Origin of the sequence: Shewanella saliphila, assembly GCF_014648295.1 — a bacterium.
GTDB classification, from domain to species: Bacteria; Pseudomonadota; Gammaproteobacteria; order Enterobacterales; family Shewanellaceae; genus Shewanella; species Shewanella saliphila.
On sequence record NZ_BMQV01000042.1, the window covers coordinates 1 to 41,839 of the forward strand.

Genomic DNA, 41,839 nt, shown 5'->3' on the forward strand with positions numbered 1-41,839 from the left:
AAACGGAAAGCGATTAATCCTACCGAAAAAAAGAAAGCGGAAACCATTTCCAAGACAAGTGCTATATAAAGCACCACGCTACCCCCATAAGAAAAGAGCCGCTCACTGTTAAGCGAGCGGCATTAGGCGCAGAGGGCTGGCCTTCAGTACGAGTAAAGATTTGCTGACCATTAAGTTGCTCAAACTGTCCGTGTTGTTGCCATTCATCCAATGAAATCATAATGGTTTGCCCTTTTATTCCTTAATATATTCAGCGGCCAGGTTTATAGCGCTGGCTTTTGCTCATCAGCACAACATTCGTCTTGTAAAAAACCAATGACTGACTGCAAGGTATCATATTCTGCAATACAAAATAGCGTTCTCCCTTCGCGGCGCTGTGTCATTAACCCTGCCGACATTAAGCTAGACACATGGTGTGATAATGTCGACCCAGGAATGTTTAGTTTTTGCTGTAAACCACCCACAGCAATACCTTGATAGCCCGCACGTACAACCGCACGGTAAATCATCAATCTTGTAGGATGACCTAATTCTTTCAATGCTTTAGCAATAAAATCGATATCCATAACGACACCTTTATAAAATTTATATTTCGATAATACTAGAAATAACTTGCTCTCGCTATCATTGAACTATATATTTCGATTATTCCAGAAATATAGTTTTACAAATTTAGGCCATTATTATGCTGCAAGAAACCTTAAATATGTTTGTGTTTTTAACCGTAGAATTAACCACGTTATTTTTACTGATCAGCTATTTAGTCGGGGTTCTGCAAACTTATATTCCGCCGCATAAAATCCAAGCCATTTTGAGCGACAAACACGGAAAAGGCTATGTTATTGCAGGATTTTTAGGGGCCATAACCCCCTTTTGCTCTTGTTCAACTATCCCATTTTTAAAAGGCTTATTAAGAGCCAAAGCCGGGTTTGGCACCATGATGGTATTTTTGTTTGCCAGCCCTTTGCTTAACCCCATCATTATTGGTTTATTTGCGGTGACATTTGGACTTAAGGTGACCTTATTTTATTTTGTCATCGCCATGGGGGTCTCGGTTATTGCAGGCATCAGCTTAGAAAAGCTTGGTTTTGAAAAGTACATTAAACCAGAAGCCTACTTAGCCCCTGCCGCAAAAGGGTGTCAATCCACTTGTGGGGGTAAATCTGAACCCATCAATAAATGGAAAGCCATTTGGCTAAGTACCTGGAGCGACTTTAAAAAAGTCTTACCGTATTTAATTGGCGGTATTGCAATAGGCTCATTAATTTATGGTTTTATGCCAACCGAGTTAGTGGCTAAATATGCCAATAGTGATAATCCATTTGCGATACCTGTGGCTGCAGTGATTGGTATTCCGCTATACATCCGTGCAGAAGCGGTTATTCCGTTAAGTGCTGCATTAGCGGCAAAAGGTATGGGGCTGGGTGCGGTTATGGCACTGATTATTGGCAGCGCGGGCGCCAGTTTAACGGAGGTAATTTTACTTAAAGCCATTTTTAAAAATGCTTTAGTTATCGTATTTCTGGCAGTTATTTTGTCTATGGCAGTGTTGGCTGGTTACCTATATCAATTTTTGTTTTAATTTGTAACCTAGCGCTCAAAACGAATATAAGTAACACATAATACAGCCCTTGAATGTAGTATTTTTAAACATGAGAAGTATACTGGCAATTATTCAATCATGCCTACGGTATACATGTTCATGCACGAACAAGAAGACCCACAAATATTAAATGACCAAATAAATTTATTATACCGTAGTGCGATCCCTGGTATTACCGCTACTGTAATAGCATCTGCGGGTTTGGCTTTTGGGTTTAAAAGTCAAACTGCATCGGATGATAAATTATTGTGGTGGTTGTGCTTATCAGTATTAATGGCCTTTCGTTCATTCGATACATTTTTGTGGTTAAAACGCGTCAGCAAAGGCATCCTGGGGTCGAAAAATGACTTATACCGCTATAGTACTGGAGCGATCTTAACTGCATTTTTTTGGACCTTTTTTTGCCTGTTTTTTTATAATAGGCTCGGAATTAATGAATTATTTTCTGCTTTAGTGATTGTGTCAGCAATGGCTGGAGGGGCTTCAACGATACTGTCTGGCAATAAACTGGTATCACAAATATACATGTTATTATTGTTAGTTCCCTTTTCAATTCAAATGATTATCGGTGGTAATCCAGCACATCAAATGCTGGGATATTTAGGGCTAGCCTATGCTTTTGTTATGTTCTCTATCGCCAAAACTGCGGCCGACTTTACTAAGCATTCTATTATGTTACGTACTGAACACAGTTCACTTTTAAAAAATATGGAACAACAGGTCGAAAAGAGAACACAAGAAGTCATCGAACTAAGCCAGCATGATCCTCTCACCCATTTATTGAATCGCCGCGCATTTATCAAAACGGCTAATCAACAACTTTCACTTATGGAGCCAAAAGCTAGCTATGCTATTTTCTTTATAGATTTAGATAAGTTTAAGCAAGCCAATGATAACTTTGGCCATAAAGTTGGCGATGAGGTACTCTGCGAAGTAGCAAAACGAATTAAACAAGCCTGTCAATATGATGAAATTATCTGTCGCTGGGGCGGTGATGAATTTATAATATTGGCGCATAAAACATCGCACTATCGCTTTGCTGAATTGGCTGTCACGCTAAAAAGATATATCAACCTACCCATTGTAACCTCGCAACACGTCATAAATATGGACTGCTCTATCGGAATAGCGACATATCCCGAACACGGCCAATCTCTTTCAGATTTAATTAGTTTGGCCGACTTGTCGATGTACAGTCGTAAAGGTGGCGATAATAGTGATTATGTAATGTTTAGCGGTGAATTAAAGCAAAAAATTAAATATGACATGCATTTAAGCAAAGGGATTGCCCAAGCCGTAGCAGAAAAGCAATTGCACCTTGTTTATCAACCCATTATAGAATCAACAACCGGTGACATAGCGACTGTTGAAGCATTATTAAGATGGGATTTTGAGGGCGCATTGATTTCACCCGAAGTGTTTATCCCTCTGGCAGAAAAAAATGGTGCGATTAAAGAAATTGGCTATTGGGTAATAGAAGAGTCGATGCGGCGCTTAACGGCATTACACAAAATAAATCCAAGATTGCAAATAGCCATTAACGTGTCGATTATTCAATTTGAAGACGTCGATTTTGTTAATAAAGTCTACCATATTGTCCGATTACACAATGTTGCTCCGAGCAATGTCCATATTGAAATCACGGAATCCGTATTTTCAAATGATAAACTGAATCTAATTAATATGGTCAGAGAGTTACAAGTTTTAGGCTTTCAGATTTCGATTGATGATTTTGGTACTGGTTACTCATCATTGTCGGTAATTCAAGACCTAGATATCAATTTTGTCAAAATTGATCGTTCATTCATCACTAATTTGCATCTAAATGGCATTGATATTGTTAAGGCCGTTATGGTGATGTCTCATGGGCTTGGTTACCGTGTTATTGCTGAAGGCGTAGAAGATCAACAACAAGCTAATGCCTTAACTGCGTTGGGGATCCATTACTTACAAGGTTATTTATTTGATAAGCCACTAGAGTTTGAAATTTTAGAAATAAAGTTACAACGTCACTCTGGTAATCAACTCACCTCTGTTTTATTTAATCCCGTGAGTTCTTAACCACATCACGTTCGTTGAAAATGTATACCTTGTCAGCTGGAACCCCTAACAATCTGATTTATTAAGCTAATCAATAAATGTATGGCAGTGGTATTATAACGTTGAAGTGATGACTGTAGTGGAGAAAACCTGTGTTAACCGACCCAATATTTTGGCTTGTCGCCATACCTGCAGTGCTCATTACCGGCATTTCTAAATCAGGCTTTGCTGGCGGCGCAGGAGGGTTAACAGTGCCGTTATTAGCTCTTGCCATCAGCCCTGCTGCGGCTGCGGCGGTGATGTTACCCTTGCTTGTATACATGGACTTTTTAAGTGTCCGCTCGTGGTGGAATAAACAAAGCAATCAGCAATTATTGATTTTACTGCCCGCGGCCATTGTCGGTATTGCGGTGGCTTATTTATTGTTTGATCAACTTAATGAGCAGTACCTTCGCGGACTTTTGGGCATTATTTCATTAGGCTTTGGCATATATGGATTAACATTTGGTGAGTGGTCGCAGCGTAAACCGTCAGCCTTCATTGGCCGAATATGCGGCACGCTTGCAGGGTTTACCAGCTTTGTTGCCCATGCCGGGGGGCCACCACTCAATGCTTACTTAATCCCGCTACGCTTACCCAAAACTCAATATCTTGGTACTGCTGTGATGTTTTTTGCCGTAGTCAATGCAGTCAAGCTCATCCCTTATGCCATGCTAGGGCAAATCAATTTGAGCAATTTAACGGTGTCGGTAATGCTTGCGCCTATTGCTTGGATGGGGGTAAAACTAGGTTTGCGTATTCAAGATAAATTTAGTGAAAAACACTTTAAGCAAGTTATATTAAGTTTGATGATAGTTGTGGGTCTGCGCTTATTATGGAGCGCGTTGTTGCAGTCGTAAAAAGGGACATGTCATGAACACAAATGAACGATTTTTTTATGAACCTCGTAAAGGCCATGGTTTACCGCATAATCCATTAAATGCGATTATTGGCCCACGCCCTATTGGCTGGATTTCAACGCGTAATGCCCAGGGGCAGCGAAACTTAGCCCCTTATAGCTTTTTTAACTGCTTTAACTATGACCCTCCGCTCATTGGTTTTGCCAGTACTGCCTGGAAAGACAGTGTGGCCAATATTGTTGAAACAGGCGAGTTTGTGTGGAACTTAACCACTCGCACTTTAGCCGAGCAAATGAACCTAACCTCAGCGGCGTTGCCTCGCGGTACTGACGAGTTTGAATTTGCAGGGTTAACACCCGTAGCCGGTAATATTGTCGCGGCAGATAGAGTCGCCGAAAGCCCAGTCAACTTTGAATGTAAATTAACCCAATATATTCAACTCACTGCAGCTAATGGCGACAAAATTGATACCTGGTTAGTGCTGGGTGAAGTGGTTGCAGTACACATTGAAAAGCACTTACTCAGTGCTGAAGGCATTTACCAAACAGCCTTAGCAGAACCTGTGTTACGCGCTGGCGGACCATCGGCTTATTACGGGATTTCAGACGAGCAACGTTTCGACTTACATCGCCCTACTCTATAAGCGTGAAACAATTAAGGCTACCTGTTGGTAGCCTTAATTTTTAGAGTACTGCGAGCCGATAATTAAAACTGGTAATGTAAACCCAATGCTAATTGTTCAATTTCAGTATCAATATCATCAATATAGCCATATTCATCGATATCAAGATCGCCTTTGCTCATATCGTAACTTAACCGAAGATTAAGGTTTTCAGTTATTGCGGCGTTTAAGCCGATACCATAGGTAAAACCGAAGCCCGAAGCGGTAAAGTCTTCACCGTAACCATCAACAACAACCGCCATTGATGCCACACCCACTTTAGCAAAAACCGAAAGCGTTTCATTAAAACGTGCAGTGAATGTTGGGGTAAAGGTGAGTGCACCAGCAACCACATCAAGGCCGTCTTCACCGACATCTGCAGCAAAAAAGTTACTTTCTAAACCAAACCAATCGTTAAACTGATAACCACCGTATATCCCAAAACCTGTCGCATCGGCTGAGCCACTAGCATCACCAGAACCGAGCTCTGTTTTATTGATTGCACCACCAATATAAAAACCGTTGTTATCTGATGTTGATGAATGTGTATCCGTGTTGGCAAAGGCTGGAGCGGCTAAAACAGCGCACAAGGTTGTGGCTAAAAGAGAGATTTTGTACATCATTGTTCCTTAATGATATTGATAAAAAGCGCGAGCATCATACTACAAAGGAAACAAACGTAAATAGTTAATATGACTATTTTTATTGCGATGAAATAAGATTAACACATCGATTTATCCACTCGATAAAATCTGCTGAGATGAGCCAAAGACAGACAGCAAAAAGCCCAAGTGATCGCCTAAATCAGGCTGCCACTTGGGCTATTTTAGTCAATAAAAGCTAACTTAAAGGCTAACGCCTAATGCTTTTACTGTTTCGATATTGATGTACTTGTCGGTAGGTAAGTCATTATCTTTTTGGAACGCGTTGACCGCTTTAATGGTATCAACACCCACTACGCCATCAATCTTGCCAGGGTTATAGCCTTTAGTTGCTAATGCCTGTTGTAGATCGGTAATGGTTGAGCGTGTCATGTTGGTTTCACATAAAATTGGACGCCATTCCATGAAGCCATCTTTATCAATACGGCTCAGTGACACGGTTTCAAATTCAGCTGGGATTTCTGTGCGCAACTCTTTGGTTGCAGAAACCAACTTAGTCACGTTCATCGTTTCATACTTAGCTTCAATGTCGACACGCTGAGTCGTTGCTGGGCTGACTACAACACGACGACTGACGGTTTCATATTCCGCTGGCGTGGCAGTTAAACAAATCTTATTACCAGTACGCGTCGCTTTTGGATGCTCGTCGTTATGCACTTCATGCCATACAAACTCAACGTCAGCGACTTTTTGAGTCACTTGTACATCTTTGTACTTAGCCGGTACTTGAGTACGAACTTCTTTGGCTTCGCTCACTAACTCTTGTACACGTACTGTTTCGTATTCTTCAGGAACATCTACAGTGCGAGTGGTAGCCGGTGACACTAATACGCGCTTAGTGAGCGTTTTATAAGTGGCAGGGACTTCAACTAAACACATGATTTCGCCTGTGGCTTCATCAATCTTTTGAATTGGACCTACGCCCTTTTTCCAAATGGTGTGAGCCGGTACGTCGACAACTTCTTCGGTCACCGTTTCATATTGCGCAGCGACTTGCTCCATACGGGTGCTGGCTTCTTTAACCAAAATACGCTTTTCTACCCAGCGAAATTCAGCTGGGATAGTTTCAACAACTTCATAAGCTTCAGCAACTAATACAGACTCACCCTTTTGCTCGTAACGTGCTGGCATATAATGTTCGTGGAAACACATACCGGCTGTGGCATTATTAAGGTTAATACCATGATCGCTAGCGGCTTTTAATAACTCTGCACTGGCTGGCGCACTGCCTTTACGTAAGTCAACTAACCACTGTTCACCTGCTGCACGAACTAATTTTTGCTCGGTAACTACGTCATAAGTTGCGGGTACAGCAACCATTTTGTAACTTGCAGGTTGCACCTCAATGGTCTCAGTAACTTGTTGATATTGTGCTGGCACAATATCAACCTTTTCACTGGCTTCTTTTACCATCACGGTTTCGGTGTAGTTTTGGTAAGTTGGCTCAACCCATACACGTGCATAACATTCACCAGGTGTCGCATTAGGTGGTAACAACTCACCCTCTGGGCTGGTTTTAACCGTTAATGCATCTTGTGCCTGCGCTTCACGCTTTGCGACGGCTTTCTCTCTTTCTAGCAAGGCAGTGTTTCGTTGCTCTAACTCTTCTGCGTTATATACAGATACATTGGCTGGTTGAGATAAATTACTACATGCAGTCAATAATAACGCAGCAGAAAGTGTGCTCAGTTTGAAAATGGTTGTCCTTGCAGTGGCCATGATTACTCCTGGGTTGTTTAGGCAGTCTCGACAATAAATGTAACAATATGTAAACATTTGTTACATTTTGCGCACAGGATAGCGTCAAATTACTGACTATACAACCTTGCTCACAAAAAACACCCAAGATTAACATAAACAATAACTTGTAATGACGTGAAGCTTTAAGGGGCATTTTTTTGTCATTATTTACAAACAATTGTTTATAAATTAAAACAAAACTGTGTTAACAAAATGTTTTAAAACAAACGTTAGGCTGAGTATTAAAACATCATGGTTTAATTTGGATTTAGATTATTTTTAAGCGTTTTTGATTCACCAAAACCCATACAGAAAGAATTATTAAATTTTTATAATGTGAGAGAATTGGCCTCTCGAAAGCCGCTTAGCAATAGCGTTTATAAGTAAGGAATGAGTTTGAAAATTGCAGACAAGGTTTTACAGCGCATAAGCTTGGCGATTGGTGCCAGCCATATAAGTCAAATTGAACTGATACAACCTCTTTGGGGGGATTACGGTTATTTATTTCGGGCTTATGTCAGTGGTATGCCTTTCCCATCTGTGATTGTTAAATACATCAATTTACCACAACCTTCATCTCACCCTCGCGGTTGGAATACTTTGCTGTCGCATCAACGTAAATTGCACTCTTACCTCGTTGAAGTAAATTGGTATCAACACTATGCCAATAAACATACGCAGCCATTAACCCCTTTGCCCAAGTGTTTATATGTAGAACAACACAGCGATGAAACCTTATTAGTACTGCAAGATTTACACACAATTGGCTTTACCCAGGTCAAAACGACAGCCACCCCATCCCAAATAAAAGCCTGTTTATCTTGGTTAGCAAATTTTCATGCTCAATACATGCAAGTTACCCCAGAAGGGCTTTGGCCTGTGGGTACATATTGGCATTTAGACACAAGACCAGACGAATTCGCGGCGTTAACTGATGGCCCATTAAAATCGGCAGCCAAACTGATTGACCAAACGTTAACGCAATGCCCATTTCAAACCCTGGTACATGGGGATGCTAAGTTAGCCAATTTTTGCTTCAGTGCAGACGATCGCGTTGCTGCTGTCGATTTTCAATATGTTGGCCAGGGCTGCGGTATGAAAGATGTCATTATGCTGCTCAGTAGCACACTGAATTTTAATGAGTCAGAGGACACCATTAATGATTATCTCGAGCATTATTTTACTGCGTTAACACAAGGACTTGTTAAGTTTAACCCACACATCAACTCGCAAGCGCTTGAGCAAGCTTGGCGGCCTTTATATTGTGTTGCGTGGGCTGATTTTCAACGTTTTGTGAAAGGTTGGAGTGTTGAACACGTTAAAATAAATGCTTATACCGAAGCGCTCACCACTCAAGCCATTAAACAACTTACCACGCCTCACTCTGGTCAGTAATTAAGCAGTTAATCATTGATCGCCTGCGGTCATTGGCTAAGGTGATTGTTGACGACTACAGTTTATAACTATCTAACTATCGATTAAAACAGCCTGTGTATTGGCTGCCAGCAAACTATCTCGTCTGAACATGCCGTGCTCTCATAGTGATAAGTACCAATAAACCATTATCGATAATGCACGGCGACCAAACTAGGCGCTAGGAAAGTATTTATGGAAAGCCCATTTACCTATATTTTAATCACCTTGTTTTTTTCGAGTATTTTACTGTCGATTATTTTTTTCATGACCTGGCAAACCATGGGCAGGCAAAAGTATGCCTTGATGTTTTCATTGTCTTTTTTAGCCTCTACGGCCCTTTGGGCCAACACCATATTTAAAAGCCTATTTCTGTCGCACAATTTGTATTGGATGATGGGTTGTACCCTGTCGATGCTGTCTGTCGTGCTGGGTACCAAGGGGCATTGTTTACGCACTAAAACGCCTATTCCCACTTCAGCCTTATTGAGTTTGGGAGGGGTGGGTGTCGCGCTAACCTTTTACTTTACCTATATTGATCCCTTCATTGGCATGCAGATGTCACTGTATTTGTTTGTTGATGTGATATTTCTACTCATTACCAGTGTCGTCATCATTAGACATCGTACAAAATCTCGCCCGGCTGAAATCGGCACTTCGGTGATGCATTTTGTGTTTGCGATAAGTTTGTTTATTGCTGCCAGTATTGCCTTATCGCAAGGACGCAATATGGATGTTGAACTCATAAAACTATATTCGATTGTTAATTTTACCGCCTTGCCTGCGGCGTATGTGGGCATGTCAGTATTTGTGATTTATATGTTGGCTTCTGATTTAGCTGAAGAAATGAAATTACTCGCCATGACAGATGTACTCACTAACTGCTTAAATCGTCGTGGTTTTTATATCCAAGCAAAACAGAAAATGCACGAGTTACAAAAACAAGGCCAACATGTTTGTTTGATATATTGGGATATCGATAAATTTAAAACCATTAACGACCAATTTGGCCATGCCGGTGGCGACCAAGTATTAATGTCTATCAGCCAGTTAATTAAACAGAATATTAAAAAAGACGATTTAATGGCGCGGGTGGGAGGTGAAGAGTTTGTGATTTTAATCGGCCGCACATGCTGCGACGATGCGACAGATGTCGCTGAGCGATTACGCATTATGATCCAAAACACTCCCATACACTTTGATGAACAACGCATTCAGATTTCGGCAAGTTTTGGTGTGGTAGAACTAGGTGAAAAAGACATTTCAATTGAACAGGCGATTAACCTTGCCGACAAAGCTCTTTATAAAGCCAAAAGCAGTGGCAGAAATAAAGTGGTGTTTAGCTAAGTTAACTCGCCCGAATTAGGGTTAAATTATTTTAGTGCAACAAGCTATTTTTCAACGTCTATTCTGACGTTATCGCTCAACGATTCTAACTGCGACAATAGCAACTCCATGGTGACATTTTCAGGTAATCGCAACGTCAACTTGGCGCTGTAAACTGTTTTACCTAAACTGGTCACTTGCACCCGGTAGCATTCTTGATGATCAACACTAATTTCAAGGTCGTTCAAAATAGCATTCATATCGTGGGTCAACCCTGAACGGTCGTTGCAATCTAATGTAAGCTTACACTCTGTCGAAAAGTGAATGGCTTGCTGCTCATACTCTGCATACACAAAAGTCAGCGCGGCAAATTGTTGCTCTAAAGCTTGCTTTAATGCTTGCTCTTTATCTCGATCGATCATCACACGCATCATAGCCACAAATTGGCCATCGAGCTTAATCACTTTACTGGTTTCCCAACTGGCCCCCATTTCGCGACTCACCTGGGCTAATGATTGCAGTAAATTAGGTTTTAGTGTGCCCAAAACTGTCGTAATAAATTTATGTTGCATATAACCTCCGATGATCAAAATTCCCGTATAACGCAGGTTTATTCCATTTTTAGCTCATTGTAAAACCAGACTAACTGGCCCGATAAAATACGTCTGTGCCCTAGAACACAAATGAATAAAATACATACAGCACAAAGCGTAAATCATGATGGAATATTTAAATAAGGCAGTAAGTTTGATGACAAAATAAAACAGCTTGAATGTATGCGGTTTGCCGTTAAAGCGATTAAATTAACCAGAGCTAGGGATAAAGAATGAACTTATGCTATTTAAAATCAACATGTTACCCCTTCTCACTTTCAAGCTTGTCATTTGTTCTGCTAACAAGGCGAATTGACGCGTCAATAGCTAGCCTATTGTAAGTCGATTCAACGCAGTTAGCAGGGCAAAGGGCTGTTTGAAAGGCGTTTATTATCTCGAGCTCAGGTTAAATTACACAAAAAAATACACTAATGACGCTTTTTGCAAGCGGCTGCAAACTTACTCTTTTAATGCCACTCGTGTCACAAATTGTCCATCATACCGCTAAGTATAGTCTCGCTAACTGAGGGTGACCTGCTGGGGTTTATGAAAAAGATCACATCAATGCATGCCAGTTGAGCCATGTCACATACTCATAGTTAGTCTTTGTATCTATATGAATTTTAATAACTTATTAACACTGATACTCATCTCAAAATCAGCACCTCAAAAAAATCAACACTAAGCCATTGTTTTAAAATGATAATATTCGACTTTTTTGTTTTTGCCCATATACCCATTACGGCTTATTGCTACCCGGGTGGGGTTTCTCTAAAATGCGCGCCTTACCCAATAGGGGTACCGATTAACTTTCAGTTGTTGAACTTTTCCATAAGGGATCACGATGTCTACAAAATTTGCGAATCCAGCTCCATTAGGGCTAATGGGCTTTGGCATGACCACCATACTGCTTAATATTCACAATGCTGGCTACTTTCCAATTGATTCGATGATCCTTGCAATGGGGATTTTTTACGGTGGTATTGGCCAGGTTATCGTGGGCATGATGTGCTTTATGCGCGGTGATACTTTTGGTACTACCGCATTTACCTCATACGGCTTATTTTGGTTAACCTTAGTTGGGCTAATTTTGATGCCAAACATGGGCGTTGCAGCAAGCCCTGCACACTTTATGGGCTGGTATTTAACATTATGGGGCACATTTACCGCCTTTATGTTTGTGGGCTCGTTACGCTACCCACGCGCTAAACAATTTGTCTTTGCCTCATTAACCGTATTATTTTTCTTATTGGCTGTACGCGATTTTACTGGCAATGAATTAATCGGCACGATTGCCGGTTTTGAAGGCATTATTTGTGGTGCTAGTGCAATTTACTTCGCCATGGCACAGGTGCTTAACGTTGAATATGGCCGCACTATTTTACCCGTAGGTGAGTTAACTAAAGTTAACGCTGATGTTAAGCCACTGCAGGTTGAAGCTGAGCCAGTGACACTGCACTCAGTTAACGCATAAGCATTGGCAACATTAATCATCACTTTGTCATAAGCTAAATTTAAGTCACAAAAAGGCCGATGCATAAATTGCATCGGCCTTTTTGTTTTATTATTGATTGACTAAACGGCAGCCACAAACAGTATTACTGGGCTGAAATAATACTACTGCATAGTCTTTGGTTTCATCACGCTCAAGCACCTGGACACTTAACGAGTGCATACCACTTTGATTAAGATTAAGGCCACTAATATAAGATAAATATTCATAGTGTGCTGGTGTACTTTGGCCATTTTTACCAGTGTATTCTTGTTTTGTCGTCACTGAAACATCAAACATTTGCCGCTCTGTATCGACTTTATTAACCTTACCCGCCATCGCTAAAGTACCCACCGAGTTGCCCTCTAGGTCATAATACCGATAATTAATTTGGGCTAAACCATCTTTAGATACAAGATCGACCAGCAGATAGTGATCACTTTCTGAGCCAGTCGCACCATGATTAAACAATTCAGAACTGCAACTTAACATAAAGTTAGTCGGCTTGGAGGTGAGCGAGTAAATCGTACCCACACTACCTAATAGGCATAAAAGAATCACAATATTGATGACCCATAACCCTTTTCTCGTCATGCTTAGCCTCCTTGCAGCTGATTAGATGGCGCGACACGACCATTTGAGGTACTACAAATATTCAATTGTGCTAACCACTGTGGGGTCAAAAATTGCTTGGGTTGACGCAAATCGCTTATTTTTAAATTACGGATAAGAGACTGACCAAAATGATCGCCCCTCAGGGTAATATTAAGCACTTGCTTGTCATGCGATAACGATAAAAATACTCTGCTCCATATTGTTACCGTACACTGTTGTAAGCTTTGCACTAACTGCTGCGCTTGAGCTATGAGCAATTCATTATTGGTGTTTGAAAGCGAGTATAAAATCACATCCACTTGCTGTTCAGATTTAAGGGTAACCGTCTCCACACTCAATGGAAGTACAGGGTTAACGGTATGGCGTTGTTGGTTAAACCACCATAGGCCCGCTAACAGCAGTGCGACCAATACAATGACCATTAGTAATACCTGTTGCAGCCGTATAAACGGGGCCGACCATGTACTAGTGGTTTCTTTACGCGCACGATGAGCCCTGAGCATATAGCCCTGCCCTTTAACGGTTTCAATTAGGCTTTCATATTGCGGCCCAAGAAATGAGCGCAAGGTAAAAATAGCTCTTGCTACCGAGGCAGAACTTAAATGAGAATCGTCTTCGTGGCCTGACTCCAGCAAGGACTTGGCAACAACGTTACCTTGATACTCCACCAACAAACTCAGCACGTGCAACTCGGCGCGAGGTAAATGCCAAACAACGTCTGTGTCCTGGTTAATCAAATCTCCCTTGCCGATATCAAACCTACAATGGCCTAATAGCATTTTTTGACCGCCTCAATATATGACTCAAATTACGACTGTTAAAGTGTATGCAAAAAATCTGATGAATTCTGTGATCCTGTTATCTAAGCGCTTTATTCCTTAACAAAAGTAAGCGTTTAATTTTACAATCTTATAGATGCGTGAGAATGATCACACCATTTCATGATTTTAAAGTTGCGGTATTCGGCAATAAATATGCATAAATGCCATAAATAAGGTGACTTAAATCACGTTACAGCGTCATTTTATGCAAATGAACTCTCAATAAATCGATTTCAATAATGCTAAAACTGCAATTTTCAATCGAGTATTTTTATCTGCTTTGAATCACATCATTAATAACTCCATCGCTTATCGTTATACCCAACAAGTTGCCAAGCATAGTTTGCTAACAACACCAAACTCCCAACATTAATGATTGGGATTGATAAAAAAACGATGAGTAAAAGGGTGATTATTATGAGCATAAACAGACGTCAAGCTTTGACACAAATTATTGGTATAAGCACCGCCGCTGCTGGGGCGACTTTAATGGGCACGTCGGCTTTTGCAGCGACAGACACTGACGGAAATTACCGTTTAGAGTTAGGGGAAAAACTAAAATACGCACCACTCGATGCTATGGCAACCGCCAAACTCGCTTATGAAACTGGTGGTGGCTGTATGCACCAGGTATTCCACGCCATTATTACTATGCTTGCGGCATCTGACAGTGCTGACGCGTCTAAATTTGCCACTATCCCTACTGCATTAGCGGGTTATGGTTGGGCAGGTGTTGTGGGTCAAGGTACTCTTTGCGGTAACTTAAATGCTTCTGGCATGTTGATTAATATTCTTGATGATATTAACGGTCAAAACAGCTCAATTATTGGCGCATCGTTCCGTTACTATGAAACGACGGATCTTCCATTGTCTTCAGATGAATTTGTTGCTGGTATTGGTTCAACAGAAGCAAAATCACTTGAAGTAGGCGCAACCTCAATTGCCAATAGCCCATTGTGCCACTCTTCTATCAGTAACTGGTCAGCCGCATCAGGCAAAGAGTTTGCGTTGAAAGGTGAACGCTGCAAACGTCTGTCAGCTAGTATGGCTTACTACATTGTTGAGTTACTTAACCGCGCTTATGCTGGTGAAGATATTTCACTATTAGAAATCGCAACACCATCAACTGAAGCGCAAGCATGTCAGTCTTGTCATGGCGTAAGTTCAACTATGGGCTCTGCTGCCAGCGTTAAAACCGATATGGAATGTACCACTTGCCATACAGGACATTTCAATTAAGGAGCGCATTATGAAGATCAAATATCTTAGCGCCATTTTAGCCAGTAGTTTGCTAATTTTTGGTTGTGGTAGCGACAACGATGATGAAGATACCATTGTTGATGATACACCGGTTGTGGTTGTGCCACCTGTGGTAGTCGATCCTGTGAGTGAAGCCGTTGATGTTAATGAAGCAACTGATATCTCAATGCAACTTGACTCATTTGATGCGGCAACAGGGGCATTAACATTCACTTTAAGCAATGCTGATGGTAAAGCCATTACCAATGCTAGCGAGTATGAGATTGTGTATTTTGGGTTTCCTGACCCAGCGTCACCGTCAACCAAGGCAAAAGCATGGAAACGTTGGCATGTATCTCAAAGCTTTGGCTGTGATCAAACCGATGCTGAAAATTGTGCGGGCTTATTAGAAGAAACCGATACCGAAGGTCAATATACCTTTAATGCTATTGATTTAGACCTAGAAAGCAAAGCCGCTGCAGGCGCTGTTGAAGTGTTCAAAGTGGCAGTACAAATTCATGGTTCAAATGTCAGTAATGAAATCACCCTGATTGCTGCCGATGAATGATGACTTCCCCCACCCTAGTAAGGGTTATAGCTAGTTCCCCCTTTACTAGGTAATGGCCTCAAGCCGCAGGGTCGATGCTGCGGCTTCTTTTTTAAAATATAATACTAATCCCAAAAAAGGGCCTCATCATTGAGGCCCTTTTCTATATATACCCAATCAACTTGAAGATACGTGTTTCAGAGCTTCACCGTGTTTTCAATACTAGGCGCGTTAATGCGGTAATGTAGGTACCTTATAAATTAACGCAACAACGTAGTGGGAACACGGTGAAACTCCCAAAGGGCAAGTTTTACACGCGTTTATGCTGTGTTATTGATTTTGGAAAGGGAACACCATTACCCGCAATCAATGCCTTGCCTAAACGCGTGTAAATTCTTGCTGAAATCGAGCATCTTCAGGTTGTTTGGGTATACATCTAAAATACTAACGCAGTTGCTGCATTAAATACGCGTACACCATTGAGATAAGCTCAGCGGCTTGGGTATTGTCAGCAGCACCGGCATGGCCTCCTTCAATGTTTTCGTAGTACAACACATCAATCCCCATGTCTTCCATTTTGGCGACCATTTTACGTGCATGAGCAGGGTGAACGCGGTCGTCACGGGTTGAAGTAGTAAAAAACACTTTAGGGTATTTAACACCTTGTTTTAAATTATGGTATGGCGAGTAAGTTTTAATGTATTGCCACTCCTCAGCAACATCAGGATTACCGTATTCGCCCATCCAACTGGCACCTGCCAACAGCTTGTTATAACGCTTCATGTCGAGCAATGGCACCTGACATACCACAGCATTATATAAATCAGGACGACGCGTAAACGCGGCCCCCATTAACAAACCACCGTTACTGCCGCCTTGAATACCTAAATGCTGGCTTGTGGTGATTTTTCGGGCAATTAAGTCTTCGGCAATGGCTTCAAAATCTTCAAATGCTTTATGACGATTCTCTTTTAACGCCGCCTGATGCCAGGCTGGGCCGTACTCGCCACCGCCACGAATGTTGGCTAATACATACACGCCGCCCTGTTCGAGCCAGTTTTTACCCACAGTGGCCGAGTATGACGGTAAACGCGACACTTCAAAACCACCATAGGCATAAAGTAGCGTAGGGTTACTGCCATCTAACTTTATATCTTTGGCCATGACCACAAAGTAAGGCACTTTGGTGCCGTCTTTCGACTGAGCAAAAAATTGTTTGGTTGTAAATTTATCAGCAGCAAACTGTTGTGGCATGCCTTTGACTTTGTCGGCTTTTAGCGTGGCACCATTAACACGATACAAGGTTGATGGTTCTAAAAAGCTGGTGTAATCAACAAAAAACTCATCACTGTCGCGCTGAACATCAAACACACTTAAGGTGCCATTGGCGTCAAATGGGGCAGTGTCGCTTTGCCATTGGCCTTTATCGTTTTGGGTATACCGTACGAGCTTGCTTTTAACATCGTCTAGCCAGGTGACAAATACTGCATTTTTACTGAAGTTAATTTGCGAAATAAAAGCTGTGGCAGTAGGCGATACAAATTCATTAAACTCAGGCTTTTGCGCAATCAGTTTGTCTACTGGGGTAAACACAACGGCACCTTGTTTAAAGGTTGCTTTATCGGTGACTAACTCGCTTTTCAGCTCAATGTAGAGCTGGCCTTTAAAGTAGCCTTTAATGTCTGCATCGGCTGGCAAGGGCAGCGCCACCAGCTTGTCGTTTTGATACACGTAATGCTTAGCCGTATAAAAAGTTAAGCTTTCGGTAATAATATTCAGTGGCGTTTTATCATCAAAAATAACGTAACCCGCTGAAGCTACCGATGTTTTATCACCTGTAAAGATGGTCTTCGCTTCAGATAACGGTGTGCCGCGTTTCCATAGTTTCACTACGCTTGGGTAACCCGAATCAGTCATGCTGTTACCGTCGCCAAAATCGGTGCCAATAAAGACCGTATCTTTATCAATCCAACTCACTATCGATTTAGCTTCATCGACCATAAATGGTTTTTGCGCTTTTTCAACAAAACTTTTAGTGGTGAGGTCAAACTCGCGCACCTCAGCGGCATCGGCACCGCCGCGAGATAATGACACTAAGCAGCGTTCATTTTGTGGGTATTGGCAGTTCATGCCTTTATACACCCAGTTAACGCCTTCGGCTTTACCCAGGGCATCAATGTCGAGCACTGTTTCCCATTTAGGGTCCGCTTTTGCGTATTCTTCTATCGTGGTACGACGATAAATACCCCGAGTGTGAGTTTCGTCTTTCCAAAAGTTATAAAAATAGTCACCCGTGCGTCTCGCATAAGGGATCCGCGCTTCGTTGTTAAGAATCTCAAGGCTATTGGCAACTAAGGTATCAAAACCTTTATAGCCTTTAATGTGGGCCGCAGACACATCATTTTGCTGCTTAACCCAGGTCATCGGCTTAGCACCTTCAACGTCTTCTAACCAAATAAACTTGTCTTCTTCTGCTTGGATTTGTGTGGCCATTGTCATTGCACTCGCTACGCATAAAGGTATGATTCTTTTAAGCATTAAAATGTCCTTTTTGTTGTTTGCTTAGGTGTGTTTATTATTGTGTAGTTACTTTATATCAATTAAGCAGATGTTCAATCGCTAAGCTGCTACAAACTGTTACGAGCGGCCCGTTGAATCAAGGTTGCAAAGGCCTATTTCTTTTTTCTTTTAATCATTTACGGCATAGTGATGCATTGCCAATCGGAGCCACCAATGCCAATAACAGACTCGACCACCAGCATTGACACCACTAAACGCCCTTTTTGGTTAAATCCGCAATACGGTTTTTATTTACCCGTCACCCTGATCGCTGGCTTATTATTACTCTTCCCCACGGCCACATTGGCAGTGCTAAGCCAATTTACTCAATTTTTTCTAGACTATTTTGACTCACAATTTATTCAATTTTCGAGCCTATTACTGCTCACCGCAACGGTAATATGCTTTAGCCCCATTGGGCGAATTCGCTTGGGCGGCAGTGAGGCACAAACAGAGTTCAGTTTTATGAGCTGGATGGCAATGCTATTTACAGCGGGCATGGGCTCTGGGCTGATATTTTGGGGCGTGGCAGAACCGGTTTATCACTATGTGAATCCGCCAGCGTTTTTACAACAATCTTTCTCATCTGTGCCGGGCGCACTAGCCATTACCCATTTCCACTGGGGGCTACACGCTTGGGCTATTTATGCCATGGCAGGGCTTGTTATGGCCTGGTTTGCCTACAATAAACAACGCAGCTTACGGGTGAGTGCCAGCTTTAGTGCAGACAAACCTAAATGGTTAAATATGATTGATTTACTGGCGGTGGTAGCCATTATTTTTGGTATTGCGGGTACGTTTGCCAACACCATTGCTTTAATCCAAACCGGTGTTGAACAAGCATTAGGATTAGATATTGGCTCGTTGGCATTTCGAATAGGGATGATCTTAGTCATTGCCGCATTGTTTACCTTATCGTCTCTTGCAGGATTAAATAATGGTATTAAACGCTTAAGCCAATTTAACAGTTTATTTATGGTCGCGATGCTCGTACTGGTTATCGCGCTTGTTGATCCACTAAACACCTTACAATTAACTCTTGAGTCGACTTTACACTACATTAAACTGTTACCTCAGATGTCTTTTGGTGTGGGCGAACCAAAGCAATGGAGCCAAGGTTGGACGGTCATTTATTTAATATGGTGGATTGCATGGGCACCGTTTGTGGGGCCATTTATCGCCAGAATAAGTAAAGGTCGAAGTATTAGGCAATTTTTAAGTTGCACCATCTTATTGCCAACCATAACATCAATTATTTGGTTTTCAGCGTTTGGTGGCAGCGTATTAACTCAGCCTTATGCCAGCACCATTATGGATGCGGTTGACCAACAATACACTTTGGGACTGTTTAGTTTTTTTGAGCAAATGCCGTTGGGGGCGCTATTGTCTGCCGCTGCACTATTGTTGTTGGTGACCTTTTTAATAACCAGTGCTGACTCGTCAATTTATATCGCCAGCTTATTAACCGGTAACGACACGCGCGACGCCAAAATATTGTGGAGCATAATTTTAATCGCCATAACCATTGCACTGGTGAGTATTAACGATGTCGACCTGAACAAACAGGTCGCGATTGTGGGGGCCATTCCCTTTACCTTAGTGCTCAGCTTGCAAGTAATATTTTGGATACGAGATGTATTAAAACACTAGTCTTTACCTATTTTACTGACGAAACAGGTATAATACTCACTCAGTATTAAACTGACCCATTCAAACCAATATAGATAGGCAGTAACATGGCTAAAACGGCAGCGGCACTTCACATTTTAGTAAAACACCAAACTCAAGCTGAAGATATTATCAAACAGCTGAATAAAGGCACTAAATTTGATGTGTTAGCCAAAAAGTATTCGAGTTGCCCGTCGGCCAAAAGTGGCGGTAATTTAGGTGAGTTTAAGAAGGGCCAAATGGTGCCACAGTTCGATAAAGTCTGTTTTAACGGTGAGCTAATTACCCCGCATTTAGTTAAAACAAAATTTGGCTGGCACGTAGTAAAAGTGCTTTATCGAACATAGGTTAATATTTAAGCCCTTTAGATGACAGTGAACGGCGATACATGCCCACTGTCATTGGCATTGATTAACAGTCTTTATTGACGCAGTTTGATGTACAGCTCGCCATCACGAATTTGAATATCATCGACACCATCGGCAAAGGTGTTCCAAAAGCCTCTATCGCCAAACTCACTCACCAAATTGACGTTTTTCATATTACCTAGCCACGCATTAGGAATGGGTACGCCCATTAAACTCACGCCCACTAATGCCACCACAGGGCGACGATTAGCATCTAAACGGATATCTAGCCCTGTATTGACCCGTAAAATTTCACCCGCCATAACCGGAAAGTCATTCGGTATCGGGATAAGCATGGTCGCACTGGCCAGGTTATTAGAGAAATCAATGGCCACCCGCTTGGCAAAATCGGGGTTGCGGCCAATCATGGCATTCACTTCTTTTTCACTAAAGGTCACTTGACGGTCTGCGTCGTATTCACGATAAGCTTGAGGGGTGAGCTCGCCATTGTCGTTAAACGAATTAGCATTAACCGAGCTGTCATTGACTGAATTGCGATTATTAGGCGCATTGCTGGTATGAGTTGCATTTCTTGGCGCGCTCGAGTCAACCTGCCAACCAAGCTGGGTTAGCTTTTGATCCAGCTTTTGCTCCTCTTTGGCATTTAAGGTCACCGGTGTCATTGGCGAAGGGAAAATATAAGTACGAATAACAAAAAATGTCAGGCCTGCAGTCACTAACATGGTTGCCAAAATGATCAGCAATAATTTAACCCCAGAGGCACCCGTTTGTTGTTTGTACGGCACTGTTAAATTGGTAAATGAAGCTCGCATAGCCTGCTCTATAATGATTTATTTTGTTCATGGTAATGCGCGCTAAGGCTAAACAGCAAATAAAAACCTTGCGCCTACACGATTACTGACACTCATTCTAGTTAACATTTACCTAAAACTTGAGTTACAAATGAGCCAAATTGTAATAAAGTTATAAGTCGAAAGTACGTAAATCAACCAAATGGGTTTGAGATAAATAAAGGATTATTTTAATGCAGTTACTCTCTCGCAGTACCTTTACACCATTAATGATTGGCACCAGCCTTTTACTCGCAGCTTGTGGCGGCGGAGGTTCCTCTGGTGGCGATGATGTCGATACTGGCTCAACAGCACCTCAATGGGTTGAAGGGCAATTTGTTAGCTACTCGAGCTTGGCAAATCAATGCACAGCCTCTCTGACTCAAAAATTATGGTTACGCTCGTGGAGCAACGATACCTACCTTTGGTATGACGAAATCATTGATCGCGACCCTGCACCATACAGTGTTGCGGAATATTTTGACCTACTCAAAACAGAAGAATTATCAGACACAGGTAGTTTAAAAGATAACTTCCACTTTTCGATGTCGACTGAAGAATGGGACTTACTCAATGGCTCTGGCGCTTCAGTGGGTTATGGTATGACATTAAGCTTACGTCAAGCGTCGACTGGCGTAAGTAGGCAAGTCACTGTTGCCTATAATGAACCCGATACACCCGCCAGTGATGCCGGTGTCAGCCGAGGGGCAATCATTGTCTCGGTAGATGGTGTAGATGTGGCAACCGCCAATGACAGCGACAGCATTGATACCCTTAATGCCGGTTTATTTCCAAGTGACAGCGGTAAGCAAACTGAGTTTGTAGTGCGTGATTTAAATGCCGATACCGATCGCAGTGTCACCTTAACTGCAGGTACAGTAGTATCATCCCCAGTGCAAAATACCAAAACCATTACCACCGACAGTGGCAAGGTAGGGTATTTACTGTTTAACTCGCATATCGCCACCGCTGAAAAAGGCTTGTATGATGCCATGACAACGTTGAGTAATGCACAAGTTGATGATTTAGTGATAGATATTCGCTATAACGGCGGCGGGTTATTAGCTATTGCCAGCCAATTAGCCTACATGGTGGCAGGCGACACTGCGACCAATAACCGTGTATTTGAGCGCACAAGCTTTAACGACAAATACCCAACTACCGACCCAGTAACAGGGCAAACATTAACACCAATGCCGTTTTACTCTGAATCTCTTGGGTTTAACACCTCATTATTGCAAAGCGGTGTTTCGTTACCAGCATTAAACCTTAACCGAGTATTTGTATTAACGACACCTGGCACCTGTTCGGCGAGTGAGGCATTAATGAATGCATTGCGCGGTATTGATATTGAAGTGATTCAATTAGGCGACACCACTTGCGGTAAACCTTACGGTTTTTACCCTACAGACAATTGCGACACAACCTACTTTACCATTCAATTTAAAGGGGTAAATGACAAAGGCTTCGGTGAGTATTCAGATGGGTTTGTCCCATCAACGAACCCAACTGTCGACAGTGAAGTGCCAGGTTGTATGCTAGACGATGACCTGACTCATGCTTTAGGTGATAGCGATGAAACACTGTTAAGTGCGGCGCTGTATTACCGTGACAACAACAGCTGTCCGGCAACCGCTACGGCGATAGCCCGTGCACCCGCCAAAAACACCTTTATTGACCCAGGCTTTATGTTACAAGACACCCGCAATCAAAATGTGCTGATTAATAACCGCATTTTAACGCCGCAGGCTATGGAGCAATAATGCGTAAACCACTCATAGGGCTCATTGGCTTGGTGATCATAACGGGTTGTGTGGCGACAGCTAGCGAGGAACCTTCTTTGCCTCAAGCTGCAACATTAACTAACCCAAGTGCACAAACTCACGCCGAGTTACAGCAAGCAATAGCAATCTTGTTAGGCGCCAGTAGCGTAGTGATTAGCGACAATGCCTTTACGCAATACAGCCAGGAAGTGATTGAGCGCGCACCGCACAAAGATGCCAACGGGTTATTGATAATGGGCCGCAGTACTGACATACCTGACGCGGTTCAATTATTAAAACAAGGTGATAGTTGCCTATTGGAACATGTGCAAAGCGGTAAAACGACAACGTTATCGCAAGTACGTTGTAAGCTTGAAGACGCGCAATAGCAGCACATTGAGTGTTTGATATAAGCTAATACACAATAAGGCCAGAACATATTAACCATATGCTCTGGCCTTTTTATTACACATTAATTCACTAAACTATTCACTCACGACAGCGTAATACTTTTCCATCGTTCATTCGCCACCGCACACTGCAATGAAACCACTTCGCCGGATTATATAACCAAACGAATAATACCAGGTGTATCCCGCATTAGAGAGCTTGCCCTCAACAGGCTAAAACGTGATAAAATCTCGCCCTACTCACTTTTAACCAAACAAGGTCATGCAATGAATCCGATTATTGCCATCTTAAAAGAACACCAGGTCACTGACGCTCAAATTACCGAGCTTTTCCAGGCATTAACTGAAAATCCATTTGCTGCAATGGCAACCATTGGCCAATTAGGTATTCCACCAGAAAAACTGCAACAGTTGATGGCCCTTGTGATGCAAAACCCAGCATTAATCAAAGAAGCCGTGGTTGAGCTGGGCTTAGATTTCTCGAAAGTTGAAGCAGCAAAAGCGCAATTGCAGCAGTAGTTTCAATGTTCGATGCTCAATAGAGAAAAAACGGCCAGAATCTAAAATTCTGGCCGTTTTTAACACCTAATAATACCCCTCACTCGCCTTCAAAAGCAGTTAGCCAAGTTTTGAGTAATTGGTTTAATGCTGGCACCTCGCTGTCGGATAAACTGGCAACCAGTTTGTGCTGCACGAGTACATGTTGTTCTATCATCGCATCAATCACGGTAAGGCCTTTGCTGGTTAGCCCTACAGATACGCTACGGCGATCTTCAGTGCTATGAGTGCGCACAATTAACTGTTTAGCTTCAAGCTTATCTAGGCGATGGGTCATGGCGCCCGAGGTGAGCATCATTGACGACAGTAATATCGAAGGCGTTAAGATATATGGCTCACCATTTCGTCTTAACGTGGCTAATACGTCAAACTCGCCCATGGTTAAGCCAAATTGCTTATGACATGCCGATATTTCGGCCTCTAGGTGTTTGTGTAAACGCAAAAAGCGCCCCAGCAATGCCATAGGCACGGTATCTAAATGGGGCTTTTCTGTCGCCCATTGCGCAACCACTTTATCGACATCTTCCATGCTCAATCTCACTATCTACAACCAAGTATCTTAACGTTAAGATACTTGATAAAAAGCGACTTTACAAAAACAAGCTATCAGTCCACACTGCCATTTATCTTTACGTGAAGATAAATTAACACCAAGGCTATTGATGAACATTTTACTTGCCATGATCCCCGCCTTTTTTTGGGGGACGACATACGCTGTAACCCAATATACATTGGCAGACTGGCCACCACTATTACTCAGTGCATTACGCGCATTGCCGGCGGGATTAATATTATTGGCAATAAAACCCAGTCGCCCAGCGTCTGCAGACTGGCCAATTTTATTTAAGCTTGGTGCGATTAATATTGCGGTATTTTTCTGTTTAATTTTTGTGATGGCATTGACCCTTCCTTCGGCAATATCTGGAGTGGGTATGATATCAGTGCCCGTTTTTGCAATGCTATTTCATTGGGTTGTGAGTAAAAAGCGCCCCAATGCCTTACAAGCCTGTTGTGGTGCCGTGTTAGTTATACTGGCGTGGATGTTGTTTGACCCTAATTCAATAACCCTAAACCCAGTAGGACTCATTGCCATGCTCGCAGCCATAAGCTGCATTATTGTTGGCAGCACCATTACCAAAGCGCTTGGCTCACGGATTCATTGGTGGACCATTTTAACCTGGCAACTGATTATTGGCGGCGTGATACTGACTCTAGTCTCTGGCATGCAAGCACTTTTGACACCAGAACCCTATATCAATGTGATGAATGAGTTTAGTTGGGGCAATGCTGTCGGTATTATTTGGATTCTTTTACTCAACACCGTGTTGGGTTACAGCATGTATGTGTGGTTATTACAGCGGATGTCGGTGGTTGATTTTACCTTTGGTGGTATCGCGAACCCCATCGCTGGTATCGCCTGTGGCGCAATATTACTAAACGAGAGTTACACAACGCATCAATACACATTGATGGTGGGAATGATATTGGCCTCTATCGCACCGACATTACTCAATGTAGTACGAATAAAGTTACGTAATTCGGCATTAATAAAATAATAATGCACGTTGAAATAAAAGGATAAGTGAAGGCTTATCCTTTTATTGGCGCGTATTCGACTTAAATTAACGGCACTTTATAAGGCATTGCGCCTAAATAGTCTTTTTTACCAACATCAACGCCATTATGACGCAATATTGCATAAGCCGTTGTGATGTGAAAATAGAGATTCGGGATCGCATGTTCGATGGCAAATTCATACCCAGTGAGGTACTTACTCCCCCAACGCGGTTGCGACACGTGTACCTTTTCAGCATGGCCAAAGTCTGCCTCACTAAACCCTTCAAGATAGGTCAGCACAGATGTAATACGTTGGCGAAGTTCTTCTAGTGTGGTTTCACTATCATCATGCTTTGGCACTGAGTCCATGTGCCCAGTTAAACGCGCCACCCCGATTTTTGCCGTGTCACAAGCAATTTGAACCTGGCGAATAAGATTAAATTGATCGGGTGCTAAGCGAGAGTTCAACAACACTGCCATATCCACTCTTTTAAGCGCGGCAAACGCTTCTGCTTTATCAAGGATATGGTTTAAATTATTTAGCATCTTGCTGAATTGCACGACAGTCAGATCGTATAGCATGACAAATCCCTCCATTGGAGTTGCAAGCTGTAACGCGTTAGCAATACCACATTAGGTTGCAACCAAATCAAATACATTTTTAGCCTGTATTAACCACAATAATCCCAGTCATCATCCAACACAATAACCGATTCAAATAACTCATCAATACAGTTATTATATTACTGATAGAACAACACAATTAGGAACGGTACCGCCATGGAAAGAGGCACGTTAGTTCGTTGGAACGATGAAAAAGGCTTTGGGTTTATTAAACCTGAAACGGGTAATAATCAAGATGTGTTTATTCATATCTCAGCGTTAAAGCACATGGCCAGAAAGCCCAAGGTTGGCGATGAGATTGTATTTCATCGTGAAAACCAACCCGATGGCAAAGTCAAAGCCATAAAAGCCAGTATTGAAGGCGTTGCCGTTATTGCTAACCGTCAACACTCATCAAACAATAACACCGCACGAAACACACATAGACCCAGCGAAAGATATCATAATCATCGCACCAGCAGCCCAATACTCGGCCGTTTACTCATGTTGATAATTTTGCTTGGGGTTGGGATTTTCGGCTATAAGCAATATGAGCAAATGACGGCTGTCCCGGTGTTGACCAATGCAGATATTGACCAAATGCAATGGCAATCTACAGCGCCAAATCCAAGCGCTAAAAACCTGCAACCACAGTTTAGATGTGAAACAGGCAAAACACATTGCAGCCAAATGCGCTCATGTGCCGAAGCGACGTTTTATATCAATAACTGCCCTGGCACAAAAATGGATGGTGATCACGATGGCGTGCCATGTGAAATGCAGTTCTGTAATTAGCGCTTAACCTAACTTCTTTGTTTGCTTACGATACTGGCTTGGGGTCATATTTTTACAGCGCTTAAAGCTGTGGCTAAAATTGGCCCCATTACTGTAACCAAGCCTTTCAGCGATTTCATCCAGGTGCATTGGCGTTAAGAGTAAAGCCTCAGCAATACCGACGCGCACATCGTCTCGCACCTGACGCCAACTGGTTTGTTCCTGCTTAAGTTGCCGATGTAAAGTGCGAGTAGTACGGGCTAAATGGGCGGCAATGTCTTCCATTGATGCCGTTAAACCTAAATGTACTAAGGTGTCTTTTACCAATTTGGCGACGGGTTTCCAGTTTTGTTTTTGCTGTAATAATTGGCTGCATTGCGCTTCGCACAGTCTGGCTGTGGCTTCATTGGCTTTGGTTAATGGTAAATCGAGCAGAGGCGCTAAATGAGCAAAGCCATTGTAATCAGCATTAAATCGAATATTAACCCCAAGCTTTTGTTCAATATCCGCTATTGATAAGTTCGCGGGCGGAGCGGAGGTAAACTGCATAGTAATGGGTAAATCGTTTTGTTCAAATACCTCGCGCTGGATCATCGCCGCGCCAACCATGTCTCTTACCAACACCAGTTCGCCCAACTCGCCCGGCACGTCACATAAAAACGTCAGCGCAATATCATCATTAAGTTGGTTTAAGGTGATTTGCGAAAACACATAGGTTAAATCTAAATAGCGCAAACCCAGTTCAATCGCTTTTCTGGCAGTGCTGCTGGCTAAAAGAGCGTAACCCATGATGCCATAACTGGTTAAATGGTAACGACTGCCTAATGTCATCCCAACAGAAAAGGGAGAGGATGTGTGCTGTGCTAGGTTATTTAATATCTGTAATTCTTGTGTATCTTGAATCAGTTGTTCGTGATCGTTTAAGTGCGCCCCCGTAAGCCCAGAGCCCTCAAGTAACAGGCCCTCTTCAATTCCCTGCTCAATGCCGTAGGCCACAATAATTTGCACACTGGTAATGCTGCGAAATGTCATTAGTTACGATCACGATGTCTTAAAATCACAAATATACGTCCATTTTAAGCGTAGATCAATTAAGTGCAATTTCCTATGCTGAATCAGCAGAAACAATTTATTAACAATGTTTGCATGCTTATGCAGAATAATAAGACTCACAATAATGATAATAATTGAGGCCCTATGACTCAAACAAAACGCAACCCTTCAGTGGTGATTATTGGCGCTGGTATGACAGGCATCTTAATGACCATTAAACTGCGCCAGGCAGGTATTACGGATATTGTTGTCCTAGAGAAAAAAGAGTCTGTTGGCGGTACCTGGCGAGAAAATACCTACCCAGGCGCAGCCTGCGATGTACCCGCGCACATGTATACCTACTCGTTTGAACCTAACCCAAACTGGAGCCGTTTTTTTGCCCGCGGACCAGAGATAAAACAATACTTTGAGCACGTGGTCGATAAGTACGACGTCGCGCGTGACATACGCTTTAACGAAGCGGTAACCGATGCCCAATATACCGATGGGAAATGGACCATCAAAACAAGCAAAGGGCAAACCTACATTGCCGATTTTATGGTGTGTGCCACTGGCATTTTACATCATCCTCAATTTCCCAATATTGCTGGGCTAGACGATTTTAAAGGCGCTAAGTTTCATACCGCACAATGGGATCATGGCGTCGAGATATCAGCCAATACACGTGTAGGAATAATCGGTACGGGCTCTACCGCGGCGCAAGCGATACCTGAACTCATTAATACTGGCGCGACCGTGTCGGTATTTCAGCGGACGCCACAATGGTTAATGCATTTGCCTGATTTTACGTTTTCACACACCATGCGAAAACTCATGACCCGTTATCCCATTATCACCAAAATCCACCGCAATACCGGTAAATTCTTTTTAGAGCATTTTTTTACCAAAGCCGTAACCGGCCAGTTTATCCAAAAGCATCTGTTGAGTTTTTTGTGTAAAGCAAACTTACGATTAAGTATTAAAGACAAAGTATTACGAGAAAAACTTCGGCCTAATTATCAAGTCGGCTGTAAGCGTGTCATTATCAACAGCACATTTTATAAAGGCATTCAAAAAACCAACGCACATCTGATCACCGAAGGCATTGAGCGCATTACCGAAACCGGCATTATCACCAAAGATGGCAAACACCACGAACTGGACGTGTTAGTGCTATCGACCGGATTTAATGCATTTAATTTTATGCGGCCAATGAATCTCATTGGCCGCAATAATGTACATATCGATAAAGCCTGGGCGCATAAAATCAAAGCCTACCGCTCAATGCTACTTAGCGACTATCCAAACTTCTTTTTAATGCTTGGCCCCAATACTCCCATTGGTAACTTTTCGGTTATCGCCATGAGCGAAGTGCAAACAGATTATGTGATCAAATTAATTGATAAATGGCGTGCGCGTGAATTTGATGAGTTTGAAGCCAAACCACAAGCCATTGATGACTTTACGGCTTATGTCAAAGAGGGTTTAAAAGGCACCAGCTGGGTGGGTGGCTGCCAAAGTTGGTATTTAGACGCCGATGGCGACCCTATTTTATGGCCATACACCTGGCAGCGGTGGGTTGATGAAATGAAAGAGCCGCAAATGGAACATATCAATACCATCACGTTTTAATTAACTTGCGTAAGGCTAACGAGTGTATGAATACAAATACAATATTGATTACCGGCGCAGCGTCTGGAATTGGCTTAGCCGCGGCTAAACACTTTCACTCTTTAGGTTATGTGGTTGGTATGGCTGACATTAATTTAGACTTATTAAGCCAGGTCACTCAACAATGGGATAACACTCGATTGAGGTTATTTCAACTTGATGTCTGTGATGTAGCACAAGTACAACAGGTTGTGATGACATTTTGCGCTGAGCACAACAACAGCTTAACCGTACTACTCAATAACGCCGGCATCCTAGAGATTGGCCCGTTTGAAACCGTCTCGATTGAGCAACATCAACGCACCCTTAATATTAATGTTAACGGGGTGATGAACTTATGCCATGCGGCCTGGCCCTATTTAAAAAACCATGGCAACAGCACTGTGATTAATATGTCATCGGCCAGTAGTGATTACGGCGTACCAGAACTGGCAAGTTATTCCGCCAGTAAGTTTGCAGTAAAAGCCCTGACCGAAGCACTCGAACTGGAGTGGAACAAGTACGGTATTAGCGTATGCGACGTTATGCCGCCCTTTGTGGCAACTAATATGCTTAAATCACAACAAAACAGCGCCAAAGTGTTGCATCGCCTTGGGGTGAATATCACCGCTCAAGATGTGGTCGCAGTTATCGACAAACAAGTTAGGCAACCCAAAACTCACCGAACGGTAAGCCTGTTTTATGGGATATTACACAGATTAAGTAACGTATCACCGGCGTTTATTAATCGTTTAGTGATGAAATGGTTAAGCCGATAACCCCTGTTAAGCAGATACAATACACATTAAAAAGGCCATAAAAATGGACAATAATAAGCCTCAACCGTCATCTGACAACACAATATTTCACACAGCTAAACTCGAATCGTCGCAGTTAAGCGCCGCTAAAATGTTGTCATTACTGCCTTTATATAAATTACCTGTTGCCTTGTTTAGGGTTATCTATGCCGCAATGGATAAGCTGGTTGGGTTGAATAAAATTGCCATGGACAAGGTGACAGATTTAACGATTCCAATCAGCACAGATCGTGGCGCCACAAATACCATTAACCTGCGGATCTACCACCCCAGCTGCAACATTCCTAAAAAGACTTTAGTGTATTTTCATGGTGGCGGTTGCGTGATTGGCAGTATTAACACTCATGACCGTTTTTGCCGCTTTTTGGCTAAGCACGGCAACATGAATATTATCTCCGTGGGGTACCGTTTAGCCCCTGAGCATAAATTCCCTAGTGCCATTTGTGATGCTATCGAAGCCTGGAACTACATTAACGACAACCATCAACAGCTTAATATCAATCCAGAGCATATCGGTGTTGGCGGCGACAGCGCTGGCGCCTATTTAGCCTGCATTATTGGCTTGCCGTCATTACACACAACGCTGCCAGTACAAGTCAAAGCAAAGCCTAACTTTCAGTTTTTAATTTACCCCATGGTCGATTTACAAGGGCTCAGCGAGTCTTACCGTTGCTTCAATAAGCAGTTATTGCTAACACGCGATTTAATGGATTTTTTTAGAGACCACTATGTCAATTCACTCGACGAAGTCACCCTGCCCTTAGTCAGCCCACTTCAGGCCGCCGATATAAGTCAATCGCCTAGCACTTACTTATTAACGCTTGGGTTTGATCCTTTAAGGGATGACGGTATTGCCTATGCGAATCGATTAAAAGATGCCGGCGTTAACATCCACCACGAGCACTATGACGATTGCATGCACGGGTTTATCTCCATCACCACACTCAGCAAACGTGCCAAACAGGCTTGTCATGATATTGCTGCAGCATTGAAGCGCTTTAATGATTGAAATTAAATAGTTTCAGCGCTTATCCCTGCATTCAGGTTAGCGAGTAAACCAACTTATGCTAAAATACGCGCTCAGCTTTATGAATGTGCAACTCATTTGTTTGACTGAACCAATACCCCAAACAGTCGTATCAAATGAGGAAACAACATGAGTAAGCTAAATGCCGAAGAACGCAAAGCGCGTGACAACCAACGTTTTTCACAACGTGTCGATGAACGCAGAGTAAAAGGCGAAGATGTGGTCGGCTATGCATTGGCCAACGAGAAAGCGTTTAAATTTTTGACCAAAACAGAAAAACACAGCTTTAAAGAACGACAAGCCACACTCGCAGAAGAAGCAAAATTAAAAAAGCAGCAACAATTTGAGCTTAAAACACAGCAAGAACTAGAAAAGGCTGAAGCCGAATTTACTGATACTGAGCAGTAAATAACGTGTTAACACCAGCCATTAGTCACCATAATGGCTGGCTTAATTTCACAATTGGTATCATTAATTCTGCCAAGATATAGACTATTGAACGGTATTAAATATGATTTGGTGATAGATCAATTTCGTCTAACACACTATTGACCAATAGCTTAAAAACACTAAATGCTTCATTCCATGATATCACTATATTTCCGTAAACCATCGGTGTGACATATTGATTAAAACGCTGTTCAAACTTTGGGTTGCTCTCTAATAATGTTAAACCGTATTGCAATTCAGCAATTGGATTCACCACGAACTGAGGATGCTGAGCACCAAAACGATTAATATCCTGCCTTATGATGTGCCCAACAAGATTGATGACATCTTTCAGATTTACATGGTCTGCACTTTGAATATAAAAAGTGTCATAGATATGTCTGATCAAAGCCGGATCTTCAGTTCTACTAGGATCTCTTTCAAAACTTGCTGTACGTCTAAGCATCGAAATAATTTTTTCTGACTGGGTGCTTAATATGCTGGCAAAAGCCATTGAATCCACTTCAGGCCTTTCCTTATATGCTTCAGCCGTTAGAGAAGTTATTGCACGCGTGTCCGTAGTATCGTAAAGCTCCGTTTCAATAAGCTCTAATCTAATAAAAGGTCTCAAACATGGAGATATTGCGTGAGCTTGAGGATAGCGCAGGTTAATCTCTTGATATCGGTATTCATCAAGTCGAATGGTATCGCCTTCTACAGAGAAAATATGATTATCTTTTATCGCATCAAGTATTGATAAGTAAATTGCTTTTCTTGCTTTTTGCCGAGCGGCTCTTGAACTTAACATTTGAAATGTATCGAGTGGAATCAGTTTAATATCAACATCTTCAGACATTCTGTGTGTTTTGATACCAGATTTGGCTAAAGCCGTTCCCCCTGAAAAAACCATTGCATGTGTATCAAATGAAAGTCCACTGAGTAACTTTAACAATGCAACGACATAGTAATCCTTCTCAACAATCGCAGGATTACCCATCTCTAAGGCATCAGAAACCTCAATAAAAGTATTCTGATTAATCTGCATTCAAAACTCGATTACTAACAACAATCTTACGCTTAAACCGGTTGCTAGTAATTATTTGAAATGATGCAGGAACTTGTAAACTCTCGCCATCAATACTTCGTTGAGAGAATTCATCAAATTTATAATCAATACCTAATTTCTTAACGGCCTCTAAAATCACACCATCAGCGCCACCAGGTGATGCAGGCATAATTTTTCCAGTGATACTATTCATTCGGGCTTTAGTGTAAAGCCCATAGCCGATACGCAGTAACGAACCACTTTTAACTAGTTTTCTTAACTCACGGCCAACCTGATCATACCCGGCGATATCGGTAAAGTCAGAGCGATCAAAAACATATTTTTTTGAACGGTTAACTCTTGTTTTTACTTTAGTTGCAATAGTCATAGTCACTCCTCCTCAGCTTGCTTTTTAATATAGCAAACATACGACATTACAACAATGCAAACATACGACACATAAGTATGCAAAAACACGACAAACTTCTGTGGTTAACCAGGTTAATAATTAAGGAAGCCTCGTTTTATCTACAGCAAAATAAGAGTTAAATATCCCTTTTTGTACACACAAACAAGGCATTACCTGAGGCTGAATCCCACGGGATGATCCTGTCGTAATCGTGTTCAAATATTTGCACGTCAAAATATGGGCTTAACAATACTTGCAGCTCAGTAAAGCTTGTGGCGACCATGGCATGAGAGTCTTGCCACAGTTGTGTGGCGTCAAACTGGGTTTTGGCAATGCTCAAATTAAGTGTCTGCATCTCACCTGCACCGCTGTAATGCCAACCCGACTCAAAAGTAAATCGGCTGTCTTCAAAATCGGCATTGTGGCGCACTAAGGCATTATTATTAATCTTGTGCTTATCGACAGAATTAAAACAAAATAAACCGCCAGAATTTAACGCCTTATGCACACTGGCAATACAGGCTTTAAGCGCCTCGGTACCTTGTGAATAATGGATGGAATACAAAAAGCAGGTAATTAAATCCAGCTTCTCTTCAACATAAAACTCAGTCATGTTTTGCAAACTAAACTGGGCTTCAGGGCAACGACGCATAGCAATGTCGAGCATAGGCTGATTAATATCAAGCCCGCTGCTTTGAAAGCCTAAGTCGATAAAATGCCTAACATGCGGCCCAGTGCCACAAGCCAAATCTAAATGTTGCTTACCCTGATTGCCCAAAATCTGATGCAAACGAGCCACGCTATTGCTTTGCTGTTGGTAGTTAATATCACAGCACATTAAATCGTAATAACCGGACAAGTCGGTATAAAGGGCATTGGTAGACATAAAATGAAATTGAAGACAGACTGAATTTAGGGTGGCGCATGATATATCAATTAGCCTGATTGAGAAATCATTAATATCAGCCAAAGCATCAACAATATTTACCCGACAAAAAAGGCTTAACAATGCTTTGATATCAAATTGAATGGTGCAGATCGCAAGCCCTTAATTATACGCAAATAGCGACACTCACCCTCAGCTTAGCAATGCACTCACGCCCAGAGAGTGCTACCCACCCCAAATCATATTTGTAATACAATAACACTGTAGTATTCTAGGTAGTCATTCATCTTGTTTTTAGGGGCCATTCAATGAGACACATCCTCTTGAGTTTGTTATTCGCCAGTATGGTTTCGAGCAGCGTCGTTGCTTCAGTAGAGCTTGATACCGCTAAACGGTTTAACCTTGACCCAAATAAAGCCCCGTCACAAAATTTTGACTTATCTAATTGGAAACTCACCTTACCGGAGCTTGCTAGCAAACAATCAGCCAAGGCGTTAGAAATCACCAAGCAACAACTCAGCGACCTCCAACAGCTTTTTGTGCATCCGCAATGGTTTTATAGCGATAAAAACACCGGCGCATTAGTGTTTGTTGCGCCTAATGAAGCGCCAACCACGCCAAATAGTAAAAATACCCGTAGTGAACTTCGCGCCATGTTGGCCGATAAATATGATGAGCCTAAAAACAATTTTGTCGTGGCATCACACCCTAATGCCAACGAATACGGCGCGATTGGCGGGCAACTAAAAGCAACGCTATCAGTCGATAAAGTCAGCAGCAGTGGTAATGACAAAAAGAATGGTGCATTCGCAGTGGTCATTGGTCAAATTCATGGCTCAGATAATGAACCGCTTAAAATTGTTTACCGTAAATTGCCAGAGCACGAATATGGCTCTTTATCTTGGAGTTACGAGTTAAACCCTGAGCCAAAACGACAAGATGCTGTCGACAGTAATGGCAAAAAACTTCGCCAAGATATTCGTCATAATGTGTTTGGCAAATACAACCTGCGCCAGGGTGCTAGCGATCCAAAAGATGGCATTAAAATAGGCGAAATATTCGCGTATGAAGTAAATGTTGAAGGCGATACTATGAAGCTGACATTTACCAAAAAACCAGGCAGCGACAAACCCATCGTAAAGACCTTCGAGGTTAACCTCGCCCAGGGGAATTACCAGGGCAATAAAGTCGACCTAGGCTATAAAAATGATTGGATGTATTACAAAGCGGGCGTTTATAACCAATGTAATACCAATAAGAGCAGTTCAGATTGCCAATGGCGCGGCATGGAAGCAGGCGACTACGCACAAGCGAGCTTTTATCAACTTGAGTTAAAGCAGTAATTAACAAGTTGATGCTACTGAGTGATTTTTTGATACGACTTTTGAAGCCGAAGTACACTTTTTGAACTCAAAGTAGCAAATAGGTTTTAAAGTCTAGCATCACATACTATTTAACCATTCAGATAACAAATAAGCTCCGATACTATGGGGATTGGAGCGTTTAAAAAAGTGCTGAAACAATGCAAAAACCACTATTTAATTAGATAAAGGGTTTACTCTTTCAGCCCTTCTGGTTAAGTTATATACATGATTTTAATTAAGGAAAAATGGACTCTCCTTGATTGAATTGTGCATACCTTCAATATGGCACATCGCCAATTGGATAAAGTGAGTCTATATTAATTATTATAAGAATATGAACATAAAGTACTCAATCGCTCTACTGTTGCTAGTTTCCGCTTGCACCTCTAATACTTCCAACCATAAAGAATTAGGCACTTGCTCTAATTTAAATGGTGCCGAAAATGACTGTTCCAAGACACTGAATAAGCTATCAGCGGCTAATCAAGATGGCGCTATTTTGATCGGTTTTGATTTACGTAAAATGAATAACAAAGATAAGCTCACTAAATACCTGGACCGTATTATATCAATTAATTTGAAAAATATAGAAAGTGGGAGAAGTTATGTTATTAATTTTAGTGGTAAAAATTTTGGATTGAAATCTGTAGAGCCTGGAGTTTATTGTTTAGATAAAGTAACAACTTATACGAATTTTTCTATTAGCCTTTGTGATATGAATGCCACTATTCCAGTCAATGCTGGAGAGATTAAAAATGCAGGTTATTGGCTTGCTGGAATCAATTATGATACGAATGAAGTCAAATTAAAGGTATTTGATAGAAACACAAAACATATAAATTTGTATGAAAATGCTACCCCATATTATGCTGACTTTGCTGAAAAATTATTAATAAGTCCATATTCTACAACTTTAGATTCAATTGAAGGTTATTGGTACACAGCAGAAGAAACCATAAAAACTTATTTATTTGATGAGAATGGAAGTTATTACAAAAGTAATGACCTGTATAATCAAGGTAATTTAACCTTAGGTGGAAATTGGTCTTGGGTAGATGGAGTTGGTAACGCTCGGTTAAAAAATAAGTATGGCTCTTTTAAAATGGTGGCGAAAAAAGATCAGCTAGTTGCCGTTTTTGAGAACATAAATGGACTTGGGACTCGCTGGGTCGCTTATAGGAACCCAGTTAGATTATGGGATCTGAAAAATAATGGTGAGTCAGCGGTTGTTCAGTATGATCGCAGTACTTTAGACAAAGTCGCAACACAAACAAATAAAAGTATCTATATCGAAATAGAGTACAACTCATCAGAGTCGACACATATGCCTAGAATTGGCAAAGTAGTCTTTATGAGACCTCATGAGCAGCACGTCGTAAAATCAAATATAACTTTAGAACAAGAAAGTGAAATATTGAAGACGTTCTACAAATGGCGCTTTACAACAGAAGCCAAAAATCAAAAACTAACAATATGTATGATAACAGATGGATACCCAGCAGAGTGTTCGTCGCCTGATAACCAATCTATTATTTTTCAGTTAGGAAAAAAATACCCAATACATGGAATGGGATTCAAATAAATTCCCTAAACAAGAGAACAAAATGCTTTACCACGCTGTTTAACTCTCTTAAACGAGTGGTAAAGCTATAAAGTTATCGCCAGTGTAGGCTATTACGTCAACTCAGCATTGGTATAATCACCCAAAAACACCTACCGTACCAAACGCATCAGTTCATTAACATCTAACACTGCAGGCTTTCTTTTAATGAGTTCACCTTTAGAGTTAAACAGAAAGACTTCAGTCGATCCGGCATTATGCTTCGCAATAAACGCCTCGCCCTCTGGCGTTGCCGTTCTAGCAAGTAAAAAGAACACGTTATCGCCAAGATGATCACGGGCTTCATTCATTTGCTCGGTTTGGGTGATACTCGACACAAGGTTAGGATCGTAAACAAACACAATAGCAGGTTTACCCGTACCTATTTGCTCGAGATCTGATGTAAATCCCTTAGGCATTTGCGTAACGAGTAGGCTAAACAGCAACACGATTAACGCAATGATACCAATTGCAATCCAGGGCATTTTTCGCTTGGTGTTTGAATTCGCTTTATCCATAATGATAGATCCCTCTTTTAACTAATAAATATAAAAGCCATAGTCTAAGCGGCCAACCTGAGCACTAGATTAAAATAGACTAAACAAACATACCTCTGCAGGTTATCTTTTAGTCTGCCCTAAAAATTCTTTTATCCAGAGCTCAGGTTAAATAATTTCAACTACTAACCCAAGGTTGTATTCAATATTGTACAGCCGGTAATTGGTTTATTGACTACCACTAAATCTCAGATGACGTATCATCAAGCTTGCCATAATATGTCAGCACAGTTACAGTTCATTATCTTATTGTTTTGCAATAAATGGCTCAATTGATTTTTAGCGTATTTATTTGAAGGGTTACTATTTTTATGGAACAAATATTTGAAAAATTGATGTATGCATCCCGCTGGATCATGGCGCCGATTTATTTGGGATTAAGCTTAGTCTTACTCGCCTTAGGCATAAAGTTCTTTCAAGAGATCTTTCACATCATCCCCATTATTTTCACAATGGCAGAAGTGGATCTCGTGCTCGTTACCCTGTCACTCATCGACATCACCTTAGTCGGTGGTCTGCTGATTATGGTGATGTTTTCAGGTTATGAAAACTTCGTGTCACAGCTTGATGTCGGCGAAAACAGCGAAAAACTCAGCTGGCTAGGCAAGATGGACTCGGGCTCGCTAAAAAATAAAGTGGCCGCATCGATTGTCGCCATTTCATCAATTCATTTACTCAAAGTCTTTATGAATGCCGAAAACATCGAGAACGACAAAATAATGTGGTACCTACTCATCCACATCACCTTTGTGTTATCGGCCTTCGCTATGGGATATCTGGATAAAATTACTCGTAAGTAACCTGAGATCGGGATATTAAACGCCTTTCAAACAGCCCTTTGCCCTGCTAACTGCGTTGAATCGACTTGCAATAGGCTAGCTATTGACGCGTCAATTCGCCTTGTTAGCAGAACAAATGACAAGCTTGAAAGTGAGAAAGGGTAACATGTTAATTTTAAATAGCATAAGTTCATCCCTTATCCCGAACTCAGGTTAAGTAACCAGTCATACCCAAATAAAAAACCCTGATACATCGCTGCATCAGGGCTTGTACAATAGATAGTAGTTTTGCAGACAAACTTAGAGCAAAAGAGTATTTGTAGATATATTGGCTTTATCTCTACAACTCAACAGTTTTAACTTCGGTTGCCATATCAAGATAGCGTTGGCACCTTACCATGAGTTGCTGCCGATAATCAGCCACAAAGGTATGTTCATCTTTATCCAGCGCAGGAAGCATCACAATCACATCATCTATAACTTGCTCTATTTTGGTTGCCATCTTTGTTAAATTACTGACTAATAATGCTCGTGGAAAATTCAGTTCTTCTGCGAACGAAGCCAGTTGATAAGCATATATACGATTAGGGTCGAACTCATCATCAATAGCCATTGCCATCTCTTGCTCGAAATCCTTATACATTGCCACATTGACTAAGTCATACCACGGAGTCGGCACCATACCTGTGGGAGTCATAAAAAATGAGTAATTTTTACCGTGAGCATCTGCATTACCGCTAAGTAAATTAAATAAAGCCCACTGCAGCATATCTTGTTTAGCGGCAGCCGGATTAGTGCACTGACTAGCAAGGCTAAACAAGCGTACAAAACTAACCCCTTCTCGAATATTTCTCACATCACGACCTGTACCAAAGTTGCGTTCATATTTTTTGCTAACACTAAAACCCAGCGCTTGGCAGCTATCAATCATGTGCCGTCTCAATACTTTTTGATGCTCTGGGATATAACGACGGTCAAAGCGTTCAACACAAAGTGATTTATGCTGACCAAAATTGATAATTTCAACATGGGCAACGTTGTTATTGATAGCTTTAGCCAAGCGCATTGTCACAAATTCGTTAATCACTAAATGACGGTATTGTGCAAACTTCAAAATATGTGTGGATGCAAGAGTGCCATCTCCAAAGCCAAAGATCTTACCGTTATAAAACAGGTTTAATTTAGACTGCACCCCAGCGACTGACAGCCTTGGTTTTCCATCCCACACTTCCATTGGCCATAACTGCGGATCTTCAATTCGCTTGACCACTTCATCAGCACTGACTTCCCTGAATGTCGTTGAGGGTAGTAATGCCCCCTTAGGCAGAAAAGAGATAGCTCCAGCGGTATCAAGGCCTATACCACGTATAAGCGCAAATGTGTTGCCGCGAGATACCCCTAGCGATTCAATTAAATATTCTAAGCCTTTATTTTCAGGTAATAGGTTGACTAAAAACATCGCAATTTGATGACTGTTAGCGGTTCCCTCTAAAGGGATCATTGGCGAAATGGGGAAACCACCTTGTTGCCAACTATGAGAGTATTGGACCGTGAATGTCTCAGTCGCTGGATCAAATGACAGCTCACCAATTATCTGATCGCCCAGATGCATATCCAAAGTAAGTTTTTCAGCGGTACTCATCATTAGTACCACCCACTCGAATCAGCATCACTGGGCTGCGCCGCCAAAATGTTAATACCCAATCCATTAAGAATTTTGAAAACAGTTGAGAGATAAACATCTTCGCCTTTCTCAACACGGATTAACGTCTTTTTAGTCACGCCACACAGCATAGCCGCCACATCTTGAGTCAGTGCCGCGTTGTTTCTGGTTTCTTTAATGAGTAAGCCTAAAGATTGTTGATTAAGTGCAGATACCATAACGTTAGTCCAAAGTGTACATTGCTACACTTTAGCCCTGAATGCCTGATATTTCAACAGTGAAGTGTAACAACCTACACCTTATAGTGGTTTACTCTTTTGCTTTAGGTAAAAGTGTAACATAATACACTTTTATAATATCTAAGCTGTTAAATGAGTCAAAAGTGTAAGTTGTTACACCATTTAATTGATTTTCTTGATGTGAATATCAAAATAAAAATGGGGCAGAATGTTAAATTCTGCCCCATCTATTTTAGCTGTTATTCAGCATAACAAAGTCGTTGATGGTTAACACACTACCCTTTAGTAAAAGGTACTGGTCGCGGTGTATTGTTATTTGATGGTGGCAGCGCTGGCAATACAATTTGCGGTTGATCACCCGTTAACGTTTTCAAAAACTCAACCATTTGGCTTATCTCTTCTTGATTCATTTTTTGACCTAGCTGTATGTCTGCCATGGTATTTACGGCTTCTTCTAAGCCCCATACGCTACCATCATGAAAGTAGGGATAAGTCAGTTCGATATTACGTAATGTTGGTACTTTAAATACAAATTTATCCGCTTCTTTACCAGTAACGCCTTTACGACCTTCTGCGGGATTATTGGTATGGAATGGCTTCACTAACCCCATTTTCATATACATAGTACCGCCCACGGCAGGACCATTATGACAACTGACACAGCCTTTATTTTTAAATAATTGATAACCAGCCAATGCGTCGGCGCTAATCGCTTTTTGATCACCTTCCAAGTACTTATCAAATGGACTATTTGGCGTCACTAAGGTTTTTTCAAACACGGCTATCGCATCAGTAATTCTATCGATATTAATCTCGTTAGAACCATAAACCCCATTAAAGCGAGCAATATAGGCAGGCATTGATCGAATAGTATCGACAGCAAGTTCGTGGGTATACCCCATCTCTTTAGGATTATTAATTGGGCCACCAGCCTGCTCTTTTAAGTCTGCAGCTCTGCCATCCCAAAATTGCGCAAGCATGTAATCGGCGTTTAATACCGTAGGCGAGTTAATTGGCCCTTCTTGCCAGTTATGCCCAACGGATGTCGGTAATGCATCAACGCCACCTAGCGATAAGTTATGGCAAGAGTTACACGAAATATAACCCGACATTGATAGTCTAGGTTCAAAAAATAACATTTTACCCAATTCAACTTTTTCGGGATTAGTTATGACAGCAGGTTTGATCACCTCTATCGGTTCACTGGCATATGAGGTTGAAATTGAAAACATGGATGCAATCATTAACGCAATTGAGGTTAACTTCGTCATAGCTAATAGCCTTATAAAATGAGTGGTTGAATTTCCGCCATCATATATGTGCTTTTTTGCTAAGTAATAATAATTAAAACCGATTGGGTCTATCTTATAACTAGATGCAATAAATGAGATTTAAGTCACTGTTTATTCTGAAAAATAAGCAATCATAGATTAATGTGATCTCGGTTCACTTTTAGGTTTGATTTTGCATTTTTAAGTTGATATAGATCACGGTTAAATCTTGCTGCAAACAGCGAAAAACCTGCTTTTTAGGCCACATGGGACCGACTCCCATAAAAACGATCGTATCAATGTTTCGATACTAGCGACTCATCACTCAA

Annotated in this window: 42 protein-coding genes; 23 read left to right on the forward strand and 19 right to left on the reverse strand. The window is 41.6% G+C overall.

Features of this window, described 5'->3' with window-relative positions; all coding sequences use genetic code 11:
• Nucleotides 1-61 precede the first annotated feature (61 nt).
• The gene (locus IEY48_RS16310) at nt 62-220 is read right to left on the reverse strand and encodes a hypothetical protein (RefSeq protein WP_188922234.1); all 159 of its coding nucleotides are present in this window, start codon (nt 218-220) and stop codon (nt 62-64) included.
• A gap of 43 nt (nt 221-263) precedes the next feature.
• Nucleotides 264-566, reverse strand: coding sequence for an ArsR/SmtB family transcription factor (locus IEY48_RS16315; RefSeq protein ID WP_188922236.1), 303 nt, complete (start codon nt 564-566; stop codon nt 264-266).
• 119 nt (nt 567-685) lie between these two features.
• Between IEY48_RS16315 and IEY48_RS16320 the strand changes: the two genes are divergently transcribed.
• From IEY48_RS16320 to IEY48_RS16335, 4 genes are all read left to right on the forward strand, one after another.
• Nucleotides 686-1,582, forward strand: a complete 897-nt coding sequence (locus IEY48_RS16320) for a permease (protein WP_188922238.1) — start codon at nt 686-688, stop codon at nt 1,580-1,582.
• 120 nt (nt 1,583-1,702) lie between these two features.
• Entirely contained in the window at nt 1,703-3,664 is a 1,962-nt protein-coding gene (locus tag IEY48_RS16325) for a putative bifunctional diguanylate cyclase/phosphodiesterase (protein WP_188922240.1), read from the forward strand.
• Nucleotides 3,665-3,795: 131 nt separating this feature from the next.
• Nucleotides 3,796-4,542, forward strand: coding sequence for a sulfite exporter TauE/SafE family protein (locus IEY48_RS16330; protein WP_188922242.1), 747 nt, complete (start codon nt 3,796-3,798; stop codon nt 4,540-4,542).
• Nucleotides 4,543-4,555: 13 nt separating this feature from the next.
• Complete coding sequence (locus IEY48_RS16335) at nt 4,556-5,185, forward strand: flavin reductase family protein (protein ID WP_188922244.1); 630 nt, start codon at nt 4,556-4,558, stop codon at nt 5,183-5,185.
• Nucleotides 5,186-5,247: 62 nt separating this feature from the next.
• Here IEY48_RS16335 and IEY48_RS16340 read toward each other — a convergent pair whose 3' ends face one another.
• Together IEY48_RS16340 and IEY48_RS16345 are read right to left on the reverse strand one after the other, a co-directional pair.
• On the reverse strand, nt 5,248-5,826 hold the full coding sequence (locus IEY48_RS16340) for a porin family protein (RefSeq protein ID WP_308424901.1): 579 nt from the start codon (nt 5,824-5,826) through the stop codon (nt 5,248-5,250).
• Between the two features lie 222 nt (nt 5,827-6,048).
• Nucleotides 6,049-7,584, reverse strand: a complete 1,536-nt coding sequence (locus IEY48_RS16345; RefSeq protein WP_188922246.1) for a peptidoglycan-binding domain-containing protein — start codon at nt 7,582-7,584, stop codon at nt 6,049-6,051.
• Nucleotides 7,585-7,995: 411 nt separating this feature from the next.
• Between IEY48_RS16345 and IEY48_RS16350 the strand changes: the two genes are divergently transcribed.
• Entirely contained in the window at nt 7,996-9,000 is a 1,005-nt protein-coding gene (locus tag IEY48_RS16350; protein WP_188922248.1) for a phosphotransferase, read from the forward strand.
• Nucleotides 9,001-9,213: 213 nt separating this feature from the next.
• On the forward strand, nt 9,214-10,365 hold the full coding sequence (locus IEY48_RS16355; protein ID WP_188922250.1) for a GGDEF domain-containing protein: 1,152 nt from the start codon (nt 9,214-9,216) through the stop codon (nt 10,363-10,365).
• A gap of 44 nt (nt 10,366-10,409) precedes the next feature.
• Here the strand turns inward: IEY48_RS16355 and IEY48_RS16360 are convergent, their stop codons facing one another.
• The gene (locus IEY48_RS16360; protein WP_188922252.1) at nt 10,410-10,916 is read right to left on the reverse strand and encodes an ACT domain-containing protein; all 507 of its coding nucleotides are present in this window, start codon (nt 10,914-10,916) and stop codon (nt 10,410-10,412) included.
• A gap of 865 nt (nt 10,917-11,781) precedes the next feature.
• Here IEY48_RS16360 and IEY48_RS16365 point away from each other — a divergent pair.
• Entirely contained in the window at nt 11,782-12,411 is a 630-nt protein-coding gene (locus IEY48_RS16365) for an acetate uptake transporter (RefSeq protein WP_188922253.1), read from the forward strand.
• 90 nt (nt 12,412-12,501) lie between these two features.
• Here the strand turns inward: IEY48_RS16365 and IEY48_RS16370 are convergent, their stop codons facing one another.
• Nucleotides 12,502-13,023, reverse strand: coding sequence for a hypothetical protein (locus IEY48_RS16370; RefSeq protein ID WP_188922255.1), 522 nt, complete (start codon nt 13,021-13,023; stop codon nt 12,502-12,504).
• Nucleotides 13,024-13,025: 2 nt separating this feature from the next.
• A complete protein-coding gene (locus IEY48_RS16375; protein WP_188922257.1) occupies nt 13,026-13,823 on the reverse strand; it encodes a winged helix-turn-helix domain-containing protein in 798 nt (265 codons plus the stop codon).
• A gap of 459 nt (nt 13,824-14,282) precedes the next feature.
• Here IEY48_RS16375 and IEY48_RS16380 point away from each other — a divergent pair, with 459 nt between their 5' ends.
• Together IEY48_RS16380 and IEY48_RS16385 are read left to right on the forward strand one after the other, a co-directional pair.
• On the forward strand, nt 14,283-15,104 hold the full coding sequence (locus IEY48_RS16380) for a cytochrome c3 family protein (protein WP_188922259.1): 822 nt from the start codon (nt 14,283-14,285) through the stop codon (nt 15,102-15,104).
• A gap of 10 nt (nt 15,105-15,114) precedes the next feature.
• Entirely contained in the window at nt 15,115-15,672 is a 558-nt protein-coding gene (locus IEY48_RS16385; protein WP_188922261.1) for a hypothetical protein, read from the forward strand.
• Nucleotides 15,673-16,095: 423 nt separating this feature from the next.
• Here IEY48_RS16385 and IEY48_RS16390 read toward each other — a convergent pair whose 3' ends face one another.
• Complete coding sequence (locus IEY48_RS16390; protein ID WP_188922263.1) at nt 16,096-18,189, reverse strand: prolyl oligopeptidase family serine peptidase; 2,094 nt, start codon at nt 18,187-18,189, stop codon at nt 16,096-16,098.
• Nucleotides 18,190-18,384: 195 nt separating this feature from the next.
• On the opposite strand from IEY48_RS16390, the gene IEY48_RS16395 reads away from it, so the two are divergent.
• Both IEY48_RS16395 and IEY48_RS16400 read left to right on the forward strand, forming a co-directional pair.
• Nucleotides 18,385-19,860 carry a BCCT family transporter gene (locus tag IEY48_RS16395; RefSeq protein ID WP_188922265.1) on the forward strand — a complete coding sequence of 492 codons (1,476 nt, stop codon included), beginning with the start codon at nt 18,385-18,387 and terminating at the stop codon, nt 19,858-19,860.
• A gap of 86 nt (nt 19,861-19,946) precedes the next feature.
• Nucleotides 19,947-20,225: a peptidylprolyl isomerase gene (locus IEY48_RS16400; RefSeq protein WP_188922266.1), complete on the forward strand. Its 279-nt coding sequence runs from the start codon at nt 19,947-19,949 to the stop codon at nt 20,223-20,225.
• A 74-nt stretch (nt 20,226-20,299) separates the two neighbouring features.
• Here IEY48_RS16400 and IEY48_RS16405 read toward each other — a convergent pair whose 3' ends face one another.
• Nucleotides 20,300-21,058, reverse strand: coding sequence for an arginine N-succinyltransferase (locus IEY48_RS16405; protein ID WP_188922267.1), 759 nt, complete (start codon nt 21,056-21,058; stop codon nt 20,300-20,302).
• Nucleotides 21,059-21,270: 212 nt separating this feature from the next.
• On the opposite strand from IEY48_RS16405, the gene IEY48_RS16410 reads away from it, so the two are divergent.
• The 3 genes from IEY48_RS16410 (at nt 21,271) to IEY48_RS16420 (ending at nt 23,768) form a co-directional block, all read left to right on the forward strand.
• On the forward strand, nt 21,271-22,839 hold the full coding sequence (locus IEY48_RS16410; RefSeq protein WP_188922268.1) for a S41 family peptidase: 1,569 nt from the start codon (nt 21,271-21,273) through the stop codon (nt 22,837-22,839).
• Nucleotides 22,839-23,228 (forward strand): hypothetical protein, encoded by a 390-nt coding sequence (locus IEY48_RS16415; RefSeq protein WP_188922269.1) that lies wholly within the window; start codon nt 22,839-22,841, stop codon nt 23,226-23,228. Before IEY48_RS16410 ends, IEY48_RS16415 begins: the two co-directional genes overlap by 1 nt.
• A 288-nt stretch (nt 23,229-23,516) precedes the next feature.
• On the forward strand, nt 23,517-23,768 hold the full coding sequence (locus tag IEY48_RS16420) for a DUF2999 family protein (RefSeq protein WP_188922271.1): 252 nt from the start codon (nt 23,517-23,519) through the stop codon (nt 23,766-23,768).
• Nucleotides 23,769-23,847: 79 nt separating this feature from the next.
• On the opposite strand, the gene IEY48_RS16425 is transcribed toward IEY48_RS16420, so the two are convergent.
• Nucleotides 23,848-24,336: a MarR family winged helix-turn-helix transcriptional regulator gene (locus IEY48_RS16425; protein WP_188922273.1), complete on the reverse strand. Its 489-nt coding sequence runs from the start codon at nt 24,334-24,336 to the stop codon at nt 23,848-23,850.
• A 133-nt stretch (nt 24,337-24,469) separates the two neighbouring features.
• Between IEY48_RS16425 and IEY48_RS16430 the strand changes: the two genes are divergently transcribed.
• Entirely contained in the window at nt 24,470-25,363 is an 894-nt protein-coding gene (locus IEY48_RS16430) for a DMT family transporter (RefSeq protein ID WP_188922275.1), read from the forward strand.
• Nucleotides 25,364-25,424: 61 nt separating this feature from the next.
• Here IEY48_RS16430 and IEY48_RS16435 read toward each other — a convergent pair whose 3' ends face one another.
• The gene (locus tag IEY48_RS16435) at nt 25,425-25,946 is read right to left on the reverse strand and encodes a DUF1993 domain-containing protein (protein ID WP_188922277.1); all 522 of its coding nucleotides are present in this window, start codon (nt 25,944-25,946) and stop codon (nt 25,425-25,427) included.
• 198 nt (nt 25,947-26,144) lie between these two features.
• Here IEY48_RS16435 and IEY48_RS16440 point away from each other — a divergent pair, with 198 nt between their 5' ends.
• Nucleotides 26,145-26,762, forward strand: a complete 618-nt coding sequence (locus tag IEY48_RS16440) for an excalibur calcium-binding domain-containing protein (RefSeq protein WP_188922279.1) — start codon at nt 26,145-26,147, stop codon at nt 26,760-26,762.
• A gap of 3 nt (nt 26,763-26,765) precedes the next feature.
• Here the strand turns inward: IEY48_RS16440 and IEY48_RS16445 are convergent, their stop codons facing one another.
• Nucleotides 26,766-27,773 carry an AraC family transcriptional regulator gene (locus IEY48_RS16445; protein ID WP_188922281.1) on the reverse strand — a complete coding sequence of 336 codons (1,008 nt, stop codon included), beginning with the start codon at nt 27,771-27,773 and terminating at the stop codon, nt 26,766-26,768.
• Between the two features lie 165 nt (nt 27,774-27,938).
• Between IEY48_RS16445 and IEY48_RS16450 the strand changes: the two genes are divergently transcribed.
• From IEY48_RS16450 to IEY48_RS16465, 4 genes are all read left to right on the forward strand, one after another.
• On the forward strand, nt 27,939-29,405 hold the full coding sequence (locus IEY48_RS16450) for a flavin-containing monooxygenase (RefSeq protein ID WP_188922283.1): 1,467 nt from the start codon (nt 27,939-27,941) through the stop codon (nt 29,403-29,405).
• A gap of 26 nt (nt 29,406-29,431) precedes the next feature.
• The gene (locus tag IEY48_RS16455; RefSeq protein WP_188922285.1) at nt 29,432-30,202 is read left to right on the forward strand and encodes an SDR family oxidoreductase; all 771 of its coding nucleotides are present in this window, start codon (nt 29,432-29,434) and stop codon (nt 30,200-30,202) included.
• 43 nt (nt 30,203-30,245) lie between these two features.
• Entirely contained in the window at nt 30,246-31,250 is a 1,005-nt protein-coding gene (locus tag IEY48_RS16460) for an alpha/beta hydrolase (RefSeq protein ID WP_188922287.1), read from the forward strand.
• A gap of 147 nt (nt 31,251-31,397) precedes the next feature.
• The gene (locus IEY48_RS16465) at nt 31,398-31,676 is read left to right on the forward strand and encodes a DNA polymerase III subunit epsilon (RefSeq protein ID WP_160056314.1); all 279 of its coding nucleotides are present in this window, start codon (nt 31,398-31,400) and stop codon (nt 31,674-31,676) included.
• A gap of 97 nt (nt 31,677-31,773) precedes the next feature.
• Here the strand turns inward: IEY48_RS16465 and IEY48_RS16470 are convergent, their stop codons facing one another.
• The 3 genes from IEY48_RS16470 to IEY48_RS16480 form a co-directional block, all read right to left on the reverse strand.
• Complete coding sequence (locus IEY48_RS16470; protein ID WP_188922289.1) at nt 31,774-32,742, reverse strand: nucleotidyl transferase AbiEii/AbiGii toxin family protein; 969 nt, start codon at nt 32,740-32,742, stop codon at nt 31,774-31,776.
• Nucleotides 32,732-33,130: an S-adenosylhomocysteine hydrolase gene (locus IEY48_RS16475; protein WP_160056310.1), complete on the reverse strand. Its 399-nt coding sequence runs from the start codon at nt 33,128-33,130 to the stop codon at nt 32,732-32,734. Before IEY48_RS16475 ends, IEY48_RS16470 begins: the two co-directional genes overlap by 11 nt.
• 157 nt (nt 33,131-33,287) lie before the next feature.
• A complete protein-coding gene (locus IEY48_RS16480) occupies nt 33,288-34,037 on the reverse strand; it encodes a class I SAM-dependent DNA methyltransferase (protein ID WP_188922291.1) in 750 nt (249 codons plus the stop codon).
• A 308-nt stretch (nt 34,038-34,345) separates the two neighbouring features.
• On the opposite strand from IEY48_RS16480, the gene IEY48_RS16485 reads away from it, so the two are divergent.
• Together IEY48_RS16485 and IEY48_RS16490 are read left to right on the forward strand one after the other, a co-directional pair.
• The gene (locus IEY48_RS16485) at nt 34,346-35,380 is read left to right on the forward strand and encodes a polysaccharide lyase family 7 protein (protein WP_188922293.1); all 1,035 of its coding nucleotides are present in this window, start codon (nt 34,346-34,348) and stop codon (nt 35,378-35,380) included.
• 355 nt (nt 35,381-35,735) lie between these two features.
• Complete coding sequence (locus tag IEY48_RS16490; RefSeq protein ID WP_188922295.1) at nt 35,736-36,983, forward strand: hypothetical protein; 1,248 nt, start codon at nt 35,736-35,738, stop codon at nt 36,981-36,983.
• Between the two features lie 131 nt (nt 36,984-37,114).
• Here the strand turns inward: IEY48_RS16490 and IEY48_RS16495 are convergent, their stop codons facing one another.
• Nucleotides 37,115-37,519, reverse strand: a complete 405-nt coding sequence (locus IEY48_RS16495; RefSeq protein ID WP_188922297.1) for a hypothetical protein — start codon at nt 37,517-37,519, stop codon at nt 37,115-37,117.
• A 350-nt stretch (nt 37,520-37,869) separates the two neighbouring features.
• Here IEY48_RS16495 and IEY48_RS16500 point away from each other — a divergent pair, with 350 nt between their 5' ends.
• Nucleotides 37,870-38,358, forward strand: coding sequence for a TIGR00645 family protein (locus tag IEY48_RS16500; RefSeq protein ID WP_160053655.1), 489 nt, complete (start codon nt 37,870-37,872; stop codon nt 38,356-38,358).
• Nucleotides 38,359-38,677: 319 nt separating this feature from the next.
• Here IEY48_RS16500 and IEY48_RS16505 read toward each other — a convergent pair whose 3' ends face one another.
• The 3 genes from IEY48_RS16505 to IEY48_RS16515 all read right to left on the reverse strand — a co-directional run bounded on the left by IEY48_RS16505 (nt 38,678) and on the right by IEY48_RS16515 (nt 41,510).
• Nucleotides 38,678-39,979 carry a HipA domain-containing protein gene (locus IEY48_RS16505; protein WP_188922305.1) on the reverse strand — a complete coding sequence of 434 codons (1,302 nt, stop codon included), beginning with the start codon at nt 39,977-39,979 and terminating at the stop codon, nt 38,678-38,680.
• Between the two features lie 2 nt (nt 39,980-39,981).
• The gene (locus tag IEY48_RS16510) at nt 39,982-40,218 is read right to left on the reverse strand and encodes a helix-turn-helix domain-containing protein (protein WP_188922299.1); all 237 of its coding nucleotides are present in this window, start codon (nt 40,216-40,218) and stop codon (nt 39,982-39,984) included.
• 296 nt (nt 40,219-40,514) lie between these two features.
• Nucleotides 40,515-41,510, reverse strand: coding sequence for a cytochrome-c peroxidase (locus tag IEY48_RS16515; protein WP_188922301.1), 996 nt, complete (start codon nt 41,508-41,510; stop codon nt 40,515-40,517).
• Between the last annotated feature and the right edge of the window lie 329 nt (nt 41,511-41,839).

What these genes read in the sequence shown, in the direction of transcription:
- IEY48_RS16310 (WP_188922234.1), bottom strand. Translation starts at nt 220, where the DNA reads ATGATTTCATTGGATGAATGGCAACAACACGGACAGTTTGAGCAACTT.
- IEY48_RS16315 (WP_188922236.1), bottom strand. Translation starts at nt 566, where the DNA reads ATGGATATCGATTTTATTGCTAAAGCATTGAAAGAATTAGGTCATCCT.
- IEY48_RS16320 (WP_188922238.1), top strand. Translation starts at nt 686, where the DNA reads ATGCTGCAAGAAACCTTAAATATGTTTGTGTTTTTAACCGTAGAATTA.
- IEY48_RS16325 (WP_188922240.1), top strand. Translation starts at nt 1,703, where the DNA reads ATGCACGAACAAGAAGACCCACAAATATTAAATGACCAAATAAATTTA.
- IEY48_RS16335 (WP_188922244.1), top strand. Translation starts at nt 4,556, where the DNA reads ATGAACACAAATGAACGATTTTTTTATGAACCTCGTAAAGGCCATGGT.
- IEY48_RS16340 (WP_308424901.1), bottom strand. Translation starts at nt 5,826, where the DNA reads ATGATGTACAAAATCTCTCTTTTAGCCACAACCTTGTGCGCTGTTTTA.
- IEY48_RS16345 (WP_188922246.1), bottom strand. Translation starts at nt 7,584, where the DNA reads ATGGCCACTGCAAGGACAACCATTTTCAAACTGAGCACACTTTCTGCT.
- IEY48_RS16350 (WP_188922248.1), top strand. Translation starts at nt 7,996, where the DNA reads ATGAGTTTGAAAATTGCAGACAAGGTTTTACAGCGCATAAGCTTGGCG.
- IEY48_RS16355 (WP_188922250.1), top strand. Translation starts at nt 9,214, where the DNA reads ATGGAAAGCCCATTTACCTATATTTTAATCACCTTGTTTTTTTCGAGT.
- IEY48_RS16360 (WP_188922252.1), bottom strand. Translation starts at nt 10,916, where the DNA reads ATGCAACATAAATTTATTACGACAGTTTTGGGCACACTAAAACCTAAT.
- IEY48_RS16365 (WP_188922253.1), top strand. Translation starts at nt 11,782, where the DNA reads ATGTCTACAAAATTTGCGAATCCAGCTCCATTAGGGCTAATGGGCTTT.
- IEY48_RS16370 (WP_188922255.1), bottom strand. Translation starts at nt 13,023, where the DNA reads ATGACGAGAAAAGGGTTATGGGTCATCAATATTGTGATTCTTTTATGC.
- IEY48_RS16375 (WP_188922257.1), bottom strand. Translation starts at nt 13,823, where the DNA reads ATGCTATTAGGCCATTGTAGGTTTGATATCGGCAAGGGAGATTTGATT.
- IEY48_RS16380 (WP_188922259.1), top strand. Translation starts at nt 14,283, where the DNA reads ATGAGCATAAACAGACGTCAAGCTTTGACACAAATTATTGGTATAAGC.
- IEY48_RS16385 (WP_188922261.1), top strand. Translation starts at nt 15,115, where the DNA reads ATGAAGATCAAATATCTTAGCGCCATTTTAGCCAGTAGTTTGCTAATT.
- IEY48_RS16390 (WP_188922263.1), bottom strand. Translation starts at nt 18,189, where the DNA reads ATGCTTAAAAGAATCATACCTTTATGCGTAGCGAGTGCAATGACAATG.
- IEY48_RS16395 (WP_188922265.1), top strand. Translation starts at nt 18,385, where the DNA reads ATGCCAATAACAGACTCGACCACCAGCATTGACACCACTAAACGCCCT.
- IEY48_RS16400 (WP_188922266.1), top strand. Translation starts at nt 19,947, where the DNA reads ATGGCTAAAACGGCAGCGGCACTTCACATTTTAGTAAAACACCAAACT.
- IEY48_RS16405 (WP_188922267.1), bottom strand. Translation starts at nt 21,058, where the DNA reads ATGCGAGCTTCATTTACCAATTTAACAGTGCCGTACAAACAACAAACG.
- IEY48_RS16410 (WP_188922268.1), top strand. Translation starts at nt 21,271, where the DNA reads ATGCAGTTACTCTCTCGCAGTACCTTTACACCATTAATGATTGGCACC.
- IEY48_RS16415 (WP_188922269.1), top strand. Translation starts at nt 22,839, where the DNA reads ATGCGTAAACCACTCATAGGGCTCATTGGCTTGGTGATCATAACGGGT.
- IEY48_RS16420 (WP_188922271.1), top strand. Translation starts at nt 23,517, where the DNA reads ATGAATCCGATTATTGCCATCTTAAAAGAACACCAGGTCACTGACGCT.
- IEY48_RS16425 (WP_188922273.1), bottom strand. Translation starts at nt 24,336, where the DNA reads ATGGAAGATGTCGATAAAGTGGTTGCGCAATGGGCGACAGAAAAGCCC.
- IEY48_RS16430 (WP_188922275.1), top strand. Translation starts at nt 24,470, where the DNA reads ATGAACATTTTACTTGCCATGATCCCCGCCTTTTTTTGGGGGACGACA.
- IEY48_RS16435 (WP_188922277.1), bottom strand. Translation starts at nt 25,946, where the DNA reads ATGCTATACGATCTGACTGTCGTGCAATTCAGCAAGATGCTAAATAAT.
- IEY48_RS16440 (WP_188922279.1), top strand. Translation starts at nt 26,145, where the DNA reads ATGGAAAGAGGCACGTTAGTTCGTTGGAACGATGAAAAAGGCTTTGGG.
- IEY48_RS16445 (WP_188922281.1), bottom strand. Translation starts at nt 27,773, where the DNA reads ATGACATTTCGCAGCATTACCAGTGTGCAAATTATTGTGGCCTACGGC.
- IEY48_RS16450 (WP_188922283.1), top strand. Translation starts at nt 27,939, where the DNA reads ATGACTCAAACAAAACGCAACCCTTCAGTGGTGATTATTGGCGCTGGT.
- IEY48_RS16455 (WP_188922285.1), top strand. Translation starts at nt 29,432, where the DNA reads ATGAATACAAATACAATATTGATTACCGGCGCAGCGTCTGGAATTGGC.
- IEY48_RS16460 (WP_188922287.1), top strand. Translation starts at nt 30,246, where the DNA reads ATGGACAATAATAAGCCTCAACCGTCATCTGACAACACAATATTTCAC.
- IEY48_RS16465 (WP_160056314.1), top strand. Translation starts at nt 31,398, where the DNA reads ATGAGTAAGCTAAATGCCGAAGAACGCAAAGCGCGTGACAACCAACGT.
- IEY48_RS16470 (WP_188922289.1), bottom strand. Translation starts at nt 32,742, where the DNA reads ATGCAGATTAATCAGAATACTTTTATTGAGGTTTCTGATGCCTTAGAG.
- IEY48_RS16475 (WP_160056310.1), bottom strand. Translation starts at nt 33,130, where the DNA reads ATGACTATTGCAACTAAAGTAAAAACAAGAGTTAACCGTTCAAAAAAA.
- IEY48_RS16480 (WP_188922291.1), bottom strand. Translation starts at nt 34,037, where the DNA reads ATGTCTACCAATGCCCTTTATACCGACTTGTCCGGTTATTACGATTTA.
- IEY48_RS16485 (WP_188922293.1), top strand. Translation starts at nt 34,346, where the DNA reads ATGAGACACATCCTCTTGAGTTTGTTATTCGCCAGTATGGTTTCGAGC.
- IEY48_RS16490 (WP_188922295.1), top strand. Translation starts at nt 35,736, where the DNA reads ATGAACATAAAGTACTCAATCGCTCTACTGTTGCTAGTTTCCGCTTGC.
- IEY48_RS16495 (WP_188922297.1), bottom strand. Translation starts at nt 37,519, where the DNA reads ATGGATAAAGCGAATTCAAACACCAAGCGAAAAATGCCCTGGATTGCA.
- IEY48_RS16500 (WP_160053655.1), top strand. Translation starts at nt 37,870, where the DNA reads ATGGAACAAATATTTGAAAAATTGATGTATGCATCCCGCTGGATCATG.
- IEY48_RS16505 (WP_188922305.1), bottom strand. Translation starts at nt 39,979, where the DNA reads ATGAGTACCGCTGAAAAACTTACTTTGGATATGCATCTGGGCGATCAG.
- IEY48_RS16510 (WP_188922299.1), bottom strand. Translation starts at nt 40,218, where the DNA reads ATGGTATCTGCACTTAATCAACAATCTTTAGGCTTACTCATTAAAGAA.
- IEY48_RS16515 (WP_188922301.1), bottom strand. Translation starts at nt 41,510, where the DNA reads ATGACGAAGTTAACCTCAATTGCGTTAATGATTGCATCCATGTTTTCA.